This is a genomic window from Actinomycetospora sp. NBC_00405, from assembly GCF_036044095.1.
In the GTDB taxonomy this organism is placed as follows: Bacteria; Actinomycetota; Actinomycetes; order Mycobacteriales; family Pseudonocardiaceae; genus Actinomycetospora; species Actinomycetospora callitridis.
This window is the reverse complement of the sequence record NZ_CP107938.1, coordinates 5386957-5444627: the sequence shown is the minus strand read 5'-3', so window position 1 is coordinate 5444627 and position 57671 is coordinate 5386957. Positions and strand designations below refer to the sequence as shown.

Below are 57671 nucleotides of genomic sequence, written 5' to 3'. Positions count from 1 at the left end.
CCTGGTGCACCTTCGTGACCAGGGGGCAGGTGGCGTCGACGGTGCGCAGCTCGCGGGCCGCGGCCTGGGCGTGCACCGCCGGGGACACCCCGTGGGCCGAGAACACGACGGTGGCGCCCTCGGGCACCTGGTCGGTCTCGTCGACGAACACCGCGCCGCGGTCGGCGAGGGTGTTGACCACGTGGCGGTTGTGCACGATCTCCTTGCGGACGTATACCGGGGCGCCGTAGGTCTCGAGCGCCTTCTCCACGGCCACGACGGCCCGGTCGACGCCGGCGCAGTAGCCGCGGGGCTTCGCGAGCAGCACGCGCAGCGCGCCGTCGCCGGTGTGCTCGCTCTGGTGCTCAGTGGACATAGGTCCAGCCTACGGGGGACGCACGTCACCGTCCGTGCGCGAGCGGCGATGACCGACCCACCGTGGCCGTTCGCACATCATCGGCCCAGCCCTGGCACCCTGTCCGATATGAGTTCGCTCCCGTTCCCGGTGCGGGTCGCCGCCGGCCTCGTCGTCGCCGCCGTGGAGGAGACCCGGGACCTCCCGCGCACCATCGCCGGTCTGCCGATCACCGCGGTCAGCCGTGTGCTGCAGCTGGGGATGCGCGCCCAGCAGGTGGTCACGGAGCTGGCCATCAAGGGCGACACCGCGCTCGACGGGATGCGCCCGGTGGAGGAGGCCCCGTCGTGGGCCCGCTTCGACGACGACCTGCCCGAGCCGCCGTCCCGCTTCGAGTCCTACGACGTCGACGACACCTCGATCGAGTTCACCGACCTGGCGGACGCCCCTCGTGTGAACGGTCACTCCCGGGCGCTCGAGGTCGTGGGCGGCACCGGGGTGGAGACGACCACCACGCCCGACGCGCTCCCCGGGTACGAGTCGATGACGATCGCCCAGCTGCGCGGGAAGCTCCGCACGCTGAGCGTCGACGAGGTCACCGAGCTGCTGGAGTGGGAGACCGCGCACGGCAACCGGCCGCCGTTCGTCACCATGCTCAGCAACCGGATCGCCACGCTCGACGCCCAGTCCTGACCCCGGCGTGACCACCCCGCCGGCGACCAGTGCGGAGGAGCCGTGGCCGGTCCGGACGGTCGCGCGCAAGATCGCCGCGTGGATCGAGCGGCTCGGCGCGGTGTGGGTGGAGGGCCAGCTCACCCAGGTCACCGCCCGGCCCGGGTCGGGCACCGCGTTCCTCGTGCTGCGTGACCCGGCGGCGGACGTCTCGATCAACCTGACGGCGCCGACGACCATGGTGCGCGGCACGGTCCCGCCGCTGGCCGAGGGCGCCCGCGTCGTCGTCCACGGCCGGCCGTCGTACTTCTTCGGGCGCGGGACGCTCTCGCTGCGCGTCGACGAGATCCGTCCCGTCGGGGTCGGCGAGCTGCTGGCGCGGATCGAACGGCTGCGGGCGCTGCTGGCCGCGGAGGGGCTCTTCGACGCGGCGCGCAAGCGGCGTCCGCCGCGGCTCCCGCGCTGCGTGGGCCTGGTGACGTCACGCGCGAGCGCCGCCGAGCACGACGTGCTCACGGTCGCGTCGACGCGCTGGCCCGCCGTGCGCTTCCGCACCGTCAACACCCCGACGCAGGGGCCCCAGGCCGTGCCGGAGATCCTCGACGCCCTGACCGCCCTGGACCGCGACCCGGACGTCGACGTGATCGTGCTGGCCCGCGGCGGCGGCAGCGTCGAGGACCTCCTGCCGTTCTCCGACGAAGCCCTGTGCCGGGGCGTCGCGGCGTGCCGGACGCCCGTGGTCTCGGCGATCGGCCACGAGCCCGACACCCCGCTGGTCGACCACGTCGCCGACGTCCGCGCGGCCACCCCCACCGACGCGGCGAAGCGGATCGTCCCCGACCTCGCCGAGGAGACCGCGCACCTCGCGCAGCTGCGGCGCCGGATGCACCGGGCCCTGCACGCGTGGGTGGAACGGGAGGACGCGGCGCTCGCCGCGCTGCGCCGCCGTCCCGTCCTCGCCGACCCCCTCGGGCCGATCGCCGCGCGGGAGGACGCCGTGGTCGCGCTGCGCGGGCGGGCCCGCCAGGTGGTCGACGCCGGGATCACGGCCCGGTCGGCCGACCTGCGGCACCTCACGGCGTCCCTCGCCGCCCTGGGCCCCGCCGCGACCCTGGCCCGGGGCTACGCGATCGTCCAGCACGGGCCGGCCGTCGACGCCCCGGTCCTGCGGTCGGCGGACACGCCCGCGGCGGGCGACACCCTGCGCGTGCGCCTCGCCGACGGCGCCCTGCACGCGGTCGTGCGCCCCGACCCCGGCTGACCTCCGGCGGGCGAGCGCGTGGCCCTGTCGGCGTGCTCCCCCGACTTCGGACACTGGATGTCAGCGACGCCACGCCGCGGACACAACGAGGAGGAACCGAGTGGGCGAGACGGACGAGCCGGGGTACGAGCAGGCGCGGGACGAGCTCGCGCAGGTCGTGGCGCGTCTGGAGGCGGGCGGGCTGAGCCTGGAGGACTCGCTCGCGCTGTGGGAGCGGGGCGAGGCGCTGGCACGGCTGTGCGAGCGCCACCTCGCCGGCGCCCGCGAGCGCGTCGAGACGGTGCTCTCGGAGGCGGCCGGCGAGGACGGGACCGGCAGCTGAGCGACACCCGGGCGAAGAGGCACCGTCGGCGCCCCGTGATGGCGCAGACTCGACGTCCATGAGCAGCCCGTACTCGTCCGGAGGGGCCGACTTCGACCGGGCGGTCGCCGGGGCCCACGCCGACTACCACCGCGAGATCCAGCAGCACGACGAGCCCGACGGCCTGGTGGACGACGTCGTCACGTACCAGATGCTCGCGCCGCACCTCATGCGCTCGCTGCTGTTCCTCGTCGCGCCGACGGTGCTGCTGCTGATCAAGGTGATCATCGACTACCTCGCGTCGATGTCGTCGCCCGACGACCTCACCGACGCCGTGTCGGTGCTGCTCGGGGTGGTCGTGGTCGTGCTCTACCTCGCCGGGATCGCGTCGTTCTTCGCGCCGGCGAAGGAGCCGATCGCCGAGCACGCCCGCCTGCTGGAGAACCGGGGCGACGCCGCCGCGGGCGCCTACGAGCACGTGCGCCTCGCCGCGGCCGCGCGCCGCAGCCCCGCCGAGGTCCGCCCGTCCACGGTGGCGGGAGTGCCCGTGCTGCTGTTCGAGCAGTACAGCGAGCGGGCGATGCTGCTCGTCCAGCCCTACGGCCGGGATCTCTACGTGGGCTGGACGATGTGGCGCTCGCGGTCCACCGCGACCCTGCTGCTGCACTTCCTGCGCGACACCTTCGGCCGCTTCGCCCCGGCGCCGCGGTTCTCCGCCGAGCTGCGCGCCGCCGCGACCCGTGCCCTGCGCGAGAGCGTGCACTCGCTGTCCCGCGAGGGGGTGGCCGCCGCGCTGCAGGCGAGCGGGCCGGAGCCGGAGGCGCCGTACGAGCCGCCCCGCGAGACGTACACGCCGCAGGCCCGCCCCGAGCCGGCCCGGCCGCCCCACGAGGAGCGCTGGCCCGAGTCCGAGGACCCGCACCCCCTGGGCGTGCTCCCCACCGCCCCGCCCGCCGGACCCCACGTCGACACCCGGACCGCCTGGACCGGCGACGGCCACGACGGGGAGCGCGTCGGCGTCCGCCGCGAGCCCGACGAGGACTGGGGTCCGCCGCCGCGCGATCGGTGGTGAGCCGCGTACGGGCGACCGGAGCGGCGGACTCTGCGAGGATGGCGACCGGCGATGCGCCCGCCCGCCCCGCATCACGTCCGCCCGTGGAGGTGCACACCCGGTGAGCTCGCAGGAACACGATGGCGTCCAGCCCCCCGAGCGTCCCGACCGCAACCTCGCGCTCGAGCTCGTCCGGGTCACCGAGGCCGCCGCCATGGCCGCCGGCCGCTACGTCGGCCGGGGCGACAAGAACGGCGGGGACGGCGCGGCGGTCGACGCGATGCGCAAGCTCATCGGCTCGGTGTCGATGCGCGGCACCGTCGTCATCGGGGAGGGCGAGAAGGACGAGGCCCCGATGCTCTTCAACGGCGAGCAGGTGGGCAACGGCGACGGCCCCGAGTGCGACGTCGCGGTCGACCCGGTCGACGGCACCACGCTCATGGCCAAGGGCATGCCCAACGCCCTCGCGGTGCTCGCCGTGGCCGAGCGCGGGGCGATGTTCGACCCGTCCGCGGTGTTCTACATGGAGAAGCTCGCCGTCGGCCCCGAGTCCGCCGACGTCGTCGACATCGAGCGCCCCGTGGCGGAGAACCTGCGCGCCGTGGCCCGCGCGAAGGGCATCAACGTCTCCGACGTGACGGTCGTGGTGCTCGACCGGCCGCGGCACGAGCAGCTCGTCCAGGACATCCGGGACGCCGGCGCGCGCATCCGCTTCATCTCCGACGGCGACGTCGCCGGCGCGATCGCCGCGGCCCGCCCCGAGAGCGGCGTCGACATGCTCCTGGGCATCGGCGGCACGCCCGAGGGGATCATCACCGCCTGCGCGATCGCCTGCATCGGCGGATCGCTGCAGGCCAAGCTGTGGCCGAAGGACCCCGGGGAGCGCGAGAAGGCCCTCGCGGCGGGCCACGACCTCGACCGCGTCCTGCACACCGGCGACCTCGTGCGCGGCGAGAACATCTTCTTCTGCGCCACCGGCGTGACCAACGGGGACCTGCTGCGCGGCGTGCACTACCGCGCCGGCGGGGCGTCCACCCAGTCGCTGGTGATGCGCTCGAAGTCCGGCACCGTGCGGATGATCGACGCCTGGCACCGCCTCCACAAGCTGCGCGAGTACTCCGCGATCGATCTGGGCACGGACGATGAACCCGATGTGTCGATCTGGGGCCCCGAGGACTCGACGCGGTAGCACGACACGGGGAATGATCGTCGTCCGATCCGGGATGTCCGGGGAGGAGCCGAACGGTCCCGGAGGTCCCCGTGCCATTCCTCACCCGACCGCGCCGAGGTTCGGCAGCCACTTCCGTCGCCCTGCTGGTCGCGCTCGTCGCGACGATGTCGGCCCTCCTGGCCGGGACGGCCACCGCCGGCCCAGGATCTGCCGGCCCAGGATCTGCCGGCCCCGCACCGGCCAACCCGGTCCCCGCGCCGATCTCCAGGCCGGTGGCGGACGCCCCGGCCACCGGGCTGCCGACGGTCCCGGCGATCCCCGCCCTCACGCGCGGCACGCCCTGCAGGTCGTCGGCGGTCGCGTGCGTCGACCTCTCCTCGCAGCAGGCCTGGCTCACCGACGGCGAGGGCAACGTGACGTACGGCCCGGTGGGCGCCCTCGGCGGGACGCGGAAGTACCCGACGCCGACCGGCACGTTCTCGGTCGACTACAAGGACGCCGACCACGTCAGCAACCTCTACGACGCCGCCATGCCGTACTCGGTGTTCTTCGCGCCGGCGATCGCGTTCCACACGGGCAGCCTCTCGGAGCGCTCGCACGGCTGCATCCACCTCGGGCGGACCGCCTCGAAGCGCTTCTTCGCGAACCTCTCGCCGGGCGACACCGTGCAGGTGGTCTCCTGACTCCGGTGAAAGACTGCACCCCATGACGGAGGAGCAGGAGTACCGGATCGAGCACGACACCATGGGCGAGGTCCGGGTGCCGGCCGCGGCGTTGTGGGCCGCGCAGACCCAGCGGGCCGTGGAGAACTTCCCGATCTCCGGACGCCCCATCGAGCCCGCGCAGATCCGCGCGCTCGGCCTGGTCAAGGGTGCGTGTGCGCGCGTCAACAAGGACCTCGGCGTGCTCGACGCCGACCTCGCCGACGCCGTCGCCGCCGCCGCGGACGAGGTCGCGTCCGGGGCGCACGACGACCAGTTCCCGATCGACGTGTTCCAGACCGGCTCGGGCACCAGCTCGAACATGAACGCCAACGAGGTCATTGCGACCCTCGCGTCGCGGGCGAGTGGCCACAAGGTGCACCCGAACGACCACGTCAACGCCTCGCAGAGCTCCAACGACGTCTTCCCGACGACGATCCACCTCGCGGCCGCCGAGGCGATCGTCCGCGACACGGTGCCCGCGCTGGACCACCTCGGCGCGGTGCTCAACCGCAGGGCGCAGGACTGGAAGCACGTCGTCAAGGCGGGCCGTACCCACCTCATGGACGCCGTGCCGATCACCCTCGGCCAGGAGGCCGGCGGCTGGGCGAGCCAGTGCAGCCACGGCACCGAGCGCCTGCGCGCGACGCTGCCCCGCCTGGCCGAGCTGCCGATCGGCGGCACCGCGGTGGGCACCGGCATCAACACCCCGGTGGGCTTCGGCGGCAAGGTCGTCGAGCAGCTCCGTCAGGCCACCGGCATCCCCGAGCTCTCCGAGGCCCGCGACCACATCGAGGCGCAGGGCGCCCGCGACGGGCTGGTGGAGGCGTCCGGCGCGCTGCGCACGGTCGCGGTGAGCATCTACAAGATCGCCAACGACGTGCGCTGGATGTCGTCCGGGCCGTCGACCGGCCTCGCCGAGATCCGCATCCCGGACCTCCAGCCCGGCTCGTCGATCATGCCGGGCAAGGTCAACCCGGTGATCTGCGAGGCGACGATGATGGTCGCCGCCCAGGTCATGGGCAACGACGCGACCATCGCCTTCTCCGGCTCCCAGGGCAACCTCGAGCTCAACGTCATGATGCCGGTGATGGCGCGCAACGTGCTCGAGTCGGCCCGCCTGCTGGCCAACGCCGCGCGCCTGCTGGCCGACCGCGTCCTCGAGGGCACGGAGGCCGACGAGGAGGCCTGCCGCCGCTACGCCGAGTCGTCGTCGGCGATCGTCACGCCGCTCAACCGCCTCCTCGGCTACGAGGAGGCCGCGAAGATCGCGAAGACGGCGATGAAGCAGCGCAAGACCATCCGCGAGGTCATCGACGAGGAGGGCTACGTCTCCGCCGGCAAGCTCACCCAGGATCAGCTCGACGAGGCCCTGGACGTCCTGGCGATGACCCGGGTGGACCAGGCGCAGTGACACTGCTGGGCGAGGTCGTCGCCGCCTCCGCGGAGGTGGCGGCGACCCGCTCGCGCAAGGCCAAGACGACGACGCTCGCGACGCTGCTGGCGGGCCTGCAGCCCGACGAGGTCCGGCCCGCGACGGCCTGGCTCGCGGGCGAGATGCTGCAGGGCCGCACGGGCATCGGCTGGCGCACGCTGCAGTCGGTGTCGCCGACCCCCGCGTCGGAATCCACCCTCACCGTCGGCGACGTCGACGCCGCCCTCGACCGGCTCGCCGCGATGGCCGGCTCGGGCACCGGGGTCGGCGTGCGGCGCGCCGCCGAGCTGGGCGGGCTGCTCGACGCGGCGACGCCGGACGAGGGCCGCTTCCTCGTGCGCCTGCTCGGCGGCGAGCTCCGTCAGGGTGCGCTCGAAGGGATCATGATCGAGGCGGTGGCGGCGGCGGCGACCCTGGCGAGTGAAGCGACGGGCAGCCGGGTGGAGGTTCCCGCCGAGGCGGTGCGCCGGGCGTTCATGATGTCGGGTCGCCTGCCCACCACCGCGCACGTGGCGCTGACCGGCCCGGATCCGGTGGCAGACCTGGGTGCCATCGGGCTCGAGGTCATGCGCCCGCTGCGGCCCATGCTCGCCTCGCCGGGCGACTCGCTGGACGCTGCGCTCGCCGAGCTGGGCGCGCCCGACGGCGACCCGGGCGTGGTCGTCGAGCACAAGCTCGACGGCGCCCGCATCCAGGTGCACCGGCGCGGCGACGAGGTGCGGGTCTGGTCGCGGACGTTGCGCGAGATCACCGACGGCGTCCCGGAGATCGTCGCGCTGACCCGGACCCTGCCCGTCGAGACCGTCGTCCTCGACGGCGAGACCCTCGCCGTCGCCGAGGACGGCCGTCCCCGGCCGTTCCAGGAGTCGATGAAGGGGCTCGGCTCGGGCGCCATGCAGCCCTGGTTCTTCGACTGCCTGCACCGCGACGGCGTCGACCTGGTCGACGAGCCGCTGTCGACGCGGCGGGAGGTGCTCGCCGACGTCGTCGGCGACCGGCTGATCCCCGGCGTCGTCCGCCCGACCGTCGCCGAGGCGGAGCAGGCCGTCGCCGACGCCCTCGCCGCCGGGCAGGAGGGGTCGATGGTCAAGGCCCTCGACTCGACCTACTCGGCGGGCCGGCGCGGGCGGTCGTGGCAGAAGGTCAAGCCGTCGCACACCCTCGACCTCGTCGTCCTCGGCGTCGAGTGGGGCTCGGGGCGCCGCCGCGGGTGGCTCTCGAACATCCACCTCGGCGCCCGGGGTGCTGACGGCGAGTTCGTCATGATCGGCAAGACCTTCAAGGGCATGACCGACGACATCCTGCGCTGGCAGACCGAGACGTTCCCGCGGTACGAGACCCACCGCGACGACTGGACGCTCTACCTGCGGCCCGAGATCGTCGTGGAGATCGAGCTCGACGGGGTGCAGACGTCCACCCGCTACCCCGGCGGCGTGGCCCTGCGCTTCGCCCGCGTCGTCCGCTACCGCGACGACAAGACCGCCGCCGAGGCGGACACGCTCGAGACGGTGCGCGCGCTGAAGATGTAGCGAACGCGCTGTTCGCTGCTTCTACGCGCGCGAACTCCCCGTTCGCGCCCCGGAACTCAGCCGAGTTCGCCGCGCCGCACGCCCCGGCGCTCGAACCAGATCGTCGCCGCCGGCGGGATGCTCGCCGCGAGGGCGAGCAGGGTCGTCCCGATCGACCAGCGGAAGACCCGCGCGGTCACCAGGGCGACCACGACGTAGGCGACGAACAGCGCGCCGTGGATCGGCCCGAACACCCGCACCCCGACGTCGTCGAACACGACGAGGTACTTGAACGCCATCCCGATCAGCAGGCCGATCCACGAGCAGGCCTCGGCGATGGCGACGGCGCGGAACGTGCGCGCGAGGACCGTCGCGCGCGGGCTGGGGAGGACCGTGGACACGGCTCCACTCTGCCGGGAGCCGATCAGCGGGGCGACGCGGCGATCGTCACGCGGTGGCTCGCGCCGCCGGAGAGGAACGCGGCGAGCACCCGGCCCTCCTCGCCGACGTCCTGGCGGTCGGCGCGGGAGAAGCGGCGCAGCGGGGTGACGGTGACGACGCCGTCAGTGACCGTCCAGCTCGCCGCGACGCGGCCGTCGACCAGGACGAACCGCGTCCCGGCCACCGAGAGCCCGCGGTGGGCGTCGTCGATGAACCGCGAGCGGTCGTCGTAGCCCAGCACGAGGTTGTCGAACACGGGCAGGAAGCGCACGGGCGCAGGCGCCTCGGGATCGGGTCGCGGGGCGTCGGGCAGGTCGAGCAGCTCGCGGCCGCGCTCGTCGCGGAAGGCCACGAGCCGCTCCCGCACGCGCGCCACCGCCGGCGGCAGGCCGGCGAGCCCGGACCAGGCGCGCAGGTCGGCCGTCGCCGCCGGGCCGAAGGCGGCGAGGTAGCGCAGGACGAGGGCCTCGCCGGCCGGGTCCTCCCCCTCCGGCGCCGGCGGGTCGCACGCACGTCCGAGCCACGTCGCGAGCGCGACGCTGCTGGCCGCCCCGGCCTGGCCCCACAGCCCGCGCGGCGGCACCTGCACGAGCGGGACGAGCACGCTCACCGCCTCGCCGAGCACGCGCGGCGGCACGTCCGGCCACCGCTCGGCGAGCACGCGACCGGCGGCGGGCAGCGTGCTCGGGTCGTGGGCGAGGAGCTCCCGCCCGGCCTCGGCCAGCGCCGCGAGGTCGACCCCGGCGAGCTCCGCGCGGTACACCCCGAGCATGCGCTGGAGCAGCATCGCGTCGTGGCGCGACCGCCAGTCCAGCGCGTCGTCGGCCGTCACGAGGTGGACGGTGCGGCGCATGAGGTGGGTGCGCACGACCCGGCGTTCGACGAGCAGCGCCGAGAGCTCCGCCGGGTCGAACTCCACGAGTCGCGACCACAGCCCGATGAACGGCTCCTGCGGCTCCTGGGCCTGCAGCCCGCCGAGATGCGCGACCGCGTCGAGCACCGGGACGTCGGCGCGGGCGAGCAGGAACTGCCGGGCGAGCGCCGCCCGGTTCAGCGCGCGGGCCCCGAGGACGGTCACGCGCGTCAGCCTCCCAGCCGCCCCCGACCGCGTAGCCTCGTGACACGTGCACTTCCTCGACGGCGAGCGCCCGCCCCACGACCTGACCTACGACGACGTCTTCCTCGTCCCGACGCGCTCCGACGTGGCATCGCGCTTCGACGTCGACCTCTCGGTCGCCGACCCGTCGGGCGCCACGATCCCGGTGGTCGCCGCCAACATGACCTCGGTCAGCGGTCGCCGCATGGCCGAGACGCTGGCGCGCCGCGGCGGCCTCGCCGTCATCCCGCAGGACGTCGACCCGGCGGCGGTCGCCGACATCGTCGCGGGGGTGAAGTCCCGCCACACCGTGTGGGACACCCCCGTGGTGCTGCACCCCGGCGACGCGGTGGCCGACGCGCTCAACCTCGTCTCGAAGCGCGCGCACCGCACGGTGGCCGTGGTCGACGACGCGGGCCGCCCGGTCGGGGTGGTCGGCGAGTCGGCGTGCCACGGGGTCGACCGCTTCACGCGCCTCGCCGACGTCCTCTCCCCCGCGGTGTCCCTGCCGGTCGGCACCGCGCCGCGGGCGGTGTTCGACGCACTGCAGGACCCGGCGTACGCGGGGGCGCCCGCCCTGGGGGTCGACGACGACGGACGCCTCGCCGGCATCCTCACGCGCACCGGCGCGCTGCGCGCCGAGGTCTACCGACCCGCGGTGGACGCCGACGGGCGGCTGCGGATCGCCGCCGCGCTCGGGGTCAACGGCGACGTGGCGACGCGGGTCAAGGAGCTGGGCGCCGCCGGCGTGGACGTCCTCGTCGTGGACACGGCACACGGCCACCAGGAGAAGATGCTCACCGCGCTGGCCGCCGCCCGCGAGGCGGCGCCGGACGCCGTGATCGCCGCCGGCAACGTCGTCACCCCCGAGGGGACGCGCGACCTGATCGGGGCGGGCGCGGACATCGTCAAGGTCGGGGTCGGCCCGGGCGCGATGTGCACGACGCGGATGGCGACGGGCGTCGGGCGCCCGCAGTTCTCCGCGGTCACCGAGTGCGCCGCCGCGGCACGGGCCGCCGGCGGGCACGTCTGGGCCGACGGCGGGGTGCGCCATCCCCGCGACGTCGCGCTCGCGCTCGCCGCCGGCGCCTCGGCGGTGATGGTGGGCTCGTGGTTCGCGGGCACCTACGAGTCGCCCGGCGACCTGCTGCGCGACGAGCACGGCGCGGCGTACAAGGAGTCGTTCGGCATGGCGTCGAAGCGCGCCGTCACCGCCCGCACGCGCGGCGACTCGGCGTTCGACCGCGCCCGCAAGGGGCTGTTCGAGGAGGGCATCTCCTCCTCGCGCATGCAGCTCGACCCCCAGCGCCCGGGCGTGGAGGACCTGCTCGACAGCATCTGCGCCGGCGTGCGCTCGGCCTGCACCTACACCGGCGCCGCGTCGCTCGAGGAGTTCCACGACCGCGCGACCCTCGGTGTGCAGTCCGCGTCCGGCTTCGCGGAGGGACGCCCCCTGCCTGGTGGCTGGTGACGCTGCTGTGCGCAGCGATGTCGAGCAGCTCGGCGTCGTCGTACGCCACCACGGCCACGGCCCGCTCCATGTCCCGGGAGCAGGTCCGGACGGACCGTGTGCCCAGGATTCCGGACCTGCCGGCCGGATACCCTCCCGGGGTATCCGCGCGAGGCGCACGATGACGCGCATGACCACCCAGCACGGGCGGAGGGTCTCCGCCCTCACCCACCGCTGGCCGACCGCCGTCGGCCTCCTCGTCGCCCTCGCCGCCGTGCTCGGCGGGGCCGACCGCGACACCGTCGCGACCACCGTCGCCGTGGCGGCCTCCTGCTACGTCGCCGCCGCGGCGTTCTCGCTGCCCTGGATGGCGTGGCTCTGGATCCCGATCGCGTCGGTCCTCGCGGTCGGCGGCGCCCTCGTGGCCCTCGACCCCGTGGTCACGACCGGGATCGTCGTCGCCGGACTGGTCGTCGTCGGCCTCCTGCGGGGCGCGTCGCGGCCGGTGCTGACACTCGAGAGCGCGGGCTTCGTCGGCTACGGCGTGTTCGTGACGGCCGCGCTCCTGCTCGCGCCCGGCGTCGGCCTCGTCGTCGCGGCGCTGACCCTCGTCGCGCACGGGATCTGGGACGTGTGGCACCTGCGCCGCCACCGCGACGTCGTCACACCGTCGCTCGCCGAGTTCTGCGTCGCGCTCGACGTCCCGCTCGGCCTGGCCGTGCTCGTGCTCGCCGCCGCGTGACCCGCACGAACGGCGCTCTCGCTGCCTCGGAGGCTGCGAGAGCGCCGTCCGTGCGCGATCCGGGACCGGCTAGAGCCGCTCGCCCTCCAGCATCTCGGTGACCAGCGCGGCGATCGGCGAGCGCTCGGAGCGGGTCAGCGTGACGTGGGCGAACAGCGGGTGGCCCTTGAGCTTCTCGATCACGGCGGCGATGCCGTCGTGGCGGCCCACCCGCAGGTTGTCGCGCTGGGCGACGTCGTGGGTGAGGACGACCCGCGAGTTGGTGCCCAGGCGCGAGAGCACCGTGAGCAGCACGTTGCGCTCCAGCGACTGGGCCTCGTCGACGATGACGAAGGCGTCGTGCAGCGAGCGGCCGCGGATGTGGGTCAGCGGCAGGACCTCGAGCATCCCGCGCTCGATGACCTCCTCGACCACGTTGGAGGACACCAGCGCGCCGAGGGTGTCGAACACCGCCTGCGCCCAGGGCGCCATCTTCTCGTTCTCGCCGCCCGGCAGGTAGCCGAGGTCCTGGCCGCCGACCGCGTAGACCGGGCGGAAGACGACGACCTTGCGGTGCTGCTGGCGCTCGAGGACCGCCTCGAGCCCGGCGCACAGGGCCAGCGCCGACTTGCCGGTGCCCGCCCGGCCGCCCATGGAGACGATGCCGATGTCGGGGTCGGTGAGCAGGTCGATCGCGATGCGCTGCTCCGCCGAGCGGCCGTGCAGGCCGAAGACGTCGCGGTCGCCGCGCACGAGACGGACCTGCTTGTCCGGGGTGACCCGCCCGAGGGCGGACGAGCCCCCGCCGAGCAGCCGCAGCCCGGTGTGGCACGGCAGCTCGCGGGCCTCCTCGACGTCGGTGACGCCGTCGGCGAAGAGGGAGGACACCTCGTCCGGGCTCGCGGCGACCTCGGCGGTGCCCGTCCAGCCCGTCGTCGTGACGTCCTGGCCGTGGTACTCGTCGGCGGGCAGACCCACCGACGCCGCCTTGACCCGCAGCGGCATGTCCTTGGTGACGAGGGTGACCCGGCCCGGACTTCCGTGGGCAGAGCACTCGGCCGCGAGGTTGAGCGCGCAGGCGAGGATCCGGGAGTCGTTCTCCGCCGTCCGGAACCCGGCCGGCAGCACCGACGGGTCGGAGTGGTTGAGCTCGACCCGCAGCGTCCCGCCCTCCGGTGTCATGGGGATCGGCTCGTCGAGACGGCCGTGACGGATGCGGAGGTCGTCGAGCAGACGCAGTGCCTCCCGCGCGAACCAGCCCAGCTCGGAGTGGTGGCGCTTGCCCTCGAGCTCGGAGATGACGACGAGCGGGAGGACCACCTCGTGCTCGGCGAACCGCGTGGGCGCCCACGGGTCCGAGAGGAGCACGGAGGTGTCGAGGACGTAACAGCGCGCGCCGTCGGCGGCCCCGGAGGGACCGGTGACGGGGGTGCTGGCGGTGGTGCTGGCGGTGCTCACGGAAGCGGGACGCTCGGCTGGTGCTGCGCTCACGACGACTCCCTCGAGCGGCCACGGCACCCGCGACCACTGTGTTCCTCGGCGGAACGGGTCGGCTAGTCCGGCGGCTCGACGGCGCGGTGGCGCGGCCCGGGGGCCGTCCTGCGCCATCGCGGGGCAGAACCGGGTGCCGGCCCTCCCCCGGGACCGGACCAGGGCGGTCGCGTCGCGCCGACCGCGAGCCCCGACGCCGTACTGGCGCTGGTGCCGCGAGCGGTGGACGTCCCCGTCCCGCTCCGATCTGCCACTACCGGCCTCCCCGGACGCCCCGCATCCGGTGCGGGTCCGTCGGCGCGGACGCTACCGCCGGTAGCCGGTCGCTGTCGCGCGCCGAGCGTGACGAGTTGGTGACGTGGCTCACCGATTTCCGGGCAGCACGCCCCGACCACCGACCGTTCGGCGCAGCCAGGGCGGCCAGGCGGCACGTCGCGGCGCGGGACGGGGCGCGGGAGTCTGGGGTCCGCCGCGCAGCTCCTCGGGCGTGGGCGGGTCGTCGAGCACGTGGGCGAGACGCGCTGTGACCGGATCGGGGCCCGACCCGGCGAGCCAGGGCCGCAGCAGCCGCGCACCCTCGACGTAGGTCGTCGTGTGGGTGCGCCACCGCGGGTGCGCCAGGAACTCCAGCATCCGGAGCGCCCGGGCCTCGTCGACGAGCAGCCAGCGACGCAGGTGAGCGACGACCTCGGCGTCGGGCCGAAGCTCGGCGTGCAGCATCAGCGCGGCGTCCTGGCGCACCGGCGCCAGGCGGGCCATGACCTCCTCGACGGCCTCGCCGAGCGCGGCACGCCCGAGGTCGGTCGGTACGCCCGCCGCCGCGAGGACCTCCGCGTTCCAGCGCCCCCAGCCCTGTCCGACCACCGCCTCGAGCCCGAGCTCGGCGGCGCCCTCGGCCACGAGGCTCTGCGGGGTGCGCGCGAGGAACACCTCGCGCTCGGGCCGTCCCCCGCCCGCCGCCCGGGCGGCCGCGACGCGGCAGTGCTCGGTGTGGTGGCCCGGGTAGGCCTCGTGGGCCACGAGCAGCGGCAGGTGGGTCACCCGGTGCCCGATGCCGCCGTTGACGGTGATCGTCGAGCGCCGCGGGCCCACCCAGCGGCTGAACCCGCTCCACGGGGCCGTGTCGACGACCTCCAGCGTCACGTCCTCGCCCGGCGGCAGCCCCACGGTGGCCGCGGTGCGCTCGCGCAGCGCCCGGACCGCGGCGCCGAGGGCGGTCGGCAGGTGTTCGGGGGCGAGGCGGTCGCCGTCGCGGAAGGCCGCCAGGCGCTCGGGGAGGGCGCCGGAACCCCCGAGCAGCGCGTCGAGGTCCCGGTGGGCCTCCCGGTAGCGGTCGGGGTCGCCGCGGGCGATGCGCACCCCGAAGCTCCGCTCCACCTCGTCGACGAAGCCGATCTCGCGGCCGCCGGCCCGCTCCGCGAGCACCCGGCAGGCGCGGAGCTGGGCGTCGAGGAAGGCGGACCGGGGACCCCCGGTGGGCAGGGTCGCCCGCAGGCGGTCCGCCTCGCGCGCGAGGTCGTCGGGGCGGGGCGCCGGCTCGGCCGCGACCCGCGCCGCGTCCGCGGGGTCGCCGAGATGGGCGTCGAGCACCCCGGGCACGACCCGGTCCAGGCGCAGCGCGAGGCGGACATAGGCGCGCGCGAGCCCGTCGAGACCCGCGCTCCCCGCCCCGTCGACGTCCGGGTCCGCGACCACCGGACGAGGCTACGCCGCGTGGCCGCCGGAGGCCTCGTCCGGCGGGAGCCGGGTCTTGATACGACAGGCGGGTGTCGAGGGCTGCGACGCACCGCCACTGAATGCCCTGCCGGCCGTGGAATGCGCGGCGGACGTGACCGGCAAATCACCCGGTCATCCCACTCAAGTCGCAGTCGGAATTGTCAATCACTCGATGGGGGTTCTCGGCTGGAAATGGCCTGCTCGCGGCGGCTAGCTTTTAGCCCATCAGCCGCACCGTCCGTGGGGCTGGAAGCCAATCGACGGGGACCCCGAATTCCCGCCGATGCCGACGAACGAAACTGGAGCACTGGATGCTGAAGAAGGCGGGAATCGTCGTCCTGGGCGCGACGGCGGGCATGCTCTCCCTCGCTCCGCTGGCCTCCGCCGGCGAGTCGCCCTCGCACGACCGGGGCCACGACCACGGTAGCCACGGCCACCACGACGACGGCGACCGCGGCCACCGCGGTGGCGGCGGGGACTGCGACAAGACCGCGATCTCCTCGGGCAACCGGCTCGTCAGCCTCGACAACCTGGCGTCGAACCTCGACGCCGACAACATCAACGTCCTCTCGCAGGACAACTCGCGTGACAGCGACTGCGACGGCGACCGCGGCGGCCGCGGTGGGCGCGACGGTCACGGCCACGGCCACGGCCACGGCCACGGCCACGGTGGGCACGACCGCGACCGCGACCGCGACCGCGACCGCGACGGCGGCGGGGACCGCACGGCGATCTCCTCGGGCGACCGTCTGATCAGCGCCGACAACATCCTGGCCAACGCCAGCCTGGACAACATCAACGTCCTGAGCACGGACAACTCGCGCTAGTCCACACGTCCGCGGACGATCCGTGCCCATCGGGGGATGGCACGGGTCGGCCACGGTCGGGGAACACGGGAACGGCCCCGGGAGCACTGCTCCCGGGGCCGTTCTCGTGCGCGCTCGCTGATCAGCCGCCCCAGCGACGATTCCGCCGGGAATAGTCGCGCAGGGCCCGCAGGAAATCGATGTGACGGAACTGCGGCCACAGGGCCTCGGTGAAATAGAATTCCGAGTACACGGACTGCCACATGAGGAACCCCGAGAGCCGCTGCTCGCCGGAGGTGCGGATCACGAGGTCGGGGTCCGGCTGGCCCGACGTGTAGAGGTGCTCGGCGATGTGGTCGACGTCGAGGACCTCGGCGAGCTCCTCGATCGACGTGCCGGCCTCGGCGTGGCGCAGCAGGAGCTTGCGCACGGCGTCGGCGATCTCCTGCCGCCCGCCGTAGCCGATGGCGACGTTGACCTCCATGCCGTCGCGGCCCGCCGTGCCGTCCGCGGCCGCCTCGATGCGCTCGGCCAGCGGCCGGGGCAGGGCGTCGGGGTTACCGACCACCCGCAGCCGCCACCGGCGGTCCGGGGCCGCGAGCCCCTCCACCGCCGAGGCGATGATCTCGAGCAGCTGGTCGAGCTCCGCGGTGGGCCGGTCGAGGTTGTCGGTGGAGAGCAGGAACAGGGTGACGACCTCGACGCCGGCCTCCTGGCTCCAGTCCAGGAGCTCGACGATCTTGGCCGCTCCGACGCGGTGGCCGTCGCTGGGATCGGCCAGCCCCGCCTCCCGCGCCCACCGGCGGTTGCCGTCGAGGATGACCCCGATGTGACGCGGCGGCGCACTCGTCGCCCCACGACGGCGCAGCCGCCGCTCGTAGAGCGAGTAGGCGACCCGGCGCAGATCGTCCCGGAGTGTCACGGCGGCCCACGGTAGTCGGTGCGCCCGGCCGGGCGGAGGCCCGTGACCGAGCGGTGACGGCCCGGGGACGGCACGGCGAACGCCGTCACATCGGCCCGGACGCACAGGTTCCGGCCCTATCCTGGGGCCCGTGACCGTCACCGACCCCGATGCCGACCTGGTCCCGGTCAAGCCGCGGCTGCGCGGCTGGTTGCACCTGTGGTCGTTCGTGGTCGCGGTCGCGGCCGGCATCGTGCTGGTGTCCCTGGCCGGCGCGACCGTGTCGGCGGAGGCGGCCGTCGCCGTGGCCGTCTACTCGCTGACGGTGTGCGGCGTGTTCGGGGTCAGCGCGCTCTACCACCGTCGGACCTGGCACACGGCGCGTGCGCGGACGCTGATGAAGCGCCTCGACCACGCGATGATCTTCGTCTTCATCGCGGGCACCTACACACCGTTCGCCGTGCTCGCCCTGCCCGAGCGCACCGGGCTGATCGTGCTGGCCGTCGTATGGGCGGGCGCGCTGGGCGGGGTCGTCCTCAAGATCGCGTGGCCGCACGCCCCGCGGTGGGTCGGGGTGCCGTTCTACCTGGCCCTCGGCTGGGTCGCGGTCTTCGTGATCCCCGACCTGCTCCACCGCGGAGGCGTGGCGGCGCTCGTCCTGCTGATCGTCGGCGGGGCGTTCTACAGCCTGGGGGCGGTCTTCTACGCCCTGCGCCGCCCCGTCGGCTGGCCGAACACCTTCGGCTTCCACGAGTTCTTCCACGCTGCGACGGTCATCGCCGCGGCCTGCCACTACGTGGCGATCTGGCTGGTGCTCTACGCGGGCTAGCCCGCCGCGCGACTCTCAACCCTGCGGCGGGACCGGGTCCCCGCCGCCCCCGTCGGGGTCCGGGCGGTCGTCCACGCCGCCGGCGCCCGGCGTCGCGGTGTCGTCGTCGTCGAGCACCGGGCCGCGGGTCCGCAGCTCGTCGACCGCGCTCATCGCGCCGCGCAGGTCGTCCAGCCACGTGCTGGCGTGCTCGCCGACCAGGGCCACCGCCCAGGCCAGCGCGTCCGACCGCGAGCGGGCCACGCCGGCGTCGACCAGCGTGTCGAGCACCAGGCGCTCGGACTGGCGCAGGCGCGTCATCACCGGCACCGAGAGGGTCGTGAACAGCTCCTCGACCTCGCCGATCCGCGCGCCCCAGGCCACCTTGCGCCCGTAGCGGTGCTCGGCCTGCCGGGCGACCTCCATGCGTTCCTCGCGGGTCTCCTCGCGGAACCGCTCGATGCGCCCGTGCGACGCCGCGGCGCGCGCGGCCTCGTCGGCGTCCGCGTCCAGGTTCGGCGCCGCCAGCTCGCCGACGACCAGGATCTCCTCGCGGTCGACCGTCACGGTCGGCGTGCCCGCGAACCATCCGTCCGGGAGCCGGCCCGCGAGCCAGCCCGCGAGGTCGTCCGTGCCGGGCAGGTCCGTCGGGACCCGTCCACCACCGCGCCGTCCCGGACCGCCGCGCCCCGGCCGTCCCCGATGTCCTCCGCGTCCCACCATCATGACGCTCCTCCTCCACGTTCTTGCTGTACTTACAGCATTACACAGCAACGTCCGAGTGGGTGCGCGTGCGTGTTCGCCGGTGGCGAAGCGGGCTCGGCGGCGTGATCAACGGGGACTTCGCGCGCGTAGAAGCAGCGAACAGCGCGTTCGCTGCAGAAACCCTCGGCGCGCGTCAGCGGGAGAGCGCGGCGGCGAGGTCGTCGGGCGCGGTCCGGGGGCGGTCGCAGACGAAGCCGCGGCAGACGTAGGCGGCGGGCCCGCCGTCGACGAGGGGACGGTCGGCGAGCAGGGGCACGCCGTCGGCGTCGGGCTCGCCCGCGACGACCACCGAGCCACCGGGGGCGTGGCGCCGGGCGGTGTCGGCGAGCCGGACACGCCCGGGGGCGTCCGCGGCCACCACGGCCACCTGGAGCGGCCCGTGGGCGGCGGCCTCGGCGACGCCCAGCCAGGAGCCGGCGAACCGCGAGTGCCGGGACAGCAGGGTGCCGACGGCGTCCACCGCGGCGTCGGCGAGCTCGCGGTAGCGCGCGGACGCCTCCGGCTCGACGAGCAACGACGCGGTGAGCAGCGCCCCGGCCAGCAGCGAGGACCCGCACGGCGTGGCGCCGTCGGTGATCTCGCGGGGGCGGGTCACGAGCGCCTCGGCGTCGTCGGCGGTGTCCCAGAAGCGGCCGGTGTACGCCCCGTCCTCGCCGACCTCGGCGAAGTGCTCCAGCGTCGTCCCGAGCAGTGACCGGGCCTCGGAGAGCCACCGCGCCTCGCCCGTCGCCTGGTGCAGCGCGAGCAGGGCCTCGACGAGGGCGGCGTGGTCCTCGAGCACCGCGGGGGCGTCGCCGACCTCGCCGTCCCGGGACGTCCGGCGCAGCCGCCCCTCGACGACGTGGGTGCGCAGCAGGAGCGCGACGGCGCGCCGGGCGGCCGCCAGCCACTCGCTGCGTCCGAGGGCCGCCGACGCCTCGACCAGCGCGGTGACGGCCAGCCCGTTCCACCCGGCCACGACCTTGTCGTCGCGCTCGGGCTGCGGACGGCCCGCGCGGGCGGCCAGCAGGGCCCTGCGGACCGTCTGCCACCGCGCCGGGTCGTCGGGATCGACGGGCATCCGCAGCGTGGAGCGGCCGTGCTCGAAGGTGCCGCCGGCGGTGACCCCGAGCAGCTCCGCGGCCCACGCCCCGTCCTCGGCGCCCAGCACCTCGACGAGCTCGGCGGGGCTCCACACGTAGGTCGAGCCCTCCTCGCCCGCGGCGTCCGCGTCGAGCGCCGAGGCGAAGCCGCCCTGGGCGGTGCGCAGGTCGCGCAGCAGAAAGGCGGCCGTCATGTCGGTGACGCGGGCGGCCGACGGTGACCCCGTCAGCCGGGCCAGGTGGGCGTAGACGCGCAGCAGCTGGGCGTTGTCGTAGAGCATCTTCTCGAAGTGCGGCACGGTCCACGTCGCGTCCACCGAGTAGCGGGCGAACCCGCCCGCGAGCTGGTCGAACAGCCCACCGCGTGCCATCGCCTCGGCGGTGATGTCGGTCATCGCGAGCGCGTCGGAGCTGCCCGTGCGCTCGTGGTGGCGCAGCAGGAACTCCAGCACCGCCGACGGCGGGAACTTGGGCGCGCCCCCGAACCCCCCGTACTGCTCGTCGAAGTCACCGGTCAGGGCCGCGACGGCCTCGGCGAGGGTGTCGGCGTCGACGCCGGCGGGCGGCAGCGACCGGGACACCGACGCGAGGCGCTGCGTGATCGCGCGGGCGGCATCGCGCACCCGCTGGCCCTCCTCACCCCACGCCCGCACCACCGCGCCGAGCAGCTGGGTGAACGACGGCATGCCCCCGTGCGGGCTCGCCGGGTAATAGGTGCCGCAGTGGAACGGGTCGCCGTCGGGGGTCAGGAAGCAGGTCATCGGCCAGCCACCCTGGCCGGTCATGGCCTGGGTGGCCTCCATGTAGACCGCGTCGACGTCCGGGCGCTCCTCGCGGTCGACCTTGATCGCCACGAAGTGCGCGTTGACGTACGCCGCCACCTCGGGGTCGGAGAACGACTCGTGCGCCATGACGTGGCACCAGTGGCACGCGGCGTAGCCCACCGAGAGCAGGACCGGCACCTCACGACGGCGCGCCTCGTCGAACGCCCCGGACGACCAGGGCTGCCAGTCGATGGGGTTGTCGGCGTGTTGCCGCAGGTAGGGGCTGGTGGAGCCGGCGAGCCGGTTGGCCATGACGGGATCCTCGCACCGCCCGGGGATCAGGACGAACCGGTCCCCGGCGGATCCGTGGTCCGGTCGGTGCGCGGCGCCGTCGGCGCCACCGGGTCGTCGGGCGCCGGTGGACCGTCATCGCCCTCGCGCGACTCCGGCGGCTCCGGGTCGAACGACGGCGGCACCTTGCGCAGCTGCTTGTTCATGGAGCGGATGAGCAGGGCCGTCGCCAGGCCGAGCAGCAGGATGACCACCAGCGCGATCGGCGAGGTCTTGCCGAACTCCTCGCCGCGCTCGGACCCCGGCGGCGCGCCGGGCGGCGGCGCCGCCAGCGGCAGCACCGTCCACCACACGGCGAGGGGCGTCATGCGCCGACCCGCTCCCGGACCCCCGCGAACAGGTCGTCCCCGGGCCGCTCGTTGGTCTCCTCGGTGTCGACCAGGGAGCGCGCCAGCTCGTAGTCCTCGGTGGGCCACACACGCTGCTGCAGCTCCAGCGGCATCTGGAACCAGCGGCCGTTCGGGTCGATCTGCGTGGCGTGCGCCCGCAGCGCGTCGTCACGGACGTGGAAGTACTCCGCGCACGTCACACGGGTGGTCACCCGCTGGCCCGGGTCGGGCCGCGAGTCGTCCCAGCGGTCGAGCCACTCCGCCCACGGCGACTCGAGGCCCGCCGCGAGCAGGGCCTCGTGGAAGGCCTGGATGCGCGCCTTGGAGAAGCCGTGCGAGTAGTAGACCTTCAGCGGCTGCCACGGCTCACCCGCGAGCGGGAAGCGCTCCGGGTCGCCCGCGGCCTCGAACGCGGCCATCGAGACCTCGTGGCAGCGGATGTGGTCCGGGTGCGGGTAGCCGCCGTTCTCATCGTAGGTGACGACGACGTGCGGCCGGAACTCGCGCATCACCCGTACGAGCGCCTCGGTGGGCACCTCGAGGGGCTCGAGCGCGAAGCAGCCCGGCGGCAGCGGGGGCTTCGGGTCGCCCTCGGGCAGCCCGGAGTCGATGAAGCCGAGCCAGCGGTGCGATACACCGAGGATCGCCGCGGCCTTCGCCATCTCGGCGCGCCGCGTGCCCGGCATGTCCGCGTTGACCTCGGGGGTGTCCATCGCCGGGTTGAGGATGCTGCCGGCCTCGCCACCGGTGCAGGTGACGACCATGACCTCCACGCCCTCGGCGACGTAGCGGGCACAGGAGGCGGCGCCCTTGCTGGCCTCGTCGTCGGGGTGGGCGTGCACCGTCATCAGCCGCAGCGGCTGGTCGGTAGGGAGTGCGCTCATCGTCTGTCCGGAGCCGTCCTCGTGCGTCGTTCTGGTGACTACCGAGGTGCAACACCCCGGTCGTCCTCCATCATCCCGGCCACCCCCGACAGGCCCGCCCGCGGACCCCGCGCCACCCCCTCTTGACACAGAAAGCGCAGGTGGGCAAGGCCCTTCACACGCACCCGATCCACAGCGCGGCATCCTCGAACAGGTTCCCCACGGCGCCCGTCGTGTTACCGTGGAGCGACACGGCCCGCATGCCGCGGGCCGTGTTTTTCCGTCTGTGGCCCCCGGGCCGCGGCGCCGTCCACCCTGGCGCGGTGCCGGCAGGGCCCGTGAGGAGAACAGGCCACCGACCCGCGTCGCGCGGGCCCGGACCTCCGAGGAGTTGATCACCGTGACCGAGACGCAGACGCAGGTGACCTGGCTGACCCAGGACGCCCACGACCGGCTGAAGGCCGAGCTCGACGACCTCGTCGCCCAGCGTCCCGTGATCGCGCAGAAGATCAACGCCGCGCGCGAGGAGGGCGACCTCAAGGAGAACGGCGGCTACCACGCCGCCCGCGAGGAGCAGGGCGTGATGGAGGCCCGCATCCGGCACCTCCAGGAGCTCCTGCACACCGCGAAGGTCGGCGAGACGCCCACCGAGAGCGGCACCGCCGTCCCGGGCACGGTGCTCACCGTGCGCTTCGAGGGCGACGACGACACCGAGACGTTCCTGCTCGGCTCGCGCGAGGAGGGCGCCCACGGCGACCTCGAGGTCTACTCGCCCAACTCCCCGCTCGGCTCGGCGCTGCTCGGCGCCAAGGCCGGCGAGACCGTGAGCTACGACCTGCCGGACGGCGGGTCGATGGAGGTCACGCTGATCTCCGCGGAGCCCTACCGCTCCTGAGTCCTACGGGCTTGGGCGCTCACTCCGGCGCCACCTCGTACCCGGCGCCGGCCAGGTCGTCCAGGATCGCCGCCGCGTGCTCGTGGCCCCGCGCCTCCAGCGTGAGGGCCACGTCCACCGCGCCCAGCGACCTCCCGGACCCCATCAGCCGGCGGTGCTCGACGTCCACGACGTTTCCCCCGGCCGACCCCACGCGCCGCAGCACGTCGGCGAGGTAGCCGGGGCGGTCGGGCAGGCGCACGCGCAGCGACGCGTAGCGCCCGGCGGCCACGAGGCCGCGGCGCACGAGGTCGACGAGCATCAGCGGGTCGGCGTTGCCGCCCGACACGACCGCCACGACGGGGGTCGCCCAGCGCTCCGGGTACTCCGCGATCGCGGCGACGGCCGCCGCCCCGGCGGGTTCGACGAGCAGCTTCTCCCGCTCGAGGCTGCGCAGGACCCCGCGGGCGAGGGCCTCCTCGTCGACGGTCACGATCTCGTCGACGAGGGTCGCGACATGGGCGAACGTGACCTCACCGGGCCGCGGGACCGCGATCCCGTCCGCGATCGTCGCGCCGGTGACCGTGACCGGCGCCCCGGCCGCCAGCGACGGGGGCCAGGCGGCCAGGCCCGCCGCCTGGGCGCCGACGACGTGCACCCCGCGGTCGGCCACGGCGGCGGCGATCCCGGAGATCAGCCCGCCGCCGCCGGTGCACACGACGATGGTGGCGACGTCCGGCACCTGCTCGAGGATCTCGAGGCCGACCGTGCCCTGCCCGGCGACGATGTCGGGGTGGTCGAAGGGGTGGATCAGCACCGCGCCGGTGCGCTCCGCGAACGCCCCCGCGGCCTCGAGCGTCTCGGCGAAGGTGTCGACGAGCTGCACGTCGGCGCCGTAGCCCCGGGTCGCGGCGAGCTTCGGCAGCGGCGCACCGGCGGGCATGAACACCGTGGCCCGGGTGTCGAGCAGGCGGGCGGCCAGCGCCACACCCTGCGCGTGGTTGCCGGCGCTCGCGGCGACGACCCCCGGCGCGCGACCCTCCGGCCCGAGGCGCTCGATGCGACGGTAGGCACCGCGAATCTTGAAGCTGCCCGTGCGCTGGAGGTTCTCGCACTTGAGCGAGACGGGTCCGCCGGCGAACCCCGAGAGCACCCGCGAGGGCGCGACCGGCGTGGTGCGCACGACCCCGGCCAGCGCCACCCGCGCGGCCTCGACGTCCGCCCGCTCGACCAGCTCCACGCCGACCGATCCTGCCTCCTCGCCGCGACCGCCGTCCGGGTGGTCCGGCCGCTGGTAGGCGAGCGGCGGACGGGCGGTGGCGGGACGGTGGCGGGACCGGCCCGTCGGCGCCGATCGAACCGTCGACCGGTCGTCGCCGAACGCCCGACGCCGATCGCCCGATCGTGCGAGCGCCTCACGCCCGCCACGCACGTCGGTAGCCTCGTGGGGGCGGCGTGAGGAATCCGCTCCAGGGGGTGAGACGGCATGGCGATCGATCCGATCGGCCCCGCGCCGGGAACCTCACGGCCTCACCACACGTTCTCCGACGTGTCGGCCTCCGCCCCTACGGCTCCCCTCGCGACGGCTGCTGCGCCCGCCGCCACGGCGGACGCGGCGCCCGCGGACGGCACGCGCACGTCGCGGGTGGCCCGCGCGCTGCCCCTGCTGCTCGCCGCGCTGCTCGCGGTGGCGGCCTTCGGCACCGTCGGCAGCGCCGGGTGCGACGACCCGGGCACCTACGTCAGCACCCCGGACGGCATCGCCCTCGTCGGGGGCTGCGTGAAGCCCGGCGACATCGACCCGATGACCGACCCCTCGATGCACGACCCGGCCTCCCGCCGCGGCTAGGAGCCCCGGGGAGGAACCGCTGACGATCCCGGCCGGCGGGGCCAGGATCGGGGCATGACCGCCCCTTCGTCAGACCTGCCGTTCGACCCGCGCGCCCTGCTCGCCGGGAGCCGTCTCGGCGTCCTCGCCACGATCAAGGCCGACGGCCGTCCCCAGCTCTCCCCCGTGATGCCGTTCTACGACCGCGAGGCGGGCACCCTCGCCGTATCGATGACCGAGGGTCGCGCCAAGACCGCGAACCTGCGCCGCGACCCCCGCGCCGCGCTGGAGGTCACGAGCGCCGACGGCCGGTCGTGGGCCACCGCCGAGGGCTCGGTGACGCTCGTCGGCCCGGGCACCGACCCGCACGGCCCGGAGGTCGAGGCCCTCGTCGCGTACTACCGCGCGGCCGCCGGCGAGCACCCGGACTGGGACGACTACCGCGCGACCATGGTGGCCGACCGGCGCGTGCTCATGACCATGAGCGTCGATCGCGTGTACGGCGACGCCCTGGGCTGAGCCCGGTTCCCTACGCCAGCGAGTCGAGCGCCTGGCGGACGTCGTCGACGAGGTCGTCGGCGTCCTCCAGCCCGACCGACAGGCGCACGAGGTCGGCCGGCACCTCGAGCAGCGAGCCCGCCGCCGAGGCGTGGGTCATCGCGCCGGGGTGCTCGACGAGCGACTCCACGCCGCCCAGGGACTCCGCGAGCGTGAACACCCGGGTCGCGGCGCAGAAGTCGCGCGCCGCCTGCTCGCCGCCGGCGATGCGGACCGAGATCATCCCGCCGAAGCGGCGCATCTGCTTGGCGGCCACCTCGTGGCCCGGGTGGTCGGCGCGGCCCGGGTAGAGCACCGAGACGACCGCCGGGTGGGCGGCGAGGACGTCGGCGACGCGCTCGGCGTTGTCGCTGTGGCGCTCCATGCGTACGGCGAGGGTCTTGAGGCCGCGCTGGGTGAGGAAGCAGTCGAACGGCCCGGGCACGGCGCCCATGCCGTTCTGCATGCGCCCGAGCGTCGCGTCGAGCTCGCCGTCGTCGGTGACGAGCGCGCCCCCGACGACGTCGGAGTGCCCGCCGAGGTACTTCGTCGTCGAGTGCACGACCGCGTGCGCGCCGAGCGCGAGCGGGGTCTGCAGGTAGGGCGAGGCGAAGGTGTTGTCGACGACCAGCATCAGGTCGTGCTCGCGGGCCAGGGCCCCGAGGGCCGCGATGTCGGCGATGCCGAGCAGCGGGTTGGTCGGCGTCTCGCACCAGAGGATCTTGGTGTTCGGCCGGATCGCCGCGCGCACGGCCTCGACGTCGGCGGTGTCGACCGCGGTGTACTCGACGCCCCAGTCGCAGTAGACCGTCGAGATCAGCCGGTAGGTGCCGCCGTAGGCGTCCAGCGGCATCAGCACGTGGTCGCCGGGGCGCAGCACGCCACGCAGCAGCGCGTCCTCGGCCGCCATGCCCGACGCGAAGGCCCGGGCGTGCCGGCCACCCTCGAGCGAGGCCAGCGTCGTCTCCAGCGCGGTGCGCGTGGGGTTGCCGGTGCGCGCGTACTCGTAGCCCGAGCGCAGGCCGCCGACGCCGTCCTGGGCGAAGGTGGACGTCGCGAAGATGGGGACGACGACCGAGCCCGTGGTCGGGTCGGGCTCCTGGCCGTCGTGCAGGGCGCGGGTCGAGAAACCGTTCACCTCGTCCACCCTAGGCATCCCGGGTTCACGCCGGCCCACCCATGTCGTAACGGCTGCCCGTGGCGAGGAACGCCAGGATGTCGGCGCGGGTGACGATGCCGGCGGGCCGCCCGTCGACGAGCACCAGGGCCCCGTCGCCGCCGCGCAACGCCTCCACCGCCTTCGACAGCGGCTCGGTGCTGCCCAGGCTCGGCAGGGACTTCGAGAGGTGGTCCTCGACCGGGTCGGTCAGCGAGGCCCCGTCGTTGAACAGCTTGTCGAGCAGATCGCGCACGGTCACCGCGCCGCGCACCTCGGCCGCCATGACCGGCGGCTCGGCCTTGACGATCGGCATCTGCGAGACCCCGAACTCCCGCATGATCGAGACGGCGTCGGCGACGGTCTCGTTGGGGTGGCCGTGCACCAGGTCGGGGATCGAGCCGTCCTTGCGCCGCAGCACGTCGCCGACCGTCCACTCTGTGGTGTCGGGGGTGAGGAACCCGTAGGACGACATCCACCCGTCGTTGAACACCGTCGAGAGGTAGCCGCGCCCGCCGTCGGGCAGGAGCACGACGATGACGTCGTCGGGGCCGGCCTCGGCGGCGACCTTCGCCGCCGCGCACACGGCCATCCCGCACGAGCCGCCGACCAGCAGCGCCTCCTCGCGGGCCAGCCGCCGCGTCATGTGGAAGGAGTCGGCGTCCGGCACCGCGACGATCTCGTCGGGGACCCCGCGGTCGTACGTCGTCGGCCAGAAGTCCTCGCCGACGCCCTCGACGAGGTAGGGCCGCCCGTCGCCGCCGGAGTACACCGAGCCGACGGGGTCGGCGCCGACGATGCGCACCCGCCCGTCGGAGACGTCCTTGAGGTAGTGGCCGGTGCCCGAGATCGTGCCCCCGGTGCCGACGCCGGCGACGAAGTGCGTGATGCGCCCGTCGGTCTGGTCCCAGATCTCCGGGCCGGTCGACTCGACGTGCGAGGCCGGGTTGGCGAGGTTGGCGTACTGGTTGGGCTTCCAGCCGCCGTCGGTGTCGCGGGCGAGCCGGTCGGAGACCGAGTAGTACGACTCCGGGCTGTCAGGCTCGACGGCGGCGGGGCAGACGACGACCTCGGCGCCGTAGGCGCGCAGCGCGTCCTGCTTCGCCACACTCACCTTGTCCGGGCACACGAAGATGCAGTGGTAGCCCCGCTGCTGGGCGATGATCGCCAGGCCGATGCCGGTGTTGCCCGACGTCGGCTCGACGATGGTGCCGCCGGGCTTCAGCTCGCCCGACGCCTCGGCGGCGTCGATCATCTTCTCGGCGATGCGGTCCTTCACGCTGCCGCCGGGGTTGAAGTACTCGACCTTCGCGAGCACGAGCGGTGCGTCCGGACCCGTCGGGACGACGTGGTTGAGACGCACCAGCGGCGTGTGGCCGATGAGGTCCGCGACGTGCTCCGCGTAGCGCATGGCACCCATCCTCCGGCTTTGCCGCCCGGAGCGCCGCCCACCCCCTCGGACGTGCGAGGAATCACCTCGCCGGGTGGCGACGACGGGGCCCGCCCTGGCGCGCGGTCGTAGGGTCGGCGCCATGGTCGCCCCAGGCCGCGAGGCCGTCATCGTGTCCGCCGTCCGCTCGCCGATCGGCCGCGCCCGCAAGGGCTCGCTGGCCGGGATGCGCCCCGACGACCTCACCGCGCAGGTGGTGCGCGCCGCGCTCGACGCCGTGCCCGCGCTCGACCCCACCGAGATCGAGGATCTCCTGCTCGGCTGCGGCCTGCCCGGCGGCGAGCAGGGCCACAACCTCGCCCGCATCGTCGCCGTCCAGCTCGGGATGGACACCCTGCCGGGCGCGACCATCACGCGGTACTGCTCGTCCTCGGTGCAGACCGCGCGCATGGCCGCGCATGCCATCCGCGCCGGCGAGGGCGACGTCTTCCTCGCTGCCGGCGTCGAGACCGTCTCGCGGTTCGACAAGGGCAGCTCCGACAATCTGCCCGACACGCACAACCCGCTGTTCGCCGACGCCGAGGCACGCACCGCCGAGGTGGCCGCCGCGGGCGCGACCGAGTGGCACGACCCGCGCGCCGACGGCCTGCTCCCCGACGCGTACATCGCGATGGGGCAGACCGCCGAGAACGTGGCGCTGGCCGAGGGCGTGACGCGCGAGGAGATGGACCGGTTCGCCGCGCGCTCGCAGCAGCGGGCGGGCGCCGGTCAGGAGAACGGCTTCTGGGCGCGCGAGATCACCCCGGTGACGCTGCCCGACGGCTCGGTGATGGAGCACGACGACAGCCCCCGGCCGAGCACCACCTACGAGGCGCTCGCCGACCTCAAGCCGGTCTTCCGACCCGACGGCCGCATCACCGCCGGCAACGCCTGCCCGCTCAACGACGGCGCCGCCGCGCTCGTGGTGATGTCCGCGGAGCGCGCCGAGTCGCTGGGGATCACCCCGCTCGCGCGCATCGTCTCCACCGCCGTCAGCGCGCTCTCGCCCGAGATCATGGGCCTCGGGCCGATCGAGGCGTCGGCGCGGGCGCTGGCCCGCGCCGGGCTCGGGATCGCCGACGTCGACCTCGTCGAGATCAACGAGGCCTTCGCCGCCCAGGTCCTCCCGTCGGCGCGGGGCCTGGGGATGTCCGACGACGACATCGAGGAGAAGCTCAACGTGCACGGCGGCTCGATCGCCGTCGGCCACCCGTTCGGCATGACCGGCGCGCGCATCGCCACCACGCTGATCAACGGCCTGCGCACCCGCGACGGGAGCCTCGGCCTCGAGACCATGTGCGTCGGCGGCGGGCAGGGCATGGCGATGGTGCTCGAGCGCCTGAACTGAGCGCCTGGCCGGGCGCTGCGGGCGCGGTGCCTGTGTGTCGGAGCGAGGGTCACCTCGACTGCGTGGGACGCAGCGAGGGCGTCCCTCGCTCGCCGTCCACGGGCCTCGGGTAACGCGAGCTCGTGGAGCGAGGGTCACCTCGACTGCGTGGGAGGCAGTCCGGGTGACCCTCGCTCGCCGGCCGCCGCCCGCCGTCACGGCTGATGGAACCTCCGAGACCCCGGCTCCGTCGAAACCCGTGTGAGCAGCCGTCGCACCATCGACTGGGTCGCCGTCCGCCAGGCCGCCCTGCACGACCAGATCCGGCATGCCGACCTCCTGGAGTTCGGCGTGCTCTCGAGCACGATCGCGCGCCGGGTCGGGGCCGGAGTCTGGGATCGGAGCGCCTACGGCGTCATCTCCCTGACGGGGACGCCGCGAACGGACGAGCAGCGCCTCGCCGGCGCGGTCCTGTACGCGGGACGGGGCGCCGTGCTCTCGGGTGCGGCGGCCGCGCGTCTGCACGGGCTCGAGCGCCTCCCGAAGGATCCCGAGGGCACCGCGCTGGTGCTCGTGGAGCACGGTCGCCATCGGGTGTCCCGACCCCCGATCACGGTGGTGCGCACCCACCGACTCCCGACGCCGACGGAGATCCACGGGCTCCCGGTCGCCCCCGTCGTGCGAGCCGTCGTCGAGGCGGCGTGCCGCATGACGGCGGTCGACGATCGACGCGCGCTCCTCGCCGAGGCGGTCCAGCGCAGGTTCACGACGGCGCGAGCGCTCCGTTCGGAACTGGAGTCGGGCTGCGGCCGAGGAACGGCCCGGGTGCGACCCGTCCTCGCCGAGATCGAGGACGGCGTGCGCTCGGTGCCCGAAGCGTGGGCCCGCTCGCTCGCAGCCTCGATCGCGGAACTGCCCCCGATGATGTGGAACCCGCGACTCGTCCTCGAGGACGGGACTTTCCTCGCCGAACCTGACGGGTGGCTCGACGACGTCGGACTCGCCTGGGAGATCCATTCGTTCCGCCACCACGCCGACCCGGACGCCTTCGGCGACACGATGCGACGCCAGGCCCGCATGACCGGCCAGGACGTGCACGTCGTGGCGCACACGCCGCGCCAGCTCCACGAGGAGCGGGCGCAGGTCCGCCGAGACCTCCTCGCTGCCTATGCCGCCGCCTCGCGACGTCCCCGCCCGGCCGTCCGGGCGCAGCGCGCCGCCTGATCCACAGCTCGCCCACGCACCCAAGGCGTCCCTCGCTGCTCACAACGCACCCAAGGCGTCCCTCGCTCGGCACCGCCACCCGCGCCGCCCACGCACCCAGGGCGTCCCTCGCTGCTCACAACGCACCCAAGGCAGCCCTCGCTCGACACCACCACGCCGGCCGCTGCCGCCGGACGCGCGACGGCCCCTCCCGGAGGGTTCCGGGAGGGGCCGTCGTCGGTGCCGCGGCGCTACTGCCGGAAGTAGCTCAGCAGCTGCAGGATCTCGATGTAGAGCCAGACCAGCGTGGTCATGAAGCCGAAGGCCAGGTACCACGCGAACCGCGCGGGGACGCCGGCCTTGACCGCCTGGTCGGCCTGGTCGAAGTCGAGCAGCAGCATGAACGCGCCGATGCCGATGCAGACCAGGCTGAAGATGATCGCCAGCGGGCCGCCCGAGCGCAGGCCCAGGCCGCCGTCGACGAAGAAGCTGATCAGCAGGTTCGCGACCATGAGGATCAGGACGCCGATGGCGGCGCCGATGACCATCTTCGTCAGGCGCGGGGTCACCCGGATGGCGCCGGTCTTGTAGACGACCAGCATCCCGATGAAGACGCCGAGCACACCGAGGATCGCCTGGAAGCCGATGCCGGCGTACTGGCTGCTGGCGCTCTCGAGGAGCCCGGTCAGCGACCCGAGCGCCACGCCCTCGGCGATGGAGTAGCCCAGCACGAGCGCCTTGTTGGTGCTCTGCTTGAAGATGATGATCAGAGCGAGGACGAGTCCGACGACGAGTCCACCGATGATGCCGATGAACCCAAGGCCGACCACGGCGCTCGCGATACCGACGGCGATCGCGAGGACGGCGTTGAGGGCCGTCTTCTGGACCACGTCGTCGACGGTGAGCGGACGGTCGTCGGCCGCCGCCGTCGGCATCGGGCTGCCGCCCCCGCCGAACATGCCACCCGCGCCGGCCATGCCGGCCGGGGCGGCGCCGAACCGCGCATACCCACCCGGTGAGGTGGGCAGGTTGCGGAACGCCGGGTTGCTGCTGGTGCGCACCTCTCGTCCTCCTCCTACGCGAAGCCGGCTCCGACGGCGGGATGCCGCCGGCCGGTTCGACCGCGGACTGTCGTCCACCTGGTCCAACGATGGGATGCGGGCTTCGGTTCCCGCGTCGGTAAAAGGAACTTTACCGGATGCGGTCACCACGCCCCGTGTCCGCTTCCGCCCGAGATGGGGGGCGACTCCCAGTCTAGGTCCCCGTTCGGGGGTATGAGCCCCCGCGGGAGGTGTCATGCTGCGAGGCCGGGGCACTCTCGGGCCAGAGCCCCGCAGTCGGCAGGAAGGGGTGTCGGGATGGATCTCGGCAAGATGGCGGACAAGGCCAAGGACTGGGCCGGGAAGAACCCGGACAAGGCCGACGGCTACGTCGACAAGGGTACCGACGCCGTCGGCGCGAAGTTCGGCCACGAGCAGCAGGTCGACCAGTTCGGCGACAAGGCCAAGGACTACCTGCACGGCGGCCAGGAGCAGCCGCCCCCGCCGGAGGGGCAGGGCCCGCCGCCGCCCCCGCCCGGCGAGGAGCCCCCGCGTCCCTGACGCGGACTCCCCCGATCCACACCTCGGCCCGGCCCGTCGGTACGACGGCGCCGGGCCGTCGTGCGTCCGGGTGCCCGGGGGTTCGGGTGTCCGGGTGTTCGGCCGGCCGTCAGGCCGCCGCGGGCCCGTCCGCGGCGTCGATGCGGATGGCGAGCAGGACCGCGTCGTCGCGCAGCCCGTCGACCCCGAGCACGCCGAGCAGGCGGTCGCAGAGCTCCTCGACCGGGATGTCCGCCGGCTGGGCGGCGAGGGTGTCGGCGATCAGCTGAGTGCGCTCGTCCGGGTCGGTGCCGGGCGCCTCGATGAGCCCGTCGGTGTGCAGGAGGAACACGTCCCCCGCCGCGCAGGCCACCACCGTCTCCTCGCGGGGGACCTCCCGCGTCGCGCCGATCATCGGCGACAGGTTGCCGGTGAGCAGCTCGACCCGGCCGTCGGCCCGCCGCAGCAGCGGCGGCGGGTGCCCGGCGTTGGCGTAGCGCATCGTCCAGCCGCCGCCGTCCCCGCGCTCGAGCCGGGCGTAGACCGCGGTGGCCATCGCGGCCATGCCGAGGCCCTTGATGACGTCGTTGCAGCGGTCGACCACCTCGGCCGGGCCGAGGCCCTCCCAGGCGTAGGAGCGCAGCACCCCGCGCAGCTCCCCCATCGCCGCCGCGGCCCGCAGGTCGTGGCCGACGACGTCGCCGACCGCGAGGCCGACCGCGCCGTCGGGCAGCGGGAGCATGTCGTACCAGTCGCCGCCGACCTGGGCCCCGTCCGTGGCCGCGAGGTAGCGCGAGGCCACCGTCATGCCCGTCATCGGCGGCACCGCGGGCAGCAGGCTGCGCTGCAGGGTCTCCGCCGCGGCGTGCTCGCGGGCGTAGAGCCGGGCGTTGTCGACCGCGAGGCCGGCGCGCGCCGCGAGGTCCGCGGCCAGGTAGAGGTCGCGCTGGGAGTAGCGACGGCCGTAGGGCAGCTCCGTGCCCAGGGTCAGCGCGCCGAGCACCTGCCCGCGGGCCCGCAACGGGACGACGACGGCCGAGCGCGGCCGCAGTGCCTCGTACCGGCCGAGCAGTTCGGGCTGCTCGGCGATGCCCGCGGGACGGACCGGGAGCTCGGGCAGCAGCGAGGGCGTGCCGCTGCCGAGCGCCTGCCCGACGGGGTCGCGCCCGTCCTCGGTGGGGCTGATCCACCGGCCCAGCCCGCGGACGTCGTCGACCTTCGACTCGTCGCGGTGGTTGACCGCGGCGCGGCGCACCGACGAGTTGCCGTCGGCGTCCTCGAGCAGGTCGACGCAGCAGAAGTCGGCCATCGCCGGGACCATGATGCGGGCGAGCGCCTCGGCGACACCGGTGGTGTCGAGGCTCGCCGACATCGCCGACGTCGACTCGGTGAGCAGGCGGAGCTGCTCACGGGTCTCCTCCGCGGCGGCGAGCGCGGCACGGCGCTCGTTCTCCACCATGACGCGCTCGGTGACGTCGGACTGGACGCCCACGAAGTTGACGACCCGGCCCTGGCCGTCGAGCACCGGGGTGATCGACACCTGGTTCCAGAACGCCGTGCCGTCGCGCCGGTAGTTGAGCAGCACCTCGGTGATCGGGCGCTCCTCGGCCAGCGCGGTGCGGATCCGCGAGATCGAGGCCGGGTCGGTGTTCGGACCCTGCAGGAAGCGGCAGTTGCGCCCGAGGACCTCGTCGAGCTCGTAGCCCGTGAGCCGGGAGAACGCCGGGTTGACCCACACCAGCGGGTTCTGCTCGCGCGACGGGTCCGAGATCGTGAACGACAGCTCCGTCGCCACGACGGCGCGATCGCGCACCATTTCGAGGTGGCGCTGCGCCCCCGCGCCCGAGAGCTGGAGGAAGACGACCAGCGCGAGCCGGCGCTCGTCGGCGTTCACCGCCTCCGAGAGCGGGAAGCCGGTGACCCAGAGCAGCCGGCCCTCAGCCTCCTCGCGCTCCTCGTCGGTCGCCTCGGACCCCCGACGTGCGGCGTCGGAGACGGCCACCGGCTCGCCCGAGACGGGGATGCCCTGGGCGACCCGGGAGAGCGGCGACGCGGTGTCGCGCATCGGGCGGCCGGACAGGTCGGTCAGGCCGGCAGCCTCGCTCCAGGCGTCCACGTCGATCGGCAGCGACGCGCGACCGCCGGTGAGGCCCGCGGCGGAGTCGTTGGCGTAGGTGACGAGCCCCTCGCCGAGGTCGATGAGCGCGACGGCCGCCGGGGCGGTGTGCAGCACCTGCGGGAGGTCGGGCTCGCGGACCCCGCCCCCGTCGACTCCCCCGTCGACGACGGCGTCTCGCACCTGCTGGGCCTGGGCGGTGTAGTCCGACCCGACATCGGTGGACGACCCGCGGTGATCGGTCGCCACCTCACCGTGGTCGTCCTTCGTCCTGCCCGTCACCTGGCGCAGCCTATCGGCCACCACCGCACGTCGATCGGCGGATGACACCCGTGAAGACGTTCGATCCCGGACAGGAGCGTCCGGACAGGTGACGCCACGGGGGACACGGTGGGTGTCGGAGCACCCGATAGGACGAGGGGGGACCTGCTCACACCAGGAAGACCTCACGGGGACCGGGGGCCGAGCCGTCGGGCAGCTCGCGATCGCGTCCGGGACGGCCACCGAACGCCGCGCTGGCGGCGAGCTTACGGGCCTGGACCGTCTCCGACAGCGCGAGCTGGCGCGCCCGCCGCCACGGCACCTCGGCGGACTCCGGCCCTGCCCAGCTCCACGCCTGGTCCAGCCACCGCACGAGCCGCACGCGGTAGGCGGCGCACACGATCTCCGCGGCGCGCCCGGCCGCCTCGTGGTCGTCGTCGCCGTCGCCGGACCACGGGGCGAGGACGCACAGCCCGTGCGGGTCCTCGACGAAGCCGACGATCTCGCTGAGCGCCCCGACCACGTCGGCCTCGCAGCCCGACAGCCCGGCGTCGGGGAGCCCGAGGCGGTGCCGGCGGACCTCGGCGACGCCCAGCGCGCGGTACGCGTCGGCGAGCGCCATCTCCTCGGGGTCGGAGCCGCCGTCGCCCGCGGGCTCCTCGCCGTCGCCGTCCTCCGGCGCGATCCCCTCGAGGCGCGCCAGGACCATGTCCAGGGTGTCGGGGTCGCCGAGGTCGTCCGGGCGCACGACGAAGTCCCCGCCGAGATCCCCGCCGAGATCCCCGCCGAGGTCGCCGGGATCGGGGACGGCGATGCCCTCCGGCGGGGTGCACGTGCGACCGGGACCGTCCGTCAGCGCGAGCACGTCGACCGAGGCGTGCCGCGCGGCGAGACGGCGCAGCAGGCCGCCGGCGGCGCGGATCTCGTCACGCGGGTGCGGCGCGACGACGATGAGACGCCGGCACGCCCGCAGCGTCAGCGGGCGCAGCCCCTCGAGCTCGCGCCACGGCGGACGCGCGCCCTGCGGCGCGGGGATCCGCCCCGACAGGTCCCCCGGGTCAGCCACGGCGCCTCACCTCCCTGCGGAAAAGTCTCGCCGATCTTCTCGCCCGTTCGGAGCAGCTTTTCGGGGGTGGGCGTCGAGCGGTTCGTCCCGGGCGCCCGAGCGGTCGATCACCGCGGGCCGCAGCACCGGGCCGACCGCTCTCCGCGCCGCCGCTGCGACGGGCGGGTGACACGCGGTCGACCGGCCGGGGTGTCGACGGTGACGGGCAGACGACGAGCCGGGGAGACGGGTGATGATCCGGTCGGCGATCAGGTGGTGCCCTCGGTGGGGTTCGAACCCACACTGCGGCGATTTTAAGTCGCCTGCCTCTGCCGATTGGGCTACGAGGGCTCGGAGTCGCGGCAAGCCAGTTCGGCAGCTCACGCTCCTTCGTCGCGTGACCTACCGACCGCGGCGCCGCGTCCAGCGGTCACCACGGTGCCTGGCTCACCGACGCGGATGACCCTAGCCGTCGTGGCGTTCCGGGATGGTCCGTTCCGGGAGGGTCGGCTCCAGGCCGGCGGCGCGGGCGGCGGTGGCCAGGACGTCCTCGAGCATCGCCGGCGTGAGCCGTCCGGTGAAGGTGTTCTGCTGGCTGACGTGGTAGCTCCCGAACACCTCGAGCGGGGCCGCCTCGCCGGGTTCGGCCGGCTCGAGCGTCACGTGCGCCCCGTGCCCGAAGGCCGGCCGGGGACGCGGCACCACCCAGCCCGGGTGCCCGCCCGCGGGATCCGGGGTGGCCAGCACGGGGAGCAGCGCCTGCCACCCGAACCCGCCCAGCACGACGACCGCGCGCACGGTGTCGCGCAGCAGGGCGAGCTCGCGGGCGAGCCACGGCCGGCAGCGGTCGCGCTCGTCCGGCGTGGGCTTGTTCTCGGGCGGGGCGCAGCGCACGGGCGCGGTGATCCGGACCCCGTAGAGCTCGAGGCCGTCGCCGATCGCGACCGACGTCGGCTGGGACGCGAGACCGACGGCGTGCAGCGCGGCGTAGAGGACGTCGCCGCTGCGGTCGCCGGTGAACATGCGCCCGGTGCGGTTGGCGCCGTGCGCCGCGGGGGCGAGACCCACGATCAGCAGCCGCGCGTCGACCGCACCGAACCCGGGCACCGGGCGGCCCCAGTACGTCTCGTCACGGAACGCGGCCCGCTTGGTCGCCGCCACCTCCTCCCGCCACGCCACGAGGCGCGGGCAGGCCCGGCACTCCGACACCGCCGCGTCGAGCGCGGGGAGGTCGGACACGAGCGCGGGGTCAGCGGTGCCAGGCACCCCACGCCTCCCGCGCCGAGAGCACGGCCACGACCGCCGACACGGCCGGCGCGGCCACCGACGGCGCCACGACCATGCCCGCCAGGAGGTCGACGCCGGACGCCGCGAGCAGCACCGCGCACAGCGCGACGACCAGCACCGGGGGCGCGGCGGGCCGGACGCGGGGGTCGCGATCGGCGCCCTGCGCCCGGGAGGCCCGGGCGTCGGCGGCGACCAGCAGCGGCAGCGCGACCACGGCGACGAGACCGAGCAGGCCGCCGACCAGGGTCTCCCCCGGCCGGGCGGGCGCGAGCGCGTCGGTGATCGCGTCGACGGTGCTGTAGACGGCGAGGACCACGAACGACACGGTCATCGCGCGCACGGCCCGCTGCTCGCGGCGGGCCGGGTCGCCCGCGAACTGCCAGCGCACCGGCAGCGCCGCGGCCAGCGAGACCGCGAGGTGCGCGGCGAGCGCCGCGACGCTCGGCAGGGTGGGCCCGTTGCCCGCGAGCCACGCCGCCACCGCGAGCACGGTGGTGTGGACGACGGTGACGGCCACCAGCGCCCGCACCCGCCGGGCGAGCACGAGCGCCGCGAGCGGCAGGACGCCCGGCGCCCCGGTGCGGGGAACGCCCGGCGGGTCGGCCGGCCGGGCTGTCACCACCGGGCCGCCAGCGCCCGGGCGATCCCGTCGAGGATGTCGTGCTCGGAGACCACGAGCTCGGTGACGTCGGTGCGCTCGGCGAGCTCCTCGGCGAGCACCCGCATCACCAGCGACCCGCCACCGATGACGTCGACCCGCCCGGGGTGCATCGGGCCGAGCGCCGCCCGCTCCTCGCGGGGCATGGCCTCCAGACGCCGCGCGGTGGCGCACACGTCGTCCAGCCCGAGGCGCGAGAGGTGGATGCGGTCGGCGTCGTAGGTCCGCAGGTCCATGCCCACCGCGGCGAGCGTCGTAGCGGTGCCGGCGACGGCCACCCAGGTCTGGACGTCGGCGACGGCCACGTCGGCGAACGCGGGCGCCAGCGTCGCGCGGGTGAACTCCTCGGCCTCGGTGATCTGCTCCGCGGTCGGGGGGTCGTCGTGCAGGAACTTCTCGGTCAGCCGCACGCAGCCCACGTCCGTCGAGCGGGCCGCCGTGACGTCCGCGCGCACCGCGTCCCACGTGCCGGTGACGATCTCGGTGGACCCGCCCCCGACGTCGGCGACGACGAACGGGCCCTCGTCCGGGTCGAGGTCGGCCACCGCGCCCGCGAACGACAGGCGGGCCTCCTCGTCCCCGGTGATGACGTCGGCGTCGACCCCGACGATCTCGCGGACCGCGCCGAAGAACTCCTCGCGGTTCTCGGCGTCGCGGGTGGCCGAGGTGGCGCAGACGCGCACGGTGTCGGGCCCCACGGCGACACCGTGGCGGCGCAGCATCTCGGAGTAGGCGCCGAGCGCCTCGCGGGTGCGCGCCAGCGACTCCGGCGCGAGGCGGCCGGTGGCGTCCACGCCCTGGCCGAGCCGGTTGACCCGCATCTCGCGGTGCACGTCCTTGAGCCAGGCAGAGCCGTCCTCGCGGACGGTCACGTCGGCGACCAGCAGCCGGATGGAGTTCGTTCCGCAGTCGACGGCCGCGACGCGTGGCATGGACGCCCCCTGCACGTGGTGCTCCCCCGGGCCGCTCGCCCGGGCTCGGGTGTCGACGCTAGCGAGGACGGGGCCGTTCCGCCGGGGGCGGGGTCGTCGAGATCTCATCGGGAACGGACGTCCGGTCCGGTCGCCGGGCGCCCCGGCGGGAGGGGGCGCCCGGCGGCCGGGCTGCGGGCGGGCCCCGCGGGGCCGCCGCGAGGCGTCCCGGCGCGAGCCCGGTACCCGGTGTACGACGGGCCGTCCGCACCGTCGCACTGCACCGGTCGGGGGAACCAGTAGGACCATCCTGGGGTGCGGCGCGCGTGTCGATCAAACCGAGAGGGGGGTCGTGACCGGGCCGGGGTGCGGGTCCACCCGGCCGGGATCCCCACGCCACGGTGCGTGCCGGAGATCGGGACGGATCAGCCCCGGGTCCGTCGCCCGGTGGAGCGCCGCGGCGTCAGCCCGTCGGGGGCGTTTCGGATCAGCCGGAGCCGTCGGCGGACGCGCCGACGCACGGCCCGGCGTGCCACCACGCGTCGAGGCGATCGAGGGCCTCGTCGCCGGACGGGTTCACCCCCGGCCCGCGGGCCAGGGTGTGCGCGACGTGGACGTGCAGGCACTTCACGCGCGTCGGCATGCCGCCGGCGCTGACCTCGGTGCCCAACGGCTCGATCGCGTCCCGCTCGGCGAGGTAGTCCGCGTGGGCCTTCGCGTAGCGCGCGGCGAAGTCGGGGTCGGACTCGAGGCGCTCGGTCTGCTCGCGCATCAGCCCGTCGGCCTCGAGCGTGCCGATGCGCGAGGTCAGGCGCGGGCAGGTCGCGTAGTAGAGCGTCGGGAACGGGGTGCCGTCCTCCAGGCGCGGTGCGGTCTCGACGACGTCGGGCAGGCCGCACGGGCAGCGGTGCGCCACCCGGCGCAGGCCCCGGGGGTGCCGGCCGATCTGTTCGGTCACGGCGTCGACGTCGTCCTGCGTCGGCTCGCCATCGCTCACGGAGTCGCTCACGGGGCCGTACCGAGGGTGGTGCGGGCGACGCGGGCGTACCAGGGCAGGTCGGCCTCCGCGGGCGGCAGCTCGGCGCCCGATCCGGCGTCTCGGGGGTCACGCGGGGCGTTCGCGTCGCCCGGCAGCTCGACGCGGTAGGGCACCTCGCCCGGACGGGCGTAGCCGAGACGCTCGCGGGCCAGGGCCTCGATGTGGGCCGGGTCGCGCAGCGCCGCGCGCTCGTCGGTCAGGGTGGCGACGTCGCGCGCCAGGCGTTCCTGCTCGGCCGCGACGGCCGCGATCTCGTGGCGCTGGGTCACGTAGTTGCGCAGCGGCACCGCCACGGTCAGGGCCAGCGCACACACCACGACGGCGAGCACGGCGGCCCGACGGGCGGTGGAGAGCCCCAGCGCGCCCCCGGTCGCGGCGGCGGCGCGGCGCGCCCGTGCGGCGGCGGCTGCGGGACCGGAGGGGACACGCAACGGGTGACGACGGCGCACGACGCGCTGCGGGTCGCGGCGAGGCCCCTGACGGGCCCGCGTGCGCCCGCGGGACGACGACGCGGCCCCGGCACCCCGGGTGCCCGACGGCGCGGCGCCGCGCCCGGTGCGGCGTCCCCGGCCCCGGCCGCCGCCCGACCCGCCCGACCCCGAGCCGCCCGACCCGGCCCCGCCCGACGACCCCGCGTGGCGACCGGCGGGGCCGTCGGCGGCGCGGTCGTGGCGGTCGGGCGCGGCCACGCGGCTCAGGCGTCCGGGTCGAAGCGCGGGAAGGCCAGGTCGCCGGCGTAGCGCGCGGCGTCGCCGAGGGCCTCCTCGATGCGCAGCAGCTGGTTGTACTTCGCCACGCGCTCGGAGCGGGCCGTCGCGCCGGTCTTGATCTGGCCACAGTTGGTGGCCACCGCGAGGTCGGCGATCGTGGTGTCCTCGGTCTCGCCGGAGCGGTGGCTCATCATGCAGCGGTAGCCGTACTGCTGGGCGAGCGCGACCGCGTCGAGGGTCTCCGAGAGCGTGCCGATCTGGTTGACCTTGACCAGCAGGGCGTTCGCGGCGCGGCGCTCGATGCCCTCCTCGAGGCGCTCGATGTTGGTGACGAACAGGTCGTCGCCGACGATCTGGACGCGGTCGCCGACGTCGCCGGTGAGCTTGGTCCAGCCGTCCCAGTCGTTCTCCGAGAGCGGGTCCTCGATCGAGACCAGCGGGTAGGCGTCGAGCAGCTCGCCGTAGTACGAGCTCATCTGCGCGGCGCTGCGGGTCTCGCCCTCGAAGCGGTACACGCCGTCGGAGAAGAACTCGCTGGCGGCGACGTCCAGGGCCAGCACGATGTCGCGGCCCGGCGTGTAGCCCGCCTCGCGGATCGCGGAGACGATCAGGTCGAGCGCCTCGCGGTTGTGCGGCAGCGACGGCGCGAAGCCGCCCTCGTCGCCGAGGCCCGTCGAGAGGCCCTTGCCCTTGAGCACCTTCTTCAGCGCCTGGTAGACCTCCGCGCCCCAGCGCAGGGCCTCGCGGAACGACTCGGCGCCGATCGGCGCGATCATGAACTCCTGGATGTCCACCCCGGAGTCGGCGTGGGCGCCGCCGTTGAGGATGTTCATCATCGGCACCGGAAGCACGTGGGCGTTCGGGCCGCCGACGTAGCGGAAGAGGTCGAGCTCGGCCGACTCGGCCGCGGCACGGGCCACGGCCAGCGACACGCCCAGAAGCGCGTTGGCGCCGAGGCGCGACTTGTCCGGCGTGCCGTCGAGGTCGATCAGCTTCTGGTCGACGACGCGCTGCTCGGCGGCGTCGATGCCGACCAGGCCGGGCCCGATCTCGTCGAGCACCCCGGCGACGGCGCGCTCGACGCCCTTGCCCAGGTAGCGGGAGTCGTCGCCGTCGCGCAGCTCGACCGCCTCGTGCTCGCCGGTGGAGGCCCCGGAGGGCACCGCGGCGCGGGTCAGCGTGCCGTCGTCGAGCGCCACCTCGACCTCGACCGTGGGTGTGCCCCGCGAGTCGAGGATCTCTCGTGCGCCGACCTGCTCGATGACCGCCACGGACCGTGCCTCCGAACGATGGATCGCCTCACCGCGCCCCGGGGCACGGCACGTCGCCCGCATCGTAGACGCCGTGCCCGGGCTCCCCGAGACGCCACGCTCGGGGACGTCCGAGAGCGGATCGGTCCCTCGCGCGGCGCCGGGACGCGGCCTACGGTGGCAGGGATGTCCGCCGCCCGCCCCGATCCCGCTCCCGATCCCGATCCCGCGCAGCCCGACCCCGCCGACCTCTCCGGCACCCCGGGGCCCTCGGCGGTGGAGGCGTTCCGCCGTGCCGAGGATCTCCTCGAGCGACGCCGGCCCCTCGACGCCCTCAAGGCCCTGGCCCCGCTGCTCTCCGACGAGCCGGAGGCGGCCTCGGTGCACCTGCTCGCCGCCCGCGCCTACCTGGCCTCCGCGCAGTTCCGGCGCGCCGAGGAGGGCTTCCTGCGCGTGCTCGAGCTCGACCCGGCCGACCACTACGCGCGCTTCGCCCTCGGGCGCACGCTGCAGCGTCAGAGCCGCCTCGTCGAGGCCCGCACCCAGCTGCGCATGGCCGCGGCGATGGACCCGCGGCCCGAGTACCAGGAGGCCCTGGGCGAGGTCAGCGCCAACATCGCCGTACGCTCCGACCGGGCGGGCGGCAGCAACCCCTAGGCCTGGCTGGCCGAGGCGTACGAGTCGGCGGCGGCGTAGACGCGGCGGCCGTACTCGTCGGAGTTGTTGTACGACAGCACCGCGGCCCGCCAGCCGGGACCGGTGGCGAGGTCGCGGCCGCCTGCGCAGAGGTAGCGGCCGGCGGCGAGGGCGGCGTCGAAGATGTTGTTCGGGTCGGCCACGCCGTCGCCGTTGCCGTCGGAGCGCCACTTCGCCCACGTCGACGGGATGAACTGCAGCGGTCCGACGGCGCGGTCGAGCGCGGTGTCGCCGTCGAGGACGCCGCCGTCGGTGTCGCCGATGGTGCGGTTGCCGCCGGTGCCGTCGAGGGGGACGCCGATGACGCGCGGGGTGACGTCCCCGTTCTCGGCGATCGAGGCGCCCCGGTAGCGGCCGTGGTTCGACTCGATGCGCGCGAGGCCCGCGACCGTGACCCACGAGAGGTTGCAGTCCGGCTGCTCCTGCTTCACCGCGAGGTCGGCCTGGCCGTAGGCCTGCAGGGCGCGGGCGGGGACGTCGACGCGGCTCGCGATGTCGGTCGCCCAGCCGGACACGGTGTGCGCACCGCCCCCGGGCGCTTGCGAGGGCGCGCCGCCCGGCACGAGCGACGTCGGCGGTGCGAGCGCATCAGGCTGCGCGACGGTGCCGAGCTGCACGGGGGCCGGCGCGACCTCGAGGGCCGGGATCTCCTCGGCCCCCGCGTCCTGGCGCCCGAACTGGTTGCGCTGGCTCACGACGACCACCGTCGCCACGACGGCCAGCAGCAGCACCACGACGAGGCCGAGACGGCCGACGAGCGCGAGCCTGCGCCGCGGCGGTGGCGGGGTCCCGCCCTCGTCCACGCCACTGCGCACCGTCGACCGGCGGGGCCCCGGGGCACGATCGCGGGACCCCGGTGAGGGGTCGGTGGGTGCGCTCATCGCCGTGGAGATTACGGGGCGGTAGGTGACGGGTTCCCCCGACCCGGCCGTCACCCCTCGAGCAGCGGCTGCCCCCAGTAGGCGCCCTCGCCGAGCCCCGGCGGGACCGCGAAGACCGCCGATCCGGTGTGCCGGATGTACTCCATCATCTTGTCGTTGCGGGCCAGCTGGCTCTGCATCGGCACGAACTGGCGCCGGGGGTCCTGCATGAACGCGAGGAAGAACAGGCCCGCGTTGAGGTGGCCCAGCCCGTCGCTGCCGTCGACGAAGTTGTAGCCACGGCGCAGCATGCGGGCGCCGCCGTTGTTCTGCGCCGAGGCGAGGCGGATGTGCGCGTCCTCGAGGATCGGGGAGCCGGGGCCCAGGTTCGGGATGTCGAACTCGCGGGCCTGCCCGATCGGGGCGCCCTCGCCCTTGGTGCGGCCGGTGAGCGACTCCTGCTCGGCCAGCGAGGTGCGGTCCCAGGTCTCGACGTACATCCGGATGCGGCGCGCCACGAGGTACGTGCCGCCCGTGAGCCACGCGGGGCCCTGCGCGGGCGGCACCCAGACCTGCTCCTCGAGCGCGGCGGTGTCCTCGGCCTTGAGGTTGTTGGTGCCGTCCTTGAAGCCGAAGAGGTTGCGGTGGGTCTGCTGGCTCGTGGACGTCGACGACGTCCGCCCGAAGCCCAGCTGTGACCAGCGCACCGACGTCGTGCCGAAGCCGGTGCGCACGAGGTTGCGCACCGCGTGCACCGCGACCTGTGGGTCGTTGGCGCACGCCTGCAGGCAGAGGTCGCCGCCCGAGAGCGCCGGGTCGAGGGTGTCGAGCTGGAACGGCGGCAGGTCGGCGAGCTCCGGGGGGCGCGAGATGCCGAGCTTGTCCAGCAGGCTCCCGCCGATCCCGAAGGTGATCGTCAGCGCGGACGCCGGCAGGCCGAGCGCCTCGCCGGTGTCGCTCGGCGGGGCGTCCGGGTTCCGGTTCACGGCGCCGCCGGGGGCCGCCTCGGCGCCGGCGGTCATGCGCTCAGCCGCGGTCGTCCAGCGCCGCAGCAGGCTGATGATCGCCGCGCGGTCGACGGTCGTCAGGTCGAGCGCGACGAAGTGCAGCCGGTCCTGCGCGGGCGTGACGATCCCGGCCTGGTGCACGCCGCGGAACGGCACGACGCCGCCGGAGGGGTCCGGCGGCGGGTCGGTGTCCGCGGCGGAGTAGCCCGCCACGGCGCCGACCCCGGCCAGGGCCGCCCCGGCGCCGGTCCATCCCAGGAGCCGGCGCCGGGACATGCCCGGCCGGGGTTCGTCGGTGCTGCTCGTCATCCGGTACTGCCCGTCATGCCGCCATCGTCAGCTCGCGGCGGTCGTGCCGCCACGTCACGGACCTCACTGCGGACCTCACTGCGGACCTCACTGCCCGGACACCACCGCGGCGACCTGGCTGACGGGCTCGCCGAGCGCGTCGACCGCCTGGGTCATGCGCTGCTTGTCCTGCTCGGTGAGCTGGGTGTAGAGCACGTAGCCGTCGCCGGCGCGGTACTGCTCGAGGAGCCGGTCGACGTCGGCGAAGCGGGCGTCGAGCACCGGGCCCAGGGCCGGGTCGCGCTGGTCGAGCGCCGGGCGCAGCGCGGCGACCGCCGCCTGCGAGCCGTCCACGTTGGCGCGGAAGTCCCACAGGTCGGTGTGCGAGTAGCGGTCCTCCTCGCCGGTGATCTTGCCGGTGGCGACCTCGTCGAGGAGCTCCTTGGCGCCGTTCGCCAGCTGCACCGGGGTCAGCTGCACGGTCGCGGCCCGGGTCTGCAGCTCGCGCATGTCGGCCATGAGCGTGTCGCCGATCGCCGCCGAGTCCGGCTGCAGGCCCGTGACCCACAGGTCCTTCTCGAGGCGGTGGTACCCGGTGAACGCGACGCCCGGGTCGCGCTCGTCGTCCTCGCGGCCGTCGACGCGCGGGTCGATGTCGCCGAACGACTCCGCCACCGGCTCGATGCGCTCCCAGTAGGTGCGCGACACCGGGAAGAGCGCCTGGGCGGCGGGGACGTCGCCCCGCTTGACCGCGTCGACGAACTCCTGGGTCTTCGCGATCCCCGCCTCGATCTGGGAGTTGGTGTAGCGCTGGTAGCCGGCGACCGCCGCGGCGAGCACGGCGTCCTGGCTGGTCGAGCCCGGCACGTTGCCGGTCACGGTGAACGGCGCGCGGATGCCGTCGCCGACCATGCCCGGCTTGCAGGCGGTCGTGTACTGGCCGCCCTGGGGCACCTCGACCAGCAGCTGGCGGGAGAGGCCGGGCCCGATGTTCTCGACCTCGCCGACGATCCGGTCACCCGTGCCGTAGACGTAGAACTCCGTGACCTTCGTGCCGGTGTTCTGGATCGAGAACGCGACGTTGCCGGCGGGCGCCTCGGTCGCGGAGACGTCGCAGGTGGTGTCCGACGCCCTGACCTGGATCGGCCCGCCCTCGCCACCACCCTGGGGTGCGGTGCTCGTGCACGCGGACAGCGCGATCATCGCCAGTGCCGCACCGGTGACGGCGGCGAGGGGCCTGCGGGACATCGTTCTCCTCGGTGAGAGCGCGCGTCAGGGCGCGCGGGGTCGTGCGGTCGGGGGTCGGACAGGGGGTCAGACGGAAGAGTCGGCCGAGGTCTCAGTCGATTTCCCCGCCGGGGCCGCCGGCGCGGAGCCGGGGACGGGCTTGCGGGCGGGGCGCAGGAACAGCGTCAGCACGATCGCGACGTAGAGCACCCACACCACGGCCTCGGCCACGGTGGTCTGCGGCGAGAAGTTGAAGATGCCCTTGAGCAGCACGCCGTACCAGGAGTCGGCCGGGATCGCGGCGCTCACGTCGAAGGCCAGGGTGTTGAGGCCGGGGATGATCCCGGCCTCCTGCAGGTCGTGGACGCCGTAGGCGAGGATGCCCGCCGCGACGAAGATCAGCAGCACCCCGGTGACCGTGAAGAACTTCCCCAGGTTCAGCTGCACCGCGCCCTTGTAGATCAGGTAGGCGAGCACGATCGCGATCGCGATGCCGATGAGGAACCCGATGAGCGGCCCGGTGGTCTCCCCGGCCGCCTGGGCCGCGGCGAAGAAGAACACCGCGGTCTCGAGGCCCTCGCGCCCCACGGCGAGCGCGGCCATGAGGACGACGGCGAGCGAGCCCATGGCGATCGCCTTCTCCAGGCCGCCCTGCAGCTCGGCCGCGATCGTCCGCCCGACGCGGCGCATCCAGAAGATCATCCAGGTGACGAAGCCGACGGCGATGATCGACAGCGCGCCGCCGAGCGTCTCCTGGGCCTCGAACGTCAGCGCCTGCTGCGACAGCGTGAGGCCGAGCGTGACGGCGACGCTGATCAGCACCGCGATCCCGACCCCGAGCCACACCTTCGGCAGCTCCCGGCGGCGATCCGTGCGCACCAGGAACGCCACGAGGATGCTGACCACGAGGGACGCCTCCAGGCCCTCGCGCAGCCCGATCAGGGCGTTCCCCAGCATGGCGTCCTCTCAGCTCACCCTTACCTACGGTGAGGTGAGGCTAGCCTCGCTGAGTGAGGCGAGGGAAGACGTCGGAAACAGCGATCACACCAGGTGGCCCAATTGTCCGGATTCTGACCCTGACCCGACGGAGTGCTGACGGAGCGCTGACGCAGGGCTCAGGCCGGCCAGTGGCGGGCCCAGGCCTCCGCGTCGAGCGCGGCGGGGTCCTCCCCCGCGGCACGCGCCGCGTCCTCGGCCGCCCGCACCCGGCGGGCCAGCTCGTCCGCGGCGGCCCGCAGCGCCCCCTCGGGGTCCGCGGGACCGGCGGCGATGTCGGTGAAGAGCGGATCGTCCGACGCCGCGGCCAGCAGGTCGTCGGGCACACCCGCCCGGCGGGCCCGCGAGAGGTACTTGGCGACGAGCGCGGCCGCGGGCTGGGCCCGCGCGACGCCCTCCAGCGCGGAGGCCCGGCGCTTCTCGACCGCCTTGAGCTCCTCCCAGCGCACCTGCTGCTCGGCCGCTCCGGTGATCACCTCGCCGTCGCCGAACACGTGCGGGTGCCGGCCGACGAGCTTGGCGACGAGCTCCTGCGCCACGTCGTCGATCCCGAACGGCGCGCTCGGGTCCTCCTGGGCGATCCGCGCGTGGAAGAGGACCTGGAGCAGGACGTCGCCCAGCTCCTCCCGCACGGCCTCGCGGTCGTCGTCGGCGACGGCGTCGTAGAGCTCGTAGGTCTCCTCGACGAGGTAGCGCAGCAGCGACTCCGGCGTCTGCGCGGCGTCCCAGGGGCAGCCGCCGGGCGAGCGCAGGCGGTCCATGACGCGCACGGCCTCGAGGAGCTCGGCGCCGGGCCGGTCCCCGGTCCCCGGGACGAGCTCGACCACCGCGCCCTCGGCCCGAGGGGTGTCCGCCCGGACCGCGCCGAGGTCGCGCGCGAACGCCTCCGCGAGCTCCGCGGGCAGGTCGGGGTGCAGGCGCACCTGGTCGGCCGAAGCGACCGTGCGCACCGCCGAGGCGGGCAGGACCGCGCCGAGCCGAGGGTCGACGGCGACGGTCGTGGTGGTGCCGGTGCTCACGGGGCCGGGCTGCGCACCGGGGTGATGACGCCCGCGGCCGCCGGGTCCTCGACCACGTCGAGCTGCGTCGGGTCCCAGGTGCCGTAGCGGGGGCTCACCGTCACCCCTTCCTCGAGGGCCAGCGGCTGGAGCATGCGCAGGCCGAACCCGAACATCGTGTCCTCGTCGACCGCGCCGGCCGGGGTGACGCCCGGCCCGGGCGGCGGGGCGTCGAGGGTGCGCTCGCGGACGTGGATGACCGTCCACGGGCCCTGCGCCGGGTCCTGCTGCTGGCCGGTCTGCGAGCTCGACGAGCCGCTCGGCGCGATCGCCACCGTGCCGGCGGGCAGCCCGAAGAGCACGGACGACGCCGACGACCGGAGCTCGGCGCCCTGGTTCTGGCCCGGACGCAGCGCGAGCCCGCTCGCCCCCGCCCCACCGGGCGCGCCGGCGAAGAGGCGGTCGGCGCGCGTCGGGTCGGCGGCGACCTGGGCGGCCAGGGCCTCCGCCGACGCCCGGTCCGGCGTGGCGGCGTAGTCGATCGTGACGCCCAGGCGGTCGAAGACGCGGCGGCCGATCTCGGCGGCGGCGACCTGGTCGCCCACGAGCTCGCGGATCGTCGCGGGGTCGAAGCCACTGCCCTGCGCCGCGGCCTCCGCCCCGCCGACCCGGGCGAGCTCGGCGTCCACCCGCTGCGGCGGCACGACGATCCCGTCGCGACGCGACTGCTCCGCGATCAGCTCGTGCAGCACCCGGACCGTCACCAGCCGGCGCGACTCCTGGGCCAGCAGCTGGGGCGGGATCGGCGCGCCGGGCGCGATGCCCTGCTGCGCCCCCTGCTGGTCGACCGCGATCCGCAGGTCCGGCACCGCGGTGCGCAGCCGGCCCTGGATGTCGTCGATCGTGATCACCTGGTCGCCGACGATGGCCGCGGCGTCCACCTGGGACGGCCCCGTCCCGCACCCGGCCAGGACGACGAGACCGAGGAGCACCGACGTGACGATCGGCAGCAGGCGACGCACGGTGGTCACCTTCTCACCCGCCCGGACGCGTCTCCCCGGCCGCCCCGTACTTCCCGGGAGCCGGGTGCCCCCGGCGCGACCTCGTCAGTTCGATCTCTCGAGCCCGTCACCAGTGCTGTCGCGGCGGCGGCGCCCCTCGGTCCGCCGCAGGATGGTCCGGCGCCCGGCGAGGGGCACGTTGCGCATGATCGACCGGTCCGCGCGCCTGCCGTACGTGCCCCTCGCACCAGCACTGGCGGCACCGTCGAGAGATCGGACTGGCGAGATCCCACCGAGCGTCCCCCCGGCCGCCCCGCGCGCTCCGGCACGGGGCCGTCAGGGCGCCGCCGTCGCCGCGCCCGCCGGCGCCGGCGCCGGCGCGGGGAAGAGCTGGGTGAACAGCTGCTCGCACCAGGCCAGCAGCGCCAGGTCGCGCAGGGGCGCGGCGCCCATCTTCACCGGGCCCCGCCCGTCCTGGCCCTCCACGGGCCGGGGCAGCGAGAGGGTGCGCGACGCCGCCTTGTACTGCGCCCGCGGGTAGAGGCGCTTCAGGCGCATCTGCGCGGAGTCGGGCAGGTCGACCGGCGCGAGCCGGATCTGGTTGCCCTGCCCCGCGACCTCGGTGATCCCGTGGCGCCGGCAGACCTGGCGGAACGCGGCGACGGCCAGCAGGTTGGTCACCGGCACCGGGGGCTCGCCGTAGCGGTCGACGAGCTCCTCGCGCACCGCGTCCAGGGCCGCGTCGTCGCCGGCCTCGGCGATCTTGCGGTAGACGTCGAGGCGCAGGCGCTCGGTGTCGACGTAGTCGTGCGGCACGTGGGCGTCGATCGGGAGGTCGACGCGCACCTCGGCCAGCGGCTCGTCGCCGTCGCCCGCGGCGTCGGTGTGCGCCTTGAACGCGTCGACGGCCTCGCCGACCAGGCGCACGTAGAGGTCGAACCCGACGCCCGCGATGTGCCCGGACTGCTCGGCGCCGAGGATGTTGCCCGCCCCGCGGATCTCGAGGTCCTTCATCGCGACCGCGGTGCCGGCGCCCAGCTCCGAGTGCTGGGCGATGGTGGCGAGGCGGTCGTGCGCGGTCTCGGTGAGCGGCTGGTCGGCCGGGTAGAGGAAGTAGGCGTACCCCCGCTCGCGCCCGCGGCCGACGCGACCGCGGAGCTGGTGGAGCTGCGAGAGCCCCAGCGTGTCCGCGCGCTCGACGATCAGGGTGTTGGCGTTGGAGATGTCGAGGCCGTTCTCGACGATCGTCGTGCAGACCAGGACGTCGTGCTCGCGCTCCCAGAACTCGTTGACGGTGCGCTCGAGGCGCTCCTCGGGCATCTGGCCGTGCGCGGTGACGATGCGCGCCTCGGGGACGAGCTGGCGCAGCTTGGCCGCGGCGTCGTCGATCGACTGCACGCGGTTGTGGATGTAGAAGACCTGCCCGTCGCGGAGCAGCTCACGCCGGATCGCGGCGGCGATCTGCTTGGGCTCCTGGGCGCCGACGTAGGTCAGCGTCGGGTGCCGCTCCTCGGGCGGGGTGAGGATCGTCGACATCTCGCGGATGCCGGCGAGGCTCATCTCCAGGGTGCGCGGGATCGGCGTCGCCGACATCGAGAGCATGTCGACGTGGGCGCGCAGCCCGGTGATGTGCTCCTTGTGCTCGACGCCGAAGCGCTGCTCCTCGTCGATGATCACCAGCCCGAGGTCCTTCCAGGACACCCCGGTCTGCAGGAGCCGGTGGGTGCCGACGACGACGTCGACGCTGCCGTCGGCGAGGCCCCGGAGGATCCCGTCGACCTCCTTGGCCGGCGTGAACCGCGACAGCCCCTTCACCGTGATCGGGAAGTTGCGCATCCGGTCGGTGAACGTCTGCAGGTGCTGCTGGGCGAGCAGCGTCGTCGGCACGAGCACCGCGACCTGCTTGCCGTCCTGCACCGCCTTGAAGGCCGCGCGCACCCCGATCTCGGTCTTGCCGTAGCCGACGTCGCCGGAGATGACGCGGTCCATCGGGACCGCCTTCTCCATGTCGGCCTTGACCTCGTCGATCGCCGACGCCTGGTCGGGCGTCTCGGTGAACGGGAACGCGTCCTCCATCTCCCGCTGCCACGGGGTGTCGGCCGCGAACGCGTGCCCGGGCGCGGACTGGCGCGCCGCGTAGAGCTGCACCAGCGACGCCGCGATGTCGCGGACCGCCTTGCGCGCCTTCGACTTCGTCTTCGACCAGTCGGAGCCGCCGAGCTTGTTCAGCGTCGGCAGCTCGCCGCCGACGTAACGGCTGACCTGGTCGAGCTGGTCCGTGGGGACGAACAGCCGGTCGCCCACACTTCCTCCGGCTCCCTGCCCGCGCTTCGAGCTCGCGTACTCCAGCACCAGGTACTCGCGCGTGGTGCGCGCCGGGCCGGTGCCGGTGGTGCGCTGGGTCATCTCGACGAACTTGCCGATGCCGTGCTGGGCGTGGACGACGTAGTCGCCCGTCTGGAGCGTGAGGGGGTCGACGGCGTTGCGCCGCTTCACCGGCGCCCGCTTCACGACGCCGTCGCCGCTCGAGCGGCTGCCCGTCAGGTCGGACTCGGTGACGATCACCAGCGGCGTCCCGCCCGCCGTCACGCCGTCGGCCAGCGACCCGCGCGCGACCGTGACCACGCCGGGCTGCGGCGCGCCGAGGAGCCCTAACGTCTGCTCTCCCGTCGCTCCGCTCGCCCCGGTCGCGAGGACCACCGGCACCTCGTGCTCGCGCAGCTGCTCGGCCGCCCGCTGGGCCGTGCCGGCGGCGGGCACGACGACGACGCCGATGCCGCCGGACGCGGCGAGCCCCCGCAGGTCGGCGGCCGCGCGGGCGATGTCGCCGCGGTAGGCCTCGACGGCGGTGAACCCGGGCCGCAGCACCCGGGCCCCCTCGCGCGTGTGGGAGTCGTCCTCGACGTCGGGGTCGGTCGCGAGGCTCGACAGCGTCCACCAGGGCCGCCCCGCCTTCGCGGCGACGGCGCGCACGTCGCCGAGGTCGCGGTAGGCCGAGGCACCGAGGTCGATGGGGGCGCGGCCGTCGGCGCCGTCCGCGGCCGCGAGCCACGACGCCTCGAGGAACTCCTGGCCGGTGCGCACGAGGTCGGCGGCGCGGGTGATGACGCGCTCGGGGTGGCAGACCAGCACGTGCCCGCCGCTGGGCAGCAGCTCGGGCAGCAGGGCGAGCTCAGGCGTCTCCCCCTCCCCGGAGAGCAGGGCGGGGATCAGCGACTCCATGCCCTCGGACGGGATGCCCTCCGCGACGCGGCTGAGCAGCTCGGCGAGGGCCTTGTCCTTGGTGTGCTCGGCGGCCAGCTCCGCGGCGCGGGCGCGCACGGCCTCGGTGAGCAGCAGCTCGCGGCACGGCGGGGCGACGACCTCGGCGGGCCGGGCAGTGCCGGCCTCCCCCCCGCCCCCGTCGGGCAGCGAGCGCTGGTCGGCGACGGAGAAGCAGCGCAGCTCGGAGACCTCGTCGCCCCAGAACTCCACGCGCACCGGCGCCGCGGCCGTGGGCGGGAAGAGGTCGACGATGCCGCCGCGCACCGCGAACTCGCCGCGCTTCTCCACCATCTCGACCCGCGCGTAGGCGAGGTCGACGAGGCGGGCGGTGAGCGCCTCGAGCTCGTACTCGGTGCCCTCGGCCAGGCGCACCGGCTCGAGGTCGCCGAGCCCGGGCACGACGGGCTGGATGAGGCTGCGGGTGGCCGTGACGACGACGCGCAGCGGGACGTCCGGGGTGTCCGGCGCCTCCGGGTGGGCCAGGCGCCGCATCACGGCGACGCGCCGGCCGACGGTGTCGGCGCGCGGGGAGAGCCGCTCGTGGGGCAGCGTCTCCCAGCTCGGCAGGAGGGCGACCTCGTCGGGGGAGAGCAGCTCGCCCACCGCGGTGGTCAGCTCCTCGGCCTCGCGCTCGGTGGCGGTGACCACGAGGACCGGGGCACCGGCCCCGCCGACCGCAGCGCCCTCGCCCGGCGCGGCGGCGAGCGCCGCGGCGAGGAAGGGCCGCAGCCCCGTCGGGCCCTCGACGGCGACGTCCCGTCCGGCGGCCGCGACGACGTCCTGCAGCCCGGGATCGGCGAGGGCCGCGGGCAGCAGGGCGGCGAGGGGCGCGGTGGGTCCCGCGGGGAGCCCCGCAGCGGATCCGTCGAGAGGACCCGGGGTGGTGACGGCAGGCGAGACAGCAGGAGACGCGGCGGGCGACAAGCTTCAGGGACCCTTCGACGGACCGTCGGGCGCGAGCGCAGGAGCGGGCGCGCCGGGGAGGACTCCAGGGTACGTGCGAGCCCCGACGGCCGGGCAGGATGGCCTGTGACGGACACCGCGGGCGGCGGGGGGCGGGTCTCCGACCGGTTCGGGTCGGAGTCGCCGGCTCCCCGCGGCCGACGACTCCTCGACGGACCCGACCTCCGTGCGTGCCCCCCGGATCGCACGGGCGGTGCGGCGCCGCGCAAAAAGTACCGTGCGGTCCGTTCGTCTTCAACAGGCATGCCGTCGTTCGACGGGACGACCAGCAGCGCCACCCGTTCGCCGACCCCGTGCCGCCGACCGGCCCAGATTCGCCACCGACGGGCTCACCCGATCGGGCCCCCACGGGAATCGGACGCGTCACGCGGCATCATCGTGCGCGTGACCTCCAGCCGATCACGCCCGGCGCGGGCCCTGCTCACCCTCACGGCGCTGCTGGCCCTGGGCCTCGCCGCGTGCAGCGAGGGTCCGGACCGGACGAGCGCGGCACCCGCCGCCGGCGGAGGTGCCGGAGCCGCCGCACCGCCGTCGACGCCGGCCGGGCCGACGGGCACCGCGCTGCGCGTCGAGACCGTGGCCGGCGACTTCGCGAACCCCTGGGACCTCGCCTTCGTCGGCGGCGACCGGATGCTGGTGACCGAGCGGGACGGGTCGCTCTCGCTCGTCACCGGCCTCGGCCCCGGAGCCCGCGTCACGCCCGTCGCCGCCGACCTCTCCTCGGTCTACGCGCGCGGGGAGGGCGGCCTCATGGGGATCGCCGCGGCGCCGGACGTCGCCACCTCCGGGTCGTTCGTGACCTGCCAGACCCACCAGGAGGGCGGCCGCCCGGTCGACGTGCGCGTCGTGTCCTGGCGCCTCTCGCCCGACGGGACGCGGGCCGACCGCGTGCAGGACCCGCTGGTCGGCGGCCTGCCGGTGAACCCGTCGGGACGCCACTCGGGGTGCCGGCCCACCTTCGCCCCCGACGGCATGCTGCTCGTCGGCACCGGCGACACCGCGCGCGCCACGATCCCGCAGGACCGCGGGTCGCTCGGCGGCAAGGTGCTGCGCATCGACCCCGCCACGGGCGGCCCCGCGCCGGGCAACCCGTTCGCCGCCTCCGGCAGCGCCGCGGAGCGCCTCGTCTCGGGTTACGGGCACCGCAACGTGCAGGCCGTCGCCATCCAGCCCGGCACCGGGCGTGGCTGGAGCGCCGAGCACGGCCCCGACATCGACGACGAGGTGAACGTCGTCATCCCCGGCTCGAACTACGGCTGGGACCCGGCCCAGGGCGGCGAGAGCCCCGGCGGCTACGACGAGTCGGTGCCGATGACCGACCTCGACCGCTACCCGGAGGCCGTCCCCGCCGCGTGGAGCTCGGGCGACCCCACCGAGGCGATCAGCGGCGCGGCGTTCCTCGACGGGCCCGCCTGGGGGGACATCGCGGGCGTGCTCGCCGTGTCCGCGCAGAAGGGCGAGAAGCTCTACTTCATGCGCCCGGGCACCGGCGCCGACGAGAACCGCATCGTCGAGGTCACCGTGCCGCCGGAGCTCGACGGCGAGTTCGGCCGCCTGCGCGGGGCACGTCTCGGGCCGGACGGCGCGCTGTACCTGACCAGCGACAACGGCTCCGACGACGTCATCCTGCGCGTGACCCGCGCGTGACCGGTCGGAACGACCCCGGGCGACCCGCGCCCGGGGGCCGACCGGCCGGTCCGGGGTACGGCGGGGGCTGGGCACCGCCGCCCGGCCCCGGCCGGCCGCCGGGACCGCCGGGGCCACACCGTCCCCACGGCCCGCCCCCCGGCCGGGGTCCGGGCCCGACGCCCCCGCCGACGCGGCAGATGTCGGCGCCCGCGGCACCTCCCGCGCCGCCCCGACCCCCGGTCGCGCCCCGGGAGCCGGCACGCGACCGGGGCCGTGTCCGTGCCCGACGCACGCCCCGCCTCCCCCGCGCCGGGGCCGGCGCGATTGCCGCGGCCGTCGTGCTCGGGGTGCCCGCGGCCGTCGTGACCTTCTCCGACCTGCTCGGGATCGACGACCGCACCCCGTTCGTCCAGTCGATCGCCTTCCGGCCGCAGCTCGCCGCCGGGCTCACGGTGTTCGCCCTGCTCGTGGGGCTCCTGGCCCGGCGGGCGTGGCCGGTGGCCGCCGCCCTTGGCCTCGTCGGCGTGCTGGGGCTCGCGATGGTCCTGCCCCGCGCGATCGGCTCGTCGGAAGCCGGCGCTACCGGCGGTCCGGAGCTGACCGTCCTCACCGCCAGCGCCTACCTCAGCCGCGCCGACCCGGACGCGCTCGCCGCGCTCATCACCTCGCGGACCCCCGACGTCGTCGTCCTGCCCGAGGCCCGCGGCGTCCTGCGCGACCGCCTCCAGCAGGCCCTCGTCGACACCTCCGGCGGCGAGGAGGGCACGAGCGGCTACCGCGTCTTCGCCGCCGACGCCCGGCGCGACGACAGCCCGATGACCGTGTTCGTGCGCCGCGAGCTCGGCCGTCCGACGGCGACGCCGAACCGCGACACCGAGTTCCCCTCGCTCATCCTCGACTTCGACGACGTCGACGGGCAGCCGGTGCGCGTCGTCGCGACCCACCCCCAGTCGCCGAAGCCCGGTGACACCAACGCCTGGAAGCGCGACGTCGACGCGCTGTCCCGGTGGTGCACCGGCGACCGGCCGACGGTCGTCGCCGGGGACCTCAACGCCACGCTCGACCACGCCGAGCTCCGCGACGCCATCGACGGCTGCACGGACGCGGCGAGCGACGTCGGCGAGGGCCTGACGGGCACGTGGCCCTCGGCCGCCCCGAGGCTCCTCGGGGTCCAGATCGACCACGTGCTGACGTCGGGCGGGCCGGCGGCGCGCGAGGTCGAGATCGTGGACGTCGAGGGCAGCGACCACCGCGGCGTGCTCGCCCGCGTCGGTCTCGGCTGAGGTCTCCCCCTGGCGCCTCAGTTCCGGCGGGCGCCGCCCTCCGGCACGCGCCCGGGACGGACACCGCCGACGAGCGGGCGCCGCACCGACGGGTCCACCCGCCGCTGCGCGGGCATGCCCGCGACGTGCTCGTCCTCGAGCCCGCGGCGCCAGGCCTCCTCGAGCGCGGTGCGCGCGCCCTCGCGGACGACGTCGAGCATGTCGCGCATCGACGCGCCGAGCGCCGGCGGCACCAGCGGCGAGCCGGCCAGCTTCGCCAGCGGCTCCAACCGCGCGACCGCGTCGCGCAGCATCGCCGAGGCGGCCACCGGGCCGTCCGGCGGCTGGGCGACGATGCGGTCGCCGAGCGACGCCTGCCACTGCCGCACCCGCTCGGCGAAGGCCGTGGAGAGCCGCTCCAGCAGGCGCGCCTCCACGTAGGAGCCGAAGCCCCCGCGCACCGGGCCGAGGCCCTCGGTCGAGGGGTCCTCGCCGCGGCGGAACGCCTCGAGCCAGCTGACCCAGGCGGCGTACCCACCGCGTGCCGGGGCGCTCATCGTCGCCACCCACCGGGTCGGGAATGTGTCGAGCTCACGTCGGACTGCCTCCGTCACGTCACGGGCACACCGGCCCGGGCCGGCGCGGCGTCGGACGCGCTGGTTGCGCCCGACTGTGGCCCGGAAGTCGCTCTGCGGACCGAGTCCGTTTCGCCTGGCGGCACGAACGGTCCAGGTTCGCCCGGCCGGAGCAGTGGAGGCCCTGTCAGCGGCCGTGACGGCTCCGTCCCGTGCCCGATCGGGGCGGAACACTCCCCCGTATCGCTGCTGGACGCATCCCCGGTCCGGGTGTGTCAGGCCGGTCGTCCGTGTTCGTTCTGTGTCGGACCGGGTGCCTCAGGCCCGGACGACCAGCGTCTTCGCCACCATGTCGCCGACGCGCTGGTGGCGCGCCGAGGTCGACATGACGATCAGGCCGAGGATCCCCGCGAACAGCCCGTCGACGATGAGCAGCAGCCACCGGATCACGCACTGCCCGAGGGTCGGCACGCCGCCGTCCTCCTCGCGGACGATGCGCAGGCTCAGCCATCCCATCGCCGGGGTCTGGCCCTGATGGGTGGACGGCCAGTACGCGTGCACCACGAACGCGGACGCCAGGCCGACGACGAAGACGAAGACGTAGCCGATGCCGAGGATCGTCAGCGCCGCGTCCGGGTCGGCCGACGCCCCGGCGATCCCGGCCACGATGAACAACAGGACGAACGTCGGCACGGCGGAGAGCAGTCCGTCGAGGATGTACTGCCCGACGCGGGAGCCGATGACGTCGGTGGGGTCGCCGCCCGGCACCCCGCCGTACCCCGGCTGCGGCCCGTAGCCGGGCTGCTGCCCGTAGCCGGGCTGGCCGTAGCCGGGCTGGCCGTAGCCGGGCTGGCCGTAGCCGGGCTGGCCGTAGCCGGGCTGGCCGTAGCCGGGCTGGCCGTAGCCGGGCTGGCCGTAGCCGGGCTGGCCGTAGCCGGGCTGGCCGTACTGCTGCTGGCCGTACTGCTGCTGCCCGTACTGCTGCTGGCCGTAGCCCGGCTGCTGGCCGTACTGCTGCTGGTCGTACTGCGGCTGGCCCCCGTACCCGGGCTGGCCCCCGTACCCGGGCTGAGCGCCGTAGCCGGGCTGGCCCCCGTCACCGGGCTGGCCGCCGTACCCCGGCTGCTGCCCGTACTGCGGCTGGCCGTCACCGGGCTGACCCTGCTGACCACCCTGCTGACCACCCTGCTGCCCCGGGTCCTGCGATCCCGGAGCGCCCGCCGAGGGGTCACTGAAGCCGGATTGCTGGCTGTATCCCCCCGGAGTCGCCCCGAAACCTGACTGCCGCTGGTACTCGTCGGGGTTGCTCACGCTCTGTTCTCCCGAAGTCGTCGTGAAGGGCGATCCGTACCCCGATGGCTGCTGACCGTGATGTCCGGGCGACCTCCGATCCGTGTTCGGACGGTCTCCCGGGCCCCGCTCACCGCTCGCGCACCGGGCCACTGCGCCCATGGGGCGGCAGCATGCCAGCGAGTGGTCACCCAGGGCAGTGCTGGTGGGGCCGTCAGGGGCGATGTGTCACCCGCACGGACCGAAAGATGCGCTCACGGTACGCGCCCGAGCCCGGATCACCCCATTGCCCGCCACGCCTCGCCCGGCCGGAGCATGACACCCGAGGGGGCTCGCGCGTTGGGTGTAGGTCAGGTCACGACAACGCAACATCCCGGGAGGAGGTC

The 57671-nt window shown here is 74.9% G+C and carries 52 protein-coding genes and 1 tRNA gene (1 of these 53 running past the window's edge); 21 read left to right on the top strand and 32 right to left on the bottom strand.

From position 1 onward, the window contains the following. Positions 1 to 355, bottom strand: the start of a protein-coding gene (locus tag OG774_RS26805) for a 4-hydroxy-3-methylbut-2-enyl diphosphate reductase (protein WP_274193940.1). Its footprint begins 638 nt before the window's first position; 355 of the gene's 993 nt are visible here — the first part of the coding sequence; the start codon lies at positions 353 to 355; its stop codon lies off the left edge, out of view. A gap of 108 nt (positions 356 to 463) precedes the next feature. Here OG774_RS26805 and OG774_RS26800 point away from each other — a divergent pair, with 108 nt between their 5' ends. The 8 genes from OG774_RS26800 to OG774_RS26765 all read left to right on the top strand — a co-directional run bounded on the left by OG774_RS26800 (position 464) and on the right by OG774_RS26765 (position 8455). Then, complete coding sequence (locus OG774_RS26800) at positions 464 to 1027, top strand: lipid droplet-associated protein (protein ID WP_328305379.1); 564 nt, start codon at positions 464 to 466, stop codon at positions 1025 to 1027. 7 nt (positions 1028 to 1034) lie between these two features. After that, complete coding sequence (gene xseA, locus OG774_RS26795; protein WP_328305378.1) at positions 1035 to 2267, top strand: exodeoxyribonuclease VII large subunit; 1233 nt, start codon at positions 1035 to 1037, stop codon at positions 2265 to 2267. 100 nt (positions 2268 to 2367) lie between these two features. Beyond that, positions 2368 to 2589 (top strand): exodeoxyribonuclease VII small subunit, encoded by a 222-nt coding sequence (locus OG774_RS26790; RefSeq protein ID WP_328305377.1) that lies wholly within the window; start codon positions 2368 to 2370, stop codon positions 2587 to 2589. Between the two features lie 58 nt (positions 2590 to 2647). Then, positions 2648 to 3640 carry a hypothetical protein gene (locus tag OG774_RS26785; protein ID WP_328305376.1) on the top strand — a complete coding sequence of 331 codons (993 nt, stop codon included), beginning with the start codon at positions 2648 to 2650 and terminating at the stop codon, positions 3638 to 3640. Between the two features lie 100 nt (positions 3641 to 3740). After that, positions 3741 to 4808, top strand: a complete 1068-nt coding sequence (glpX, locus tag OG774_RS26780) for a class II fructose-bisphosphatase (RefSeq protein ID WP_328305375.1) — start codon at positions 3741 to 3743, stop codon at positions 4806 to 4808. Positions 4809 to 5062: 254 nt separating this feature from the next. Next, the gene (locus tag OG774_RS26775; protein ID WP_328305374.1) at positions 5063 to 5473 is read left to right on the top strand and encodes a L,D-transpeptidase; all 411 of its coding nucleotides are present in this window, start codon (positions 5063 to 5065) and stop codon (positions 5471 to 5473) included. Positions 5474 to 5495: 22 nt separating this feature from the next. After that, a complete protein-coding gene (locus OG774_RS26770) occupies positions 5496 to 6905 on the top strand; it encodes a class II fumarate hydratase (RefSeq protein ID WP_328305373.1) in 1410 nt (469 codons plus the stop codon). Continuing rightward, positions 6902 to 8455 carry an ATP-dependent DNA ligase gene (locus OG774_RS26765; protein WP_328305372.1) on the top strand — a complete coding sequence of 518 codons (1554 nt, stop codon included), beginning with the start codon at positions 6902 to 6904 and terminating at the stop codon, positions 8453 to 8455. Before OG774_RS26770 ends, OG774_RS26765 begins: the two co-directional genes overlap by 4 nt. 56 nt (positions 8456 to 8511) lie before the next feature. Here OG774_RS26765 and OG774_RS26760 read toward each other — a convergent pair whose 3' ends face one another. Both OG774_RS26760 and OG774_RS26755 read right to left on the bottom strand, forming a co-directional pair. After that, complete coding sequence (locus tag OG774_RS26760) at positions 8512 to 8835, bottom strand: DUF3817 domain-containing protein (protein ID WP_328305371.1); 324 nt, start codon at positions 8833 to 8835, stop codon at positions 8512 to 8514. Between the two features lie 23 nt (positions 8836 to 8858). Continuing rightward, positions 8859 to 9953 (bottom strand): winged helix DNA-binding domain-containing protein, encoded by a 1095-nt coding sequence (locus OG774_RS26755; RefSeq protein WP_328305370.1) that lies wholly within the window; start codon positions 9951 to 9953, stop codon positions 8859 to 8861. Positions 9954 to 9999: 46 nt separating this feature from the next. Between OG774_RS26755 and OG774_RS26750 the strand changes: the two genes are divergently transcribed. Further along, positions 10000 to 11442 (top strand): GuaB1 family IMP dehydrogenase-related protein, encoded by a 1443-nt coding sequence (locus OG774_RS26750; protein WP_328305369.1) that lies wholly within the window; start codon positions 10000 to 10002, stop codon positions 11440 to 11442. Positions 11443 to 11611: 169 nt separating this feature from the next. Then, positions 11612 to 12163, top strand: a complete 552-nt coding sequence (locus OG774_RS26745) for a hypothetical protein (protein ID WP_328305368.1) — start codon at positions 11612 to 11614, stop codon at positions 12161 to 12163. Positions 12164 to 12232: 69 nt separating this feature from the next. Here OG774_RS26745 and OG774_RS26740 read toward each other — a convergent pair whose 3' ends face one another. Further along, positions 12233 to 13600 carry a PhoH family protein gene (locus OG774_RS26740; RefSeq protein ID WP_442873916.1) on the bottom strand — a complete coding sequence of 456 codons (1368 nt, stop codon included), beginning with the start codon at positions 13598 to 13600 and terminating at the stop codon, positions 12233 to 12235. A 396-nt stretch (positions 13601 to 13996) separates the two neighbouring features. Next, a complete protein-coding gene (locus OG774_RS26735) occupies positions 13997 to 15328 on the bottom strand; it encodes a DUF885 domain-containing protein (protein ID WP_328305366.1) in 1332 nt (443 codons plus the stop codon). Between the two features lie 332 nt (positions 15329 to 15660). On the opposite strand from OG774_RS26735, the gene OG774_RS26730 reads away from it, so the two are divergent. Next, on the top strand, positions 15661 to 16176 hold the full coding sequence (locus OG774_RS26730) for a hypothetical protein (protein WP_328305365.1): 516 nt from the start codon (positions 15661 to 15663) through the stop codon (positions 16174 to 16176). A gap of 121 nt (positions 16177 to 16297) precedes the next feature. Here the strand turns inward: OG774_RS26730 and OG774_RS26725 are convergent, their stop codons facing one another. Beyond that, positions 16298 to 17077, bottom strand: coding sequence for an isoprenyl transferase (locus tag OG774_RS26725; RefSeq protein ID WP_274193957.1), 780 nt, complete (start codon positions 17075 to 17077; stop codon positions 16298 to 16300). A gap of 130 nt (positions 17078 to 17207) precedes the next feature. Here OG774_RS26725 and trhA point away from each other — a divergent pair, with 130 nt between their 5' ends. After that, positions 17208 to 17885 carry a PAQR family membrane homeostasis protein TrhA gene (gene trhA, locus OG774_RS26720; protein ID WP_328305364.1) on the top strand — a complete coding sequence of 226 codons (678 nt, stop codon included), beginning with the start codon at positions 17208 to 17210 and terminating at the stop codon, positions 17883 to 17885. A gap of 15 nt (positions 17886 to 17900) precedes the next feature. Here trhA and OG774_RS26715 read toward each other — a convergent pair whose 3' ends face one another. The 4 genes from OG774_RS26715 to mca form a co-directional block, all read right to left on the bottom strand. Then, positions 17901 to 18587, bottom strand: a complete 687-nt coding sequence (locus OG774_RS26715) for a hypothetical protein (protein WP_328311166.1) — start codon at positions 18585 to 18587, stop codon at positions 17901 to 17903. Positions 18588 to 18762: 175 nt separating this feature from the next. Beyond that, positions 18763 to 20787, bottom strand: coding sequence for a thioredoxin domain-containing protein (locus OG774_RS26710; protein ID WP_328305363.1), 2025 nt, complete (start codon positions 20785 to 20787; stop codon positions 18763 to 18765). A 26-nt stretch (positions 20788 to 20813) separates the two neighbouring features. Further along, on the bottom strand, positions 20814 to 21134 hold the full coding sequence (locus OG774_RS26705; protein WP_328305362.1) for a hypothetical protein: 321 nt from the start codon (positions 21132 to 21134) through the stop codon (positions 20814 to 20816). Further along, a complete protein-coding gene (mca, locus tag OG774_RS26700; protein ID WP_328305361.1) occupies positions 21131 to 22039 on the bottom strand; it encodes a mycothiol conjugate amidase Mca in 909 nt (302 codons plus the stop codon). The genes OG774_RS26705 and mca overlap by 4 nt, the downstream gene beginning before the upstream one ends. Positions 22040 to 22418: 379 nt before the next feature. Here mca and greA point away from each other — a divergent pair, with 379 nt between their 5' ends. Beyond that, positions 22419 to 22913, top strand: a complete 495-nt coding sequence (greA, locus tag OG774_RS26695) for a transcription elongation factor GreA (RefSeq protein WP_328305360.1) — start codon at positions 22419 to 22421, stop codon at positions 22911 to 22913. A gap of 19 nt (positions 22914 to 22932) precedes the next feature. On the opposite strand, the gene OG774_RS26690 is transcribed toward greA, so the two are convergent. Further along, positions 22933 to 24132 carry a threonine ammonia-lyase gene (locus OG774_RS26690; RefSeq protein ID WP_328305359.1) on the bottom strand — a complete coding sequence of 400 codons (1200 nt, stop codon included), beginning with the start codon at positions 24130 to 24132 and terminating at the stop codon, positions 22933 to 22935. A 309-nt stretch (positions 24133 to 24441) separates the two neighbouring features. Between OG774_RS26690 and OG774_RS26685 the strand changes: the two genes are divergently transcribed. Then, positions 24442 to 24741: a hypothetical protein gene (locus tag OG774_RS26685; protein ID WP_328305358.1), complete on the top strand. Its 300-nt coding sequence runs from the start codon at positions 24442 to 24444 to the stop codon at positions 24739 to 24741. Positions 24742 to 24795: 54 nt separating this feature from the next. Beyond that, positions 24796 to 25239, top strand: a complete 444-nt coding sequence (locus tag OG774_RS26680; RefSeq protein WP_328305357.1) for a PPOX class F420-dependent oxidoreductase — start codon at positions 24796 to 24798, stop codon at positions 25237 to 25239. 10 nt (positions 25240 to 25249) lie between these two features. On the opposite strand, the gene OG774_RS26675 is transcribed toward OG774_RS26680, so the two are convergent. Next, positions 25250 to 26395: a cystathionine gamma-synthase gene (locus tag OG774_RS26675; protein ID WP_442873915.1), complete on the bottom strand. Its 1146-nt coding sequence runs from the start codon at positions 26393 to 26395 to the stop codon at positions 25250 to 25252. Between the two features lie 25 nt (positions 26396 to 26420). Further along, positions 26421 to 27824, bottom strand: coding sequence for a cystathionine beta-synthase (locus tag OG774_RS26670; protein WP_328305354.1), 1404 nt, complete (start codon positions 27822 to 27824; stop codon positions 26421 to 26423). Positions 27825 to 27945: 121 nt separating this feature from the next. On the opposite strand from OG774_RS26670, the gene OG774_RS26665 reads away from it, so the two are divergent. Both OG774_RS26665 and OG774_RS26660 read left to right on the top strand, forming a co-directional pair. Beyond that, the gene (locus OG774_RS26665; protein ID WP_328305353.1) at positions 27946 to 29190 is read left to right on the top strand and encodes an acetyl-CoA C-acetyltransferase; all 1245 of its coding nucleotides are present in this window, start codon (positions 27946 to 27948) and stop codon (positions 29188 to 29190) included. Positions 29191 to 29430: 240 nt separating this feature from the next. After that, positions 29431 to 30393, top strand: a complete 963-nt coding sequence (locus tag OG774_RS26660; protein ID WP_328305352.1) for a hypothetical protein — start codon at positions 29431 to 29433, stop codon at positions 30391 to 30393. Positions 30394 to 30623: 230 nt separating this feature from the next. Here OG774_RS26660 and OG774_RS26655 read toward each other — a convergent pair whose 3' ends face one another. After that, positions 30624 to 31433, bottom strand: a complete 810-nt coding sequence (locus tag OG774_RS26655; RefSeq protein WP_328305351.1) for a Bax inhibitor-1/YccA family protein — start codon at positions 31431 to 31433, stop codon at positions 30624 to 30626. A gap of 297 nt (positions 31434 to 31730) precedes the next feature. On the opposite strand from OG774_RS26655, the gene OG774_RS26650 reads away from it, so the two are divergent. Then, entirely contained in the window at positions 31731 to 31973 is a 243-nt protein-coding gene (locus OG774_RS26650) for an antitoxin (protein WP_328305350.1), read from the top strand. A 109-nt stretch (positions 31974 to 32082) separates the two neighbouring features. On the opposite strand, the gene OG774_RS26645 is transcribed toward OG774_RS26650, so the two are convergent. The 9 genes from OG774_RS26645 to eno form a co-directional block, all read right to left on the bottom strand. Beyond that, positions 32083 to 34350, bottom strand: coding sequence for a SpoIIE family protein phosphatase (locus OG774_RS26645; protein ID WP_328305349.1), 2268 nt, complete (start codon positions 34348 to 34350; stop codon positions 32083 to 32085). A gap of 148 nt (positions 34351 to 34498) precedes the next feature. Next, entirely contained in the window at positions 34499 to 35395 is an 897-nt protein-coding gene (locus OG774_RS26640) for a PIG-L deacetylase family protein (RefSeq protein ID WP_328305348.1), read from the bottom strand. Positions 35396 to 35648: 253 nt separating this feature from the next. After that, a tRNA-Leu gene (locus OG774_RS26635) sits at positions 35649 to 35725 on the bottom strand. 114 nt (positions 35726 to 35839) lie between these two features. Beyond that, on the bottom strand, positions 35840 to 36640 hold the full coding sequence (locus OG774_RS26630; protein ID WP_328305347.1) for a uracil-DNA glycosylase: 801 nt from the start codon (positions 36638 to 36640) through the stop codon (positions 35840 to 35842). Beyond that, complete coding sequence (locus OG774_RS26625; protein WP_328305346.1) at positions 36624 to 37283, bottom strand: hypothetical protein; 660 nt, start codon at positions 37281 to 37283, stop codon at positions 36624 to 36626. The genes OG774_RS26630 and OG774_RS26625 overlap by 17 nt, the downstream gene beginning before the upstream one ends. Further along, on the bottom strand, positions 37277 to 38251 hold the full coding sequence (locus tag OG774_RS26620; RefSeq protein ID WP_328305345.1) for a Ppx/GppA phosphatase family protein: 975 nt from the start codon (positions 38249 to 38251) through the stop codon (positions 37277 to 37279). The genes OG774_RS26625 and OG774_RS26620 overlap by 7 nt, the downstream gene beginning before the upstream one ends. 466 nt (positions 38252 to 38717) lie before the next feature. Then, the gene (locus OG774_RS26615) at positions 38718 to 39239 is read right to left on the bottom strand and encodes a DUF501 domain-containing protein (RefSeq protein ID WP_328305344.1); all 522 of its coding nucleotides are present in this window, start codon (positions 39237 to 39239) and stop codon (positions 38718 to 38720) included. Continuing rightward, entirely contained in the window at positions 39236 to 39958 is a 723-nt protein-coding gene (locus OG774_RS26610; RefSeq protein ID WP_328305343.1) for an FtsB family cell division protein, read from the bottom strand. The genes OG774_RS26615 and OG774_RS26610 overlap by 4 nt, the downstream gene beginning before the upstream one ends. Before the next feature lie 5 nt (positions 39959 to 39963). Further along, on the bottom strand, positions 39964 to 41250 hold the full coding sequence (gene eno, locus OG774_RS26605; protein WP_274193979.1) for a phosphopyruvate hydratase: 1287 nt from the start codon (positions 41248 to 41250) through the stop codon (positions 39964 to 39966). Between the two features lie 165 nt (positions 41251 to 41415). Here eno and OG774_RS26600 point away from each other — a divergent pair, with 165 nt between their 5' ends. After that, entirely contained in the window at positions 41416 to 41886 is a 471-nt protein-coding gene (locus OG774_RS26600) for a tetratricopeptide repeat protein (protein WP_328305341.1), read from the top strand. Here the strand turns inward: OG774_RS26600 and OG774_RS26595 are convergent. From OG774_RS26595 to mfd, 7 genes are all read right to left on the bottom strand, one after another. After that, positions 41883 to 42806: a lytic transglycosylase domain-containing protein gene (locus OG774_RS26595; protein WP_328305339.1), complete on the bottom strand. Its 924-nt coding sequence runs from the start codon at positions 42804 to 42806 to the stop codon at positions 41883 to 41885. The genes OG774_RS26600 and OG774_RS26595 overlap by 4 nt on opposite strands. A gap of 50 nt (positions 42807 to 42856) precedes the next feature. Next, positions 42857 to 44101 carry an iron uptake transporter deferrochelatase/peroxidase subunit gene (efeB, locus tag OG774_RS26590; protein ID WP_328305338.1) on the bottom strand — a complete coding sequence of 415 codons (1245 nt, stop codon included), beginning with the start codon at positions 44099 to 44101 and terminating at the stop codon, positions 42857 to 42859. 87 nt (positions 44102 to 44188) lie between these two features. Then, positions 44189 to 45328 carry an iron uptake system protein EfeO gene (efeO, locus tag OG774_RS26585; RefSeq protein WP_328305337.1) on the bottom strand — a complete coding sequence of 380 codons (1140 nt, stop codon included), beginning with the start codon at positions 45326 to 45328 and terminating at the stop codon, positions 44189 to 44191. 66 nt (positions 45329 to 45394) lie between these two features. Next, positions 45395 to 46264, bottom strand: a complete 870-nt coding sequence (gene efeU / locus OG774_RS26580) for an iron uptake transporter permease EfeU (protein WP_328305336.1) — start codon at positions 46262 to 46264, stop codon at positions 45395 to 45397. A gap of 158 nt (positions 46265 to 46422) precedes the next feature. Then, the gene (locus OG774_RS26575; protein ID WP_328305335.1) at positions 46423 to 47322 is read right to left on the bottom strand and encodes a MazG family protein; all 900 of its coding nucleotides are present in this window, start codon (positions 47320 to 47322) and stop codon (positions 46423 to 46425) included. Beyond that, positions 47319 to 48332 (bottom strand): hypothetical protein, encoded by a 1014-nt coding sequence (locus tag OG774_RS26570; RefSeq protein WP_328305334.1) that lies wholly within the window; start codon positions 48330 to 48332, stop codon positions 47319 to 47321. Before OG774_RS26570 ends, OG774_RS26575 begins: the two co-directional genes overlap by 4 nt. Before the next feature lie 306 nt (positions 48333 to 48638). Further along, positions 48639 to 52382: a transcription-repair coupling factor gene (gene mfd / locus OG774_RS26565; protein WP_442874014.1), complete on the bottom strand. Its 3744-nt coding sequence runs from the start codon at positions 52380 to 52382 to the stop codon at positions 48639 to 48641. Positions 52383 to 52913: 531 nt separating this feature from the next. On the opposite strand from mfd, the gene OG774_RS26560 reads away from it, so the two are divergent. Beyond that, positions 52914 to 54176 carry a PQQ-dependent sugar dehydrogenase gene (locus OG774_RS26560; RefSeq protein WP_328305333.1) on the top strand — a complete coding sequence of 421 codons (1263 nt, stop codon included), beginning with the start codon at positions 52914 to 52916 and terminating at the stop codon, positions 54174 to 54176. Between the two features lie 344 nt (positions 54177 to 54520). Continuing rightward, on the top strand, positions 54521 to 55441 hold the full coding sequence (locus tag OG774_RS26555; RefSeq protein ID WP_328305332.1) for an endonuclease/exonuclease/phosphatase family protein: 921 nt from the start codon (positions 54521 to 54523) through the stop codon (positions 55439 to 55441). A gap of 17 nt (positions 55442 to 55458) precedes the next feature. Here the strand turns inward: OG774_RS26555 and OG774_RS26550 are convergent, their stop codons facing one another. Then, positions 55459 to 55977, bottom strand: coding sequence for a hypothetical protein (locus OG774_RS26550; RefSeq protein ID WP_328305331.1), 519 nt, complete (start codon positions 55975 to 55977; stop codon positions 55459 to 55461). A 336-nt stretch (positions 55978 to 56313) separates the two neighbouring features. Continuing rightward, positions 56314 to 57306: an RDD family protein gene (locus tag OG774_RS26545; protein WP_328305330.1), complete on the bottom strand. Its 993-nt coding sequence runs from the start codon at positions 57304 to 57306 to the stop codon at positions 56314 to 56316. Between the last annotated feature and the right edge of the window lie 365 nt (positions 57307 to 57671).

What these genes read in the sequence shown, in the direction of transcription:
- OG774_RS26800 (WP_328305379.1), top strand. Translation starts at nt 464, where the DNA reads ATGAGTTCGCTCCCGTTCCCGGTGCGGGTCGCCGCCGGCCTCGTCGTC.
- OG774_RS26785 (WP_328305376.1), top strand. Translation starts at nt 2,648, where the DNA reads ATGAGCAGCCCGTACTCGTCCGGAGGGGCCGACTTCGACCGGGCGGTC.
- OG774_RS26770 (WP_328305373.1), top strand. Translation starts at nt 5,496, where the DNA reads ATGACGGAGGAGCAGGAGTACCGGATCGAGCACGACACCATGGGCGAG.
- OG774_RS26745 (WP_328305368.1), top strand. Translation starts at nt 11,612, where the DNA reads ATGACCACCCAGCACGGGCGGAGGGTCTCCGCCCTCACCCACCGCTGG.
- OG774_RS26730 (WP_328305365.1), top strand. Translation starts at nt 15,661, where the DNA reads ATGCTGAAGAAGGCGGGAATCGTCGTCCTGGGCGCGACGGCGGGCATG.
- OG774_RS26715 (WP_328311166.1), bottom strand. Translation starts at nt 18,587, where the DNA reads ATGGTGGGACGCGGAGGACATCGGGGACGGCCGGGGCGCGGCGGTCCG.
- OG774_RS26710 (WP_328305363.1), bottom strand. Translation starts at nt 20,787, where the DNA reads ATGGCCAACCGGCTCGCCGGCTCCACCAGCCCCTACCTGCGGCAACAC.
- OG774_RS26705 (WP_328305362.1), bottom strand. Translation starts at nt 21,134, where the DNA reads ATGACGCCCCTCGCCGTGTGGTGGACGGTGCTGCCGCTGGCGGCGCCG.
- mca (WP_328305361.1), bottom strand. Translation starts at nt 22,039, where the DNA reads ATGAGCGCACTCCCTACCGACCAGCCGCTGCGGCTGATGACGGTGCAC.
- OG774_RS26680 (WP_328305357.1), top strand. Translation starts at nt 24,796, where the DNA reads ATGACCGCCCCTTCGTCAGACCTGCCGTTCGACCCGCGCGCCCTGCTC.
- OG774_RS26670 (WP_328305354.1), bottom strand. Translation starts at nt 27,824, where the DNA reads ATGCGCTACGCGGAGCACGTCGCGGACCTCATCGGCCACACGCCGCTG.
- OG774_RS26665 (WP_328305353.1), top strand. Translation starts at nt 27,946, where the DNA reads ATGGTCGCCCCAGGCCGCGAGGCCGTCATCGTGTCCGCCGTCCGCTCG.
- OG774_RS26650 (WP_328305350.1), top strand. Translation starts at nt 31,731, where the DNA reads ATGGATCTCGGCAAGATGGCGGACAAGGCCAAGGACTGGGCCGGGAAG.
- OG774_RS26620 (WP_328305345.1), bottom strand. Translation starts at nt 38,251, where the DNA reads ATGCCACGCGTCGCGGCCGTCGACTGCGGAACGAACTCCATCCGGCTG.
- OG774_RS26600 (WP_328305341.1), top strand. Translation starts at nt 41,416, where the DNA reads ATGTCCGCCGCCCGCCCCGATCCCGCTCCCGATCCCGATCCCGCGCAG.
- OG774_RS26595 (WP_328305339.1), bottom strand. Translation starts at nt 42,806, where the DNA reads ATGAGCGCACCCACCGACCCCTCACCGGGGTCCCGCGATCGTGCCCCG.
- efeB (WP_328305338.1), bottom strand. Translation starts at nt 44,101, where the DNA reads ATGACGAGCAGCACCGACGAACCCCGGCCGGGCATGTCCCGGCGCCGG.
- efeO (WP_328305337.1), bottom strand. Translation starts at nt 45,328, where the DNA reads ATGTCCCGCAGGCCCCTCGCCGCCGTCACCGGTGCGGCACTGGCGATG.
- efeU (WP_328305336.1), bottom strand. Translation starts at nt 46,264, where the DNA reads ATGCTGGGGAACGCCCTGATCGGGCTGCGCGAGGGCCTGGAGGCGTCC.
- OG774_RS26550 (WP_328305331.1), bottom strand. Translation starts at nt 55,977, where the DNA reads ATGAGCGCCCCGGCACGCGGTGGGTACGCCGCCTGGGTCAGCTGGCTC.